We start from the raw sequence: 57,671 nt of genomic DNA, 5'->3' as shown, positions 1-57,671 counted from the left end.
TGTTCGACGACGCGGTCCACATCCCGATGGCCACGGTCGCCCCCGATCTGCTCTGCCTGACCTTCAACGGTCTGTCCAAGACGTATCGCGTGGCGGGCTATCGGTCGGGGTGGCTCGCGATCACCGGTCCGAAGGCCCACGCCGCCGGCTTCCTGCAGGGCATCAACCTGCTGGCATCCACGCGTCTGTGCCCCAACGTCCCCGCGCAGTTCGCGGTGCAGGCGGCGCTGTCGGGGGTGCAGTCGATCGATGCCCTGATCGCCCCGACCGGCCGGCTGCACGAACAGCGGGATGCCGCGTGGCAGGGTCTCGAGGCGATTCCGGGCGTGTCGTGCGTGATGCCGCGGGGAGCGCTGTACGCGTTCCCGCGGTTCGATCCCGAGGTGTATGAGATCCCCGACGACGCGAAGTTCGTGCGCGATTTCCTGGTGGCGGAACACGTGCTGCTCGTGCAGGGGTCGGGCTTCAACTGGCCGGCCACCGATCACGTGCGCATCGTGACGCTGCCCGAGGCGCGAGTGATCAGCGATGCGATCGAACGGTTGGGCAACTTCCTCGCCTCGTGGCGGCCCTGACGGCTACAGCAGTGCGAGCGCCGTGACGCGCCAGCGACCGTCGATTCCTTCCAGTCGGAGGGCGACGGCGCGTGTGCGGGCGCGCCCCGCGGCGGTGACGGTCGCCTCGACGACGCTGTCGGTGGGGGCGAAGAGACGGACGCTCCGGATCTCGTGCACGTCACGCGGGGTGGGCATCCCCCGAGCGCTGCGTGCTCGTTTGGCGAGACTCGCCCGAACGACCAGTGAACGATAGACCTCTTCCGACATCCATCGAGCCAGCTGCTCCACCTCGCGAACCCCGGCGAGGACCTCGAAGACACCGCGCACCATGTTGCGGGTGAAGACATCCGCTCGGGGGAGACGGGTGGCCGAGGTCTTCTGCGGGGCGAAGAAGTCGCTCGCGTGAACCGCGGACAGCGGCGGAGACGAGTCGAAGGTCGAGAGCGGAGCGGGCATGCGTCCCTCCTTGTTGTCGGGCGTGCGGAGCAGGTTGTGGTGGCTCGACAGTAGGACACGGCGAATGACGCGCCGCGGGTGAAGAACGCAGATTGTGGACAACCAGCGCAAGGTGAGTGCGGGGGAGATACCTCAATCGGGGTGACGCACGTCACCCTCGCCCCAGAGCTCGGGGAAGCTCGCTTCTTGCGACTGGCGCCACAGTGCGGAGCGCCGAGCGACCTCCGCGCGGTCGTCGAGGTACGCCGCGACGCTCGCCGAGTCCACGCGCAGGCGCGGGGGCGTGCCGATCTCGATGCCGCGGATCTCTCCGCGGTCGATGAGCGAGAGCACCTCGTCCCGGCTCGTTCCGAGCCGTTCGGCGACGACGTCCGGATCGATGAATCGGTTGTTGGGTGAACTCGTGTCGGTCACGCCCTCATTATGTCGGCCGTTCGGCCGGGGATGAGGTTTCACCCACAAGACGCCCGTCGCGGAAAGCCACGGGTGAGTCCTCCCGTGCGTCCTGCGGAACGCCGGCCTCTGAGGGGACGACAGTCGGGCAGCCGAAGAGAGCGCGGCCCCGTAGTGTGGAGAGGTGTCGACACTCAGCGAACTCGTCTACGCCCAGGGCCGCTCCAGCGAGGCCGATGTCGAGTGGCTGCACCGACTCGCCGGCGACGGACAACTGCTCGCCGACCTCGCCTTCGCCGACATCGTGATCTGGGTGCCGACCCCCGACGACTCCTTCGTGGCGGTCGCGCACACGCGACCCGGGGGAGCGGCCACGCTCTTCTACCGCGACATCGTGGGCGATCGCGTGCGCCCCCAGTGGCGCACGCAGGTGCGCGAGGCGTTCCAGAGCGGGCGCATCGTCGACTCGGCATCCCCCGACTGGTTCGAGGAGACCCCGACCCGTGTGCGGGCCGTGCCCATCGTGCGCGAACTGTCGCGTGAGGGGCACGCGGTCACGACGGTCGGCGTGCTGACCCGTCACACGAACCTCGGGGAGACGCGCACGCCCTCGCGTCAGCAGATCACGTTCAACGACTGCGCAGACGACCTGTTCGGCATGATCGCCTCGGCGGAGTTTCCCGACCTCGCGGCGCCCACCGCGCCGCGGCGCGGGGCCCCGCGTGCCTCCGACGGACTCATCCGCCTCGACGTCGACGGCATCACGACGTTCGCCAGCCCCAACGCGCTGTCGGCGTTCAACCGCATGGGCTTCGACGACGAGCTCGAGGGGGAGTCGCTCGCCGAGGTGACCGCGCGGATCCTCCCCGCCAAGCGGCAGGACGTCGACGAGTCCCTCCCGGTCGTGGTGAGCGGCCGTGCGCCGTGGCGCGCCGACATGGAGGCGCGCGGCGTGCAGGTGTCGTTGCGCACGATCCCGCTGCGCGATCGTGGCACCCGCATCGGCGCCATCGTCCTGAGTCGCGATGTCACCGAGATCCGTCACCAGGAGCAGGAGCTCATCACCAAAGACGCGACGATCCGCGAGATCCACCACCGCGTCAAGAACAACCTGCAGACCGTCGCCTCGCTGCTGCGCATCCAGGCGCGGCGGACGCACTCGGATGAGGCGCGCGATGCCCTGACCCAGGCCATGCGGCGCGTGTCGGCCATCGCGGTCGTGCATGACACGCTGTCGGAGGGCCTGGCGCAGAACGTGGACTTCGACGACGTCTTCGCGCGCGTGCTGAAGCTCGTCGCCGAGGTGGCCGCGGCCCCCAACACGCGTGCCCGCACGCGCACCACGGGGCAGTTCGGCACGTTGCCGAGCCAGTTCGCCACCCCGCTCGCCCTCGCGCTCACGGAGCTGGTGACCAACGCCGTGGAACACGGGCTCGCCGGCCAAGAGGGCGATGTCGAGATCGCGGCCGAGCGCAACGACGAGGTGCTCGCGGTCAGTGTCCGTGACACCGGCGTGGGTCTCCCCGAGGGGCAGGTCGGGCGCGGCCTCGGCACGCAGATCGTGCGCACGCTCATCCAGGGCGAGCTCGGCGGGACGATCGATTGGCACACCCTCATGGGCAGCGGCACCGAGGTCACGATCGAGATCCCGCTGCGCTACATCGGCGGCCCGTCCGTCTGAGCCGCGTTTCGGCCCCGGTGATTCCACCCGGGGTGCCGCTCTCCGGGCGGAATCCCGTGCGACCGGTGCATTGATCGGGGAAAGCGCATTCCCGAAAAAGCATTCCCCGCTCTCCCGGGGAAATACCTCACCGGCCGCTTCCGGAAATGACGAAACCCGCCCCGGAAGGGACGGGTCTCGTCGGACGGCGGATGCCGTGAGGTCAGGACGCGCGGCGCGCGCGGGCGGCGCGGCGCTTCAGCGCCCGACGCTCGTCTTCGCTCAGGCCACCCCAGACGCCCGAGTCCTGGCCGGACTCGAGGGCGTACTGCAGGCAGACCTCGGTGACGGTGCAGCGGGCGCAGACCGACTTGGCCTTCTCGATCTGGTCCACCGCGGGGCCGGTGTTACCGACGGGGAAGAACAGCTCGGGGTCGACGGTCAGGCAGGCTGCTTTGTCGCGCCAATCCATAGGGGGTGCTCCTTGTAACAGAAAATAGGTCGATTCGGCACCGGCATTCGGGTCCGGTACCCTGGTGGGAACGCGAGCGATTGCTCGCCCCACTTCGCTGTGGGAGCACACGGCTTGTTCCATGCTCCCATAGCGATTCCGCGCGATCAAGAGGTAACCGGCAGGTTTCCAAAACGTAACGGCGCGGAGGTGTCCGAAGGAAGGGCCTTTTCCATGCCTGTTCGCCTCTCGGCCGCCCTCATTCTCGCCCTGGAGGCCATCGGCATCCTGGCCCTCGCCGGCTGGCAGGTCGTGGCACTGATCGGCGGTGACACCGACTCGGTCGTCAGCTCCATCGCGCTGATCGTGCTCACGGTGATCGGCGCTGCCATCGTCGGTGCTTTCGGTGTCGCGACCGCGCGCGGCGTGTCGGCCGGACGCTCGGGCGGGATCGTGACGCAATTGCTGATCCTGTCGGTCGCGCTCGGCGCGATCACGGGGGAGTGGGCCGCACCCGCCGTCGCGCTGCTGATCGCCGCCCCCGCCGTCGTCGGACTCGTGCTCCTCGTGCTCGCCGTGCGCGCCGCAGCGCCGCGACATCGCGACGACACCTGACGCGCCACTGCCCGGCCGCGCAGCCCGCTCACCGGCGTCACCGCATCCCTGCTGCGAGGTGCAGCGCACCGCGCAAACGGGAAGACCCCGCCACCGCGGAGCGCGGGGCGGGGCCGTCTCGCGGTGTCAGGCGGCGAGACCGAGGGCCTTGCGCAGGCGCGCGACGTGCCCGGTGGCCTTGACGTTGTACTGCGCCTCGACGATCCGGCCCTCTTCGTCGATGACGAAGGTCGAGCGCAGCACGCCGGTCACGGTCTTGCCGTAGTTCTGCTTCTCGCCCCACGCGCCGTAGGCCTCGTGTACCGCGTGATCGGCGTTGCTCAACAGCGGGAAGGTCAGGCCGTCGCTGTCGCGGAAGGCGCGCAGCTTCTCGGGCGCGTCGCGCGAGACGCCGAGCACGGTGTATCCCGCGCCCTGGAGCGAGGCGAGGCTGTCGCGGAAGTCGCAGGCCTGCGTGGTGCATCCCGGGGTCTGCGCCGCCGGGTAGAAGTACACGATCACGCGGCGACCGCGGAAGTCGCTCAGCGAGACGGGGTGCTCATCTTGGTCGAGCAGAGTGAAGTCAGGGGCGGTGTCGCCCTTCGCGAGGTTCGTCACCCCTCCAGCCTAGAACGCTCGATCGACTGGAACGTGGTCAGCAGGCGATGCAGCGAGTCGAGACGGGCGGCGGCACCCGGACCGAGGCGACCGGACGCCACGGCTTCGGCGATCGCACAGTCGGGGGCGTCCGGAAGGTGGGTGCAACCGCGGGGGCAATCCTCTGCGGCCTCGGCGAGGTCGGTGAAGGCGCCGAGCACGTGGGCGGGGTCGACGTGCCCGAGGCCGAACGAGCGTACCCCCGGAGTGTCGATCACCCAGCCTGACCCCGCAGGGCCCCGGTAGCGCAGCGACACCGCCGACGACGAGGTGTGGCGTCCCCGGCCGGTGACGACGTTGACGTGCCCGATGGCGCGCTCCGAGCCGGTGAGCGCGTTGACCAACGTCGACTTCCCCACCCCGGAGTGCCCGACGAAGACCGTCGAATGTCCGGCGATCGCCTCGCCGATCTCTTCGAGCGGCATGGCTCCCTGCGCGCTGGTGAACACGCGCAGGTCGATCCCGTCGAAATGCGCGAGGAACTCGGTGGGGTCGGCGAGATCGGTCTTCGTCACCACGAGAAGAGGACGGATGCCGGCATCCAGCGCCGCGACGAGGTAGCGGTCGACGAGCCGCTCGCGCGGCTCGGGGTCGGCCGCGGCGACCACGATGAGCATCTGGTCGGCGTTCGCCACGATCACGCGCTCGACCTGATCGGTGTCGTCGGCACTGCGCCGCAGCAGCGACGTGCGCTCCTCGATCCCGACGATGCGGGCCAGCGTCCCCTCGTCCCCCGAGAGGTCGCCGACGACGCGAGCCCGGTCTCCGTTGACGATCGGCTGCTTGCGCAGTTCGCGGGCGCGGGTGGCGAGGATGCGGCGTTCGGTCGGCTCGTCCTCGTCGAGGAGCACCGTGTAGCGGCCGCGGTCCACCCCCAGCACACGGGCGATCCGTGCGTCGGCGTGCGCGGGCCGCCGCTTGGTGCGCGGGCGGTTCGCCTTGGGATTCGGGCGGACCCGGATCGACGACTCGTCGTACTCGAGGTCGTCGTCGTCACCGTCGTCGAGCCAGCTCATGCGCGGGCCCCGGCGTCAGCGCGTGGCATCCGGCGCCTCGTCGAGGCCCAGCATCGTGCGCCACAGACCGGCGAACTGGGGGAGGGTCTTGGCCGTCGTGCCGATGTCGTCGACCTCGACCCCGGGGACACGGAGTCCGATCAGCGCGCCCGTGGTCGCGAGGCGGTGGTCGTGATGCGCTTTCCACTCGCCGCCGCGCAGGGGCTGTGGGACGATCCGGATGCCGTCGTCCAGCTCGTGCGCCTCTCCGCCGAGCGAGCGCAGGTTACCGACGAGGGCGGCGATGCGATCGGTCTCGTGGCCGCGGATGTGGCCGATGCCGTGCAGCGTCGTCGGCCCGTCGGCGAAGGCCGCGAGACCGAACAGGGTCGGCGCGAGCTCGCCCGCCGCCGACAGATCGAGTTCGAGGCCCACGATGCGCTCGCCGGCGGCGACCGTGAGGGCGCCGCCGCGGCGGGTGACGCGGGCTCCCATCTCGGCGAGGATGTCGACCAGGAGTGCGCCGGGCTGAGTGCTGTGCAGCGGCCACCCGGTGACGGTCACCGATCCGCCGGTCACCATCGCCGCGGCCAGGAAGGGTGCAGCGTTGGAGAGGTCGGGCTCGATCGCCACGTCTTTCGCGCGCAGCGGCCCGGCGGGCACGATCCATTCGCCGACCGCAGGACGCTCGACGTGGATGCCGCGGTGCGCCATCGCTTCGACGGTCATGTCGATGTGCGGCACGCTGGGCAGACGCGAACCGACGTGGCGCAGGTGCAGACCGACGTCGAAGCGCGGGGCAGCGAGCAGGAGCCCGGAGACGAACTGGCTCGACTGGCTCGCGTCGATGTCGACCTCGCCGCCGCGGACGTGACCGTGGCCGCGCACCGTGAACGGCAGGGCCCAATGCCCACCGTCGTCGATGTCGACGCCGACGTCGCGCAACGCGGAGATCATGGCTCCCATGGGGCGGTGCAGGGCGCTCTCATGGGCCGTGATCGCGACATCGCCGCGCGCGAACCCGGCGAGCGGTGCGACGAAGCGCATGACGGTGCCGGCTTGCCCGCAGTCGACCGTCACACCGCCCTGGAACGATGCCGGGGGCGTCACGAGGAGGTCGGGACCGAACGGGGAGTCGGCGGGGATCTCTTCGATTCCCACGCCCAGCGTGCGCAGGGACTCGACCATGCGCACCGAATCGTCCGAGTGCAGCGGAGCGTGGAGCATGCCTGGGCCGTCGGCGATCGCGGCGAGCACGAGTTCGCGGTTGGTGAGCGACTTGGAGCCGGGGACCGTGACCGTCGCCTCGACGGCACCCTCGGCGACGGGCGCGTCCCACCGCCCACGGGGAGTGGCGGAAGAGGGGGAATACCCGAGACCAGTCATCGGTTCTAAGCCTACTGAAAGGGGACGACACGTGACCGCACTTCTCGAGCGCTCCGGCGTCGGACAGGCACTCCTGATCGTCGGCGACACGCCGGACGTAGACTGGCGTGCAATGGACGACACGGCAGAGACCCTCCCGCCGGTGGCGGAGCCCCGCGCACAGTTCGAAGAGCAGGCCCTGCCCTTCATGGACCAGCTGTACGCGGCGGCCATGCGCATGACGCGCAACCCGGCGGACGCCGCCGATCTGGTGCAAGAGACGTTCGTGAAGGCTTACGGCTCGTGGGCGACGTTCACCCAGGGCACGAACCTGAAGGCGTGGCTGTACCGCATCCTCACGAACACGTACATCAACACGTATCGCAAGAAGCAGCGCGAGCCGTACCAGAGCGCCATCGACGACCTCGAGGACTGGCAGCTCGGCGGCGCGGAGTCGACGACGGCGACCAGCGCCCGCTCGGCGGAGGCCGAGGCCATCGACCACATGCCCGCGTCGGTGGTGAAGGACGCGCTGCAGTCGATCCCCGAAGACTTCCGTCTGGCGGTGTACCTCGCCGACGTGGAGGGCTTCGCCTACCAAGAGATCGCCGACATCATGAAGACGCCGATCGGGACCGTGATGAGTCGTCTGCACCGCGGCCGGCGACTGCTGCGCGATCTGCTGTCGGACTACGCCAAGGAACGCGGCTTCCAGGCCGCGACGGGAGAGAAGAAATGAGCGACTGCGGCTGCGACCAGGCACGGCGCGACTTGGAGGAGTACCTCCGGAACGAGGTCTGCAAGACCCAGCACCATGACATTCGGGAGCACCTCGAGAACTGCCCCGAGTGTCAGGACGAGGCGCTCGTGGCGCGGACGCTGACCGAGGTGGTGGCGCGCGCGTGCAAGGAGACCGCTCCCGAAGAACTGCGCGACCAGGTGCTCGCGCGCCTGCGTTCGGTCCAAGCCGTCCACTGACCCGGGCGGGCGCCGACGGGCGCCCGGACCTTTCCCCCGCGGTTCACCGCCGGTCCGTAGGCTGGGGGCATGGTCATGTCCGATACGCGCTCTCTTCCCCTGGATGCCACCTCCGCCGCCGACCTGCAGGCCTCGGGCCTCGACTACGTCGCGGTCTCCGCAGACGACGCGGCGTTCGAGCCGTTCCTCCGTGCGGTCGTTCGAGGGTTCCTCGGCGAGGACCCCTCGGCGGACGAGATCGAGAGCGCTCGCCGGGCGCTGACGCCGCGGCGCCTGACCGGTGTCTTCGACCGCGACGCCGTGGCCCCCGGCACCCCGGTGGCCACGGTCGATTCGTGGGCGACCGAGCTGACCGTCTCTCCGGGGCGCACGGTCCCGTTGTGGTCGATCAGCGCCGTGACGGTGTCTCCCACGCACCGCCGCCGCGGGATCGCCCGGGCCATGCTCACCGGCGAACTGCGGACCGCCGCGGCCGCGGGCTTCCCGTTGGCCGGCCTCACGGTGACCGAGGCCACCATCTACGGCCGCTGGGGCTTCTCCCCGGCGGCGTGGGCGTCGGACGTCGTGATCGACACGCGGCGCGCGCGGTGGAGCGGTCCCGTGGCCCCCGGCCGACTCGACTTCGTCTCCCGCGAGAGCCTGCCGGAGCGTCTCCGCGGCGTCCACGAGCGCGTACGGGTGCGGCGCCCGGGCTCCGTCCCCGGGTGGGAAGGGCGCTGGCGCGGCGTCGCCGGGCTCACCCCGGATGAGAAGGACGCGAAGAAGGTCCGGGCGGTGTCGTATCGCGATGTCGACGGTGAGGAGCGCGGCATCCTGGTCTACACGCTGGATTCCGGGCCCCACGACGACTACTCCGCGCACGAGCTGAACGTGCGAGCGCTTTTCGCCGACGGCGATGAGGCCGCCGCCGCCCTCTGGCGCTTCGCCATCGAGCACGACCTCGTGGGCAAGGTCACCGCGTCGCTGCAGCCGACCGTCCCTCCGGTCCAGTGGATGGTCAGCGACCGCCGCGCGGTGACCGCCACTCTCACCGACCATCACTGGCTGCGCGTGCTCGATGTGCCGGGGGCGTTGACGTCTCGGCGCTACACGCACGCGCTCGACGTCGTGGTGCAGGTCGACGACCCCCTCGGGTTCGCCGAGGGGGCGTGGAGCGTGCGCGTCGACGAGAGCGGCGAAGCGGTCGTCGAGACGGCCACCGCGGACCGCGCCGCCGACCTGGAGATGTCGGTCAACGCCCTGGGATCGATCCTGCTCGGCGGCGTGCGCGCGAGCGAGCTCGCCGCGGCCGGACTGGTCCGGGGGTCGACTGAGAGCCTCGCGGCCGTCGACCGCGCCTTCGTGCCCGAGACGACTCCGCTACTGGACATCTGGTACTGACCCGTTTCTCATAGGGTCACCCCGTAGCCTCCTCCCCGATGTCCGACGCCCCACCCCCCACCGCCCCACGCGGCCTCGCGCGTCTGCGCGCGCGCCCGCGCGCCGTCGCGGCTGCGCTGAACCGGTATGTCCGCGCGAACCCGGTGGCCGTGTGCATCGCGATCCTCATCACCGCCGCGGCCGCGGCGACGGGGTCGCTCTGGGGCGAGGACGCTCTCGTCTGGGGTGCGGGCCCGTTGGCGACGTTCGCGTCCGGGCGTTGGTGGACGATCGTCACGGCCCTGTTCATCCCCGACTCTCCCGTGGATGCGATCACCTCGGTGGTGCTCGCCCTGACGGTGCTCGCCGCCGCAGAACGACTCCTCGGATCCCGGCGCACCGGCATCCTGTACCTCGTCATCGGGATCGTCGGACTCCTCGCGGGGATCGGGATGCACACCGTGGTGTGGTCGGTGACCGACCTGCGCCCCATCGTCGCCGCCGAAGTGCCGGTGCTCGATCCCACGACCCCCCTGGCGGGTGTGGTGATGGTCGCGAGCGCGTTCGCCCTGACCCTGTGGCGCCGTCGTCTGCGGCTGGTCGGCTTCGCCCTGCTGTCGCTGTTCGCCCTGTACGCCGGTGACGCCGACTCCTGGTACCGCCTCATCACCGCGACCATCGGCCTCGTCGTGGGCGCGGGGCTGGCGCGCGGCATCGAGCGCCGATCGTGGCACCGCAGCTCGACGCGCGAGACCCGCACGCTCCTCGCGCTGATGGTGGCGGTCGTCGGCAGCGGGCCGCTCGTCGCCCTGGTGAGCGGCGGCGGGCGCGGACCGCTCTCGCTCGTGGTCGACGCGTACACCCAGTACGACGACGAGCTGCTCGCGCGATGCGGCAAGGTCGCGGAGTCGGTCTGCGACGAACAGATCGCCCTGCTGATGACGCGGGGATTGGGCCCGGCGCTGCTGGCGATCGTCCCCCTCGTGCTCATGCTGGTCGCGGCATGGGGTCTGCGGCAGGGGCGCCGCGCGGCGCTCGTGCTCGCGGTGCTCACGCTCGTGGCATCCGCGCTCATGCCCGTCATCTCGCTGTGGGACGGCCGTCTGCGCATCGACCCCTGGGTCGACGGCAGTGGCACGGAGTACGTGCTGTGGGCTCTGGCATCCGTCGTCATCCCGCTCGTGCTGGCGGCGGCGCTCGTCGTCGCGCGGCGCCGGTTCCCCGTGCGGGCCACGCGGCGCGCCGCGCGGACGGTGGCCCTCCTCACGGGCGTGGCGTTCGTGGCGTGCGGAACGGCGTTCTTCGTCATCGAGGAGATCGGACGCCGCTCGTTCGATCGCGACTTCTCGGTTCTCGACCTTCTGGGCATCACGCTGCGGAGGTTCCTCCCGCCCGGTTACACCCACCCCGGGGCCTCGTCGTTCCCGCACCACGGTCCGGCCCTCTTCGCGTACCAGTGGGTGGGCGTGCTCTTCTGGGCGATCGTGATCGCGGCGATCCTGTGGCTGTACCGCCGAGTTCAGCGACCGGATGCCGATGACGACACGCTCTACCGCACCTTGCTACGGCGCGGAGGCGACACCCTCGGCTTCCTGGGCACGTGGGAAGGCAACCGGCACTGGTCGTCGTCGGACAAGGAGAGCGCGGTGGCGTACCGCCTCATCGGCGACGTGGCCCTGGCCGTCGCCGATCCGCTGACACCACCGGGCGGGCGTCCCGAAGCTCTGCGCGCGTTCACCGACTTCTGCGTCGAGCACGGGTGGATTCCGGCGTTCTACAGCATCCATGCCGACACCGCGGCCGACCTCGCCGAGCTCGGCTGGCGGCAGATCCCCGTCGGGGTCGAGACGGTGATGGACCTGCCCGGACTCACGTTCGCCGGCAAGACGTGGCAGAAGGTGCGTCAGCCGCTCACCCGCGCGGAGCGCGAGGGCCACACCGCGGTCTGGACGCGCTGGCACGAGTTGACGGTGTCGCAGGCGTCGCAGGTCGCGGCGATCGACGAGGAATGGGTCGCGGATCGTGCGCTCCCCGAGATGGGTTTCACCCTGGGCTCGATCGACGAGCTGCGCGACCGCGACGTCCGCCTCCTCCTCGCCGTCGGACCCGACGACCGCATCGAGGCGGTCACGAGCTGGATGCCGACCTGGACCGACGGGGAACTGACGGGATGGACGCTCGACTTCATGCGGCGCCGCACCGACGGGCCCAACGGCATGATGGAGTTCCTCATCGCGAAGGCGGCTCTGCAGTTGCAGTCCGAGGGTGCGACGGTGCTCAGCCTGTCGGGCGCGCCTCTCGCGGACGACCCCGACGAGCCCGCCGACGGCGATCCTGCGCCCTTGCGGGCGCTGCTGCGCTGGCTCGCCGAAGTGCTCGAACCGGCGTACGGCTTCGCGTCGCTCTTCCGCTTCAAAGGCAAGTTCCGTCCCCGCTACCGCCAGCTCTCGCTCGCGTACCGCGACCCGCTGCAGCTGCCCGCGATCGGTGCTGCGGTCGGCCGCGCCTACCTTCCCGATGCGTCGCGGCGTGAGATTCTCGCTCTGGCGAGAACCGCATGGGAGGGGCGCCGGTGAACCGTTTCGTGCTGTCGTTCGAGCTGATCGACACCCCGCTGCTGACCATCTGCGCCATCGTCGCCGGCCTCGGGGCCGTCGCTGTCGTCGTCTGGGCACCGCGCCGCGTCGTCCGTACCCTCCTCATCGCCGCCGCAGCCGGTGTCGTGATGTACGTCGTCGCCCACGTGCTCGAGGGGATGGGGACGTTCCAGGGGCCGCTGCCGGTGCACGCGGCCACCTGGGCCACCGGCGGCATCGTGGCCGTCGCCATCGGCATCGTCGGGATCTGCCGACGCCCCTGGGGACGACGCGTGGTGGGGATCGTGACGGTCCTCGCCGGACTGCTCACGGCGGCGCTCGGGGTCAACGCCTCCTATGGTGTCACGCACAACCTCGCCGCGATCCTCGGCGTGCAGGCTCTCGACCCGGCCTCGCTGCCGGCGCAGACGACGACCGGGGGAGACCCGGCCACGCTGTACCAGACGTGGGAACCCCCGGCGGACATGCCCGCACAGGGGTCGGTGAGCGCGCTGTCGGGCAACGCCAAGATCCCCACCGGGCAGTTCGCCGCCCGAGATGCGTCCCTGTACCTTCCGCCCGCCGCTCAGGTGGCCAACCCGCCCGCGCTGCCGCTGCTGGTGTTCATGATGGGACAGCCCGGATCGCCCGACCCCACCAACCTCGCGAAGGCGCTGGACGCATTCGCCGCGAAGAACCGTGGTCTCGCCCCGATCGCGGTGGTCGTCGACCAGCTCGGCGCCCCCGACCGCGACCCGGGGTGCGTCGACTCCGCGAAGTTCGGTGCCGTGTCGACCTACATCAACTCACTCGTGCCGCAGTGGGCCGAGTCCCACTTGAACATCGTCAAAGACCACCGGTACTGGACGATCGGCGGATTCTCCAACGGTGGCTCGTGTGCCGCCGTCTACGGCGCGAAGCACCCCGAGGTGTGGGGGCAGATGCTCGACATCATGGGCAACGAGTTCCCCGGATCCGAGCACGTCCCCCAGACGGTGTCGGATGTGTTCGGCGGCGATGGGAACGCGTTCGAGGCGACCAAACCCTCGGTGATCATGGCTGCCGCGTCTTCCGGGACGTACGCCGGGCACATGGCCATCTTCACCTGGGGGAGCGAGGACACCACGTACGGGCCCGGGCAGAAGGCGAACTCGGAGGCCGCGCAGGCGGCCGGATTCACCGTGGTGACGTACGTCGTCCAGGGCGCCGGGCACACGGGGGAGGCGCTGGACGCGAGCCTGGCGTACTCCCTGCCGGTGCTGGCCCCGGCCCTCGGTCTGTCTCCTCCCGCCTCCTGACTCTCCGCCGGGGCCCGCGCGCGTGCAGCGTCGCGTCGCGACGTGAGTCGTCGACAGGGACGGGAGGCGCGGATCGCAGGGTGATCGCGCACACAGGGCCTCCGTCATCGGACGGTGGCCGCCCGAGCGCGTCGCCCGCGCGGAGCGGACAGGGACACGGGAGGGCGCGCGCGGAGGGTGCAGACGCGACAAGGCCCGGTCAACGACATCGACCGGGCCTTGTCGGCGAAGCGTCAGCGCGCGAGCGCCGCCTTCATGATCTCGGCGTGCTCGTTCGCGTGCACCTTGGGTGAACCCGTCGCGGTCGACGCGGCGGCCGCGCGCGAGATCACGCGGATGGGACGCCCCAGCTTGTCGTCGACCTCGAGAGCGATGAACGGCCACGCCCCCTGGTTCTCGGGCTCGTCCTGCACCCAGACGAGCTCGGCGTTGGGGTACTGCGCCAGCACCCGGTTGAGCTCGTCGATCGGAGCGGGGTAGTACTGCTCCAGGCGCACGAGCGCGATGGCCGGGTTCGGGTTCTTGTCGAGCTCGGCGCGCAGGTCCCAGTGGATCTTGCCGGCGTGCAGCAGCACGCGCGTGACGGCGTTGGCGTCGAGGCCGCGGTCGTCGGCGAGCACCGGCTCGAACTTGCCCTCGAGGAAGTCCTCGACGGGGCTCGTCGCCCCGCGCAGACGCAGCATCGCCTTCGGGGTGAACACGATGAGAGGCCGACGCGGGCGCTGGTACGCCTGGCGGCGCAGCAGGTGGAAGTACGACGCCGGGGTGGAGGGGCGCGCGACGATCATGTTGTCCTGCGCGCACATCTGCAGGTAGCGCTCGATGCGAGCCGACGAGTGGTCGGGCCCCTGGCCCTCGTACCCGTGGGGGAGCAGCAGGACGACGCTCGACTGCTGCGCCCACTTCTGGTCGGCCGACGAGATGAACTCGTCGATGACCGACTGGGCGCCGTTGGCGAAGTCGCCGAACTGCGCCTCCCACAGCACGAGCGCGTCGGAGCGCTCGACCGAGTAGCCGTACTCGAAGGCCATCGCGGCGTACTCGCTCAGCAGAGAGTCGTAGACCCAGAAGCGGCCCTGGTTCTCGCTGAGGTTCGCCAGCGGCAGCCACTCCTGACCGTTCGCACGATCGTGCAGGACCGAATGGCGCTGCACGAACGTGCCGCGGCGCGAGTCCTGCCCGGCGAGACGCACCGGGGTGCCCTCCATGAGCACCGAGCCGAAGGCGAGGAGTTCGCCGAAGGCCCAGTCGATGCCGCCGTTGCGGCTCATGTCGAAGCGCTTTTCCAGCAACTGCTGCAGCTTGTTGTGCACCGTGAAGCCGTCGGGCTTGTTCACGAACGCGTCGCCGATGTGGTGCACCACCTCACGCGAGACGCCGGTGGTCTCGGGCGCGCCCGTGGGGACCTCGTCGGCGGCCTCGGTCGAGATCACCGGGTTGGTGCCGGTCTCGGCCGCGTGCGTGTCGGCGAACGCGACCTCGAGACGGTTCTGGAAGTCCTGCTTGGCCTGCTCGTACTCGTCTTCGGTGATGTCACCGCGGCCGACGAGCGACTCGGTGTACAGACGGCGCACGGAGCGCTTCGCCTCGATGAGGTTCGTCATGAGCGGCTGCGTCATCGAGGGGTCGTCGCCCTCGTTGTGACCGCGGCGCCGGTAGCAGACCAGATCGATCACGACGTCGCGGTGGAACTCCTCGCGGTACATGAACGCCAGCTCCGCGGCACGCACGACGGCCTCCGGGTCGTCGCCGTTCACGTGCAGGACGGGTGCCTGGATGGTCTTGGCGACGTCGGTGGCGTACACCGAGGTGCGCGCATCGGTCGGGGTGGTGGTGAAGCCGACCTGGTTGTTGACCACGACGTGGATCGTGCCGCCCGTGCGGTACCCGCGCAGCTGCGACATCTGCAGCGTCTCGACGACGACGCCCTGACCCGCGAACGCGGCGTCGCCGTGCACGAGGATGGGCAGCCACGAGAAGGTGCCGATGGGCTTGCGATCCTGCTTGGCGCGGACGATGCCCTCGAGGACGCCGTCGACGGTCTCGAGGTGCGAGGGGTTCGCGGCGAGGTAGACGGGGAGCTCGTCGCCCGCGTCGCCCACGAAGGTGCCCTCGGTGCCGAGGTGGTACTTCACGTCTCCCGAGCCCCGCTTGCTGCCGATGGCGACCGCGCCCTCGAACTCGCGGAAGACCTGGCCGTAGGTCTTGCCGCCGATGTTGGTCAGCACGTTCAAGCGGCCACGGTGGGCCATGCCGATCGCGGCTCCGTCGAGACCGCTGGACGCCGCGCCCTGGAGGATCTGGTCGAGCAGCGGGATGAGCGACTCGCCGCCCTCGAGGCTGAAGCGCTTCTGCCCGACGTACTTGGTCTGCAGGAACGTCTCGAAGGCCTCAGCCTGGTTCAGCTTCGACAGGATGCGCAGCTGCTCGTCGTGGCCGGGCTTGGTGTACTTCACCTCGACGTTGCGCTGGAACCAGGCCCGCTGAGCCGGGTCCTGGATGTGCATGTACTCGACGCCGATCGTGCGGCAGTACGAGTCGCGCAGCACGCCGAGGATGTCGCGGAGCTTCGCCGTGCGGCGGCCGCCCAGACCCCCGGTGACGAACTCGCGGTCGAGGTCCCAGAACGTCAGACCGTGCGACTCGATCTCGAGGTCGGGATGGGTGCGCTGGACGTACTCGAGGGGGTCGATGTCGGCCATGAGGTGGCCGCGCACACGGTACGAGTTGATGAGCTCCTGCACGCGCGCGCTCTTGTCGATGCGCTCGGAGAGGTCGACGCTGATGTCGGCGGCCCAGTGGATGGGCGCGTAGGGGATGCGCAGCGCCGCGAAGATGTCGTCGTAGAAGCCGCGCTGACCGATGAGCAGCTCGTGGACCTTCTTCAGGAACTCGCCCGAACCGGCACCCTGGATGACGCGGTGGTCGTAGGTGCTGGTGAGCGTGATCGTCTTGCCGATCGCGAGCTCGTTGAGCGTCTTCTCGCTCGCGCCCTGGAACTCGGCGGGGTAGTCCAGCGCGCCGGCGCCGATGATGGCACCCTGGCCGCGCATGAGGCGCGGGACGGAGTGCACGGTGCCGATGCCACCGGGGTTCGTCAGCGAGACCGTGGTGCCCTGGAAGTCGGCGGGGGTCAGCTTGTTCGTGCGCGCGCGGCGCACGAGGTCTTCGTAGGAGGCGAGGAACTCACCGAACGACAGCGTGTCGGCGCGCTTGATGCTGGGCACCAGCAGCGCGCGCGAGCCATCGGGCTTGGGCATGTCGATCGCGATGCCGAGGTTGACGTGCGCCGGGGCCACGACCGAGGGCTTGCCGTCGATCTCGGCGTAGTAGACGTTCTGGCTCGGGAACTCCTTGAGCGCCTGGATCAGCGCCCACCCGATCAGGTGCGTGAAGCTCACCTTGCCGCCGCGCGTGCGCGACATGTGGTTGTTGATGACGATGCGGTTGTCGATCATCAGCTTCGCGGGGATGGTGCGCACGCTCGTCGCGGTGGGGACCGTGAGCGAGTCGTCCATGTTGGATGCCAGAGCCTTCGGCATCCCCTTCAGGACCGTGACGCGGTCTTCCTCGGTGCTCTCGGAACCCGCCGAGGGGGACGGAGCCGGGGCCTGCGCCGGGATCGGCTGCGGCTTGGCGGGCTTGGTGGTCGTGCGGGCGACGGGAGTCTGACCGACCACCGGGATCGGGGCTGTGACCGGCTTGGGCTCGGAGGGCGGGGGAGCGGCCGCGGCGGATCCGTCGACGACCGGGTGGTACGCCTCCAGGATCGGCCACCAGGCCTTGTCTACGGAGTGCTTGTCGACTTTGAACTGTTCGTAGAGTTCGTCTACGAGCCACTCGTTCGCGCCGAACTCGCCCTCGCTCGAAGTACCGACGCCCGTCACCTGGCTCGACACAGTCGATCGCCTGCTTTCCTCGATGAAGATTCCTGTGGAATGCACGCGACGTCGCCGTCACGCACTCTCTCAACCCTAGCCGAGGATCCTGGACGGCTTCCGGGTCTTTACATTCCGTTGATGTGGTGAGGTGGATGCCATGGAGTTCTCCGGTGCTCAGCCCGACGTCGATCTGACCTACTCGGACGTGTTCCTCGTTCCGCGTCATTCGGAGGTGCGCAGCCGCCTCGACGTGGACCTCGCGCCGGGCGACGGCAGCGGCGCGACCATCCCGCTCGTCTCGGCCAACATGAACTCGGTCACCGGGACACGTCTGGCGGCCACCCTCGCACGCCGTGGTGGACTCGGCGTCCTCCCGCAGGACATGTCCCTGCCCCGCCTGATCGAGGCGGTCGGGTGGGTCAAGGCTCAGCCGGTCGCGTGGGACGCGGCTCTCGTCCTGCCGCCTTCCGCGACGGTGGCGGATGCGCGTCTCACCCTCCCGCCTGTCTCCGGTCGGGGCATCGTGGTCGCCGAGCAGCGCGAGGACGGCACGGTCGCCCTGGCGGACTTCCGCGGGATCGTCCCCGCCCCGCGGCTCGCGACGGCGCTCCCGGATGCCACGCTCGGCGACATCGCCCGCACCGACGCCCCGCTGGTCGACGCCGCGCGGGTCGGAGATCCGCGGGAGGTTTTCGCCCTGGTCGGCGACGCCGACATCGTCGCCGTGGTGGACGGCGACCGGGTCGTGGGGACCCTCTCGGCCCGGAGCGCTCTGCGCGACTCCGTCTACCGTCCGGCGGTCGACGCCGAAGGACGGCTGATCGTGGCCGCTGCCGTCGGCGTCAACGGCGATGTCGCCGGCAAGGCACGCGCTCTGGCCGCCGCGGGTGTCGACGTCCTGGTCGTCGACACCGCGCACGGCCACCAGGCCCAGATGCTGCGCGCGTTGCGCGAGGTCGCGGCGCTCGATCTCGGCATCCCCATCGCCGCCGGAAACGTCGTCACCGCGGAGGGGGTACGCGATCTGACCGACGCGGGCGCGTCGATCCTCAAGGTCGGGGTGGGCCCGGGAGCGATGTGCACGACGCGCATGATGACCGCGGTCGGACGTCCGCAGTTCTCGGCGGTCCTGGAGACGGCCGAGGCCGCGCGGGCTGCCGGAGCACACGTGTGGGCGGACGGCGGGGTGCGCTACCCGCGCGACGTCGCGCTCGCGCTCGCCGCGGGCGCGGCATCCGTGATGGTCGGCTCGTGGTTCGCCGGGACGATCGAATCGCCCGGACGCCTCCGTGCCGATGAGGGGGGCCGGATCTACAAGGAGTCGTGGGGCATGGCCTCCACCAAGGCGGTGCAGGGCCGGTTCGGTCGGCTCGACCCGTTCGAGCGTGCGCGCAAAGAGCTGTTCGCGGAGGGGATCTCGTCGTCGCGGATCTACCTCGATCCGCAGCGGCCGGGCTTGGAAGACCTGCTCGACATGATCACGTCGGGCGTGCGCTCCTCGTTCACCTACGCGGGCGCGGCGACCGTGGCCGAGTTCCACGAACGCGCACGGGTCGGCCTGCAGTCGGCCGCGGGGTACGAAGAAGGAAAAGCGCTGTCCGTCAGTTGGTGACCTCCGACGCCGCCACGTCGGCTTCGAGCGTGATCCACGCGCCGAGCTGCACCGACAGGTCGAGATCGACGCCCTCGGCGCGCGCCGCGCGGCGCGGGTCGGCGGGGAAGAGACCGCCGCGACGGTTCATCCACAGTGCCTCGGCGTTGACGTGCACGAGACGCCGCGCCGTGCGGGACACCGCGCGATGGGTCTCGTTCGTCTCGTCGCCGCCGAACCACACGGCCGCTTCGGCGAGGTAGCGGGCGAGGATCCCGGCGAAGAGCCCGCCGTCTCCGCCGCCCGCGGCGGGGAACAGCCCGCCGTCCGGGGCGCACCAACGCTCGACGGCTTCCACGAGGGCGGCGACCCGTGCTTCGTGGGTCTCTCGACCGTCGGCGTCGGGCGCGGCTTCAGCCAGGGCCAGGGCCGACCCGATCGCGACCCCCTGGTTGTAGGTCCACAGATCGGGGCGGACCACGCCGTTCTCGATACCGTCGCGCACCAGGCCGGTCGCGGGATCGTCCAGGGTCGAGGCGACCCACGCATCGAGGGCGATCGCCGTCCCCCGGTGCGCGGTCCATGCCAGGGCGATCGCCGCGGGGGAGTTGGCGGGGGCGTTGTAGAGGGAGCTTCCGACGGCCCAGGGCAGTGCCCCGACGGCCCGGTCGACGGCGTCGTCGAGCCGGCGCGTGAGCTTCTCGAGTCGCCGGTCGCCGAGGTCGTAGCGCTGCAGCGCCAGGGTCATCCACGCGACGTCGTCGTAGAACGGGGTGGTCCAGCGCCCGAGCGTGCGAAGGGTGATCCCGCGGTGCAGTGCGCGCAGGAGGCGTCCTCGGCGCGGGTCGGGCCTGTGGTGCTGCGCATCTCGGAGGACGTGGAGCAGGTGCGCGTGCCACCAGTAGTGCCAGGTCCGGGCGCCCGGAGCCCCGGGGGTCGACGCGTGCGCCCACGCCACCGGTCCGTATCGGTGGACGAAGCGGCGCACGACGGCGGACTCGGCGGACATGGCACGCTTCTGCGCCGGGGAACGGGCATCCATCCCTTCATCCTGCCCGCGGAACCGATACGGCCGAACCGGGCGCGAGGGGGGCGGGGCTGCCCTAGAATCGTCCGCACGATGGACGACCCTCCCAGTTGTAGACCCGAGCCCCAACGACCCCCCTCCGCCGCCGATCTCCGATCGAGCGGAGGTGATGACTGATGGACTACGTCATGCTGGGCGTGGGGCTGCTGCTCACGGTGGGAACCGGCCTCTTCGTCGCGAGTGAGTTCGCGCTGGTCAACCTCGATCGCGCCGATCTCGAAGCCCGACGCGAGGCGGGCGAGTCCCGTCTGTCGCTGACGATCGATGCGTTGCGCATCACCTCGACGCACCTGTCGAGCGCGCAGCTGGGCATCACGCTGACGACGCTCCTCACCGGTTACACGATGGAGCCGGCGATCTCGAACCTGCTGCGACCGGTCTTCGCCTCGTGGGGGTTGCCCGAGGCGGTGACCGTGACGATCGCCGCCATCATCGGCGTGGGCTTCGCGACGGTGCTGTCCATGATCCTCGGTGAGCTCGTCCCGAAGAACTTCGCCCTCGCCATTCCGCGACAGACGGCGAAGCTCGTCATGCCTTTCCAGGTCGCGTTCACCGCCGTGTTCAAACCCGCCATCGTCGTGCTCAACGGCAGCGCCAACGGCGTGCTGCGCGCCGTGGGGGTCGAACCCAAGGAAGAGCTGTCGGGTGCGAGGTCGGCCGAGGAGCTGTCGAGCCTCGTGAAGCGCTCCGCGAGCGCCGGCATGCTCGAGAAGGACACCGCGTCGCTGCTGGACCGCAGTCTGACGTTCGCGCGTCTGAGCGCCGCCGACGTCATGACCCCGCGCCCGAGTGTGCACGCGCTCGCCGCCGGCGACCCCGCCGACGACGTCGTGCAGCTGGCCCGGCGCACCGGGCACAGCCGCTTCCCCGTGTACGGCGAGTCGATGGACGACATCGTCGGTGTCGTGCATCTCAAGGCCGCGATCGGCGTTCCCCGCGAGAAGCGCGGCGAGGTGCCCGTCGCGGCCCTCGCGACCGAACCCCTGCGCGTGCCCGAGACGGTGCACCTCGACGCGCTCGTGTCGGAACTCCGCTCGCGCGGTTACCAGATGGCCATCGTCGTGGACGAGTACGGCGGGACGGCGGGGATTGTGACCCTGGAGGACCTCGTCGAGGAGATCGTCGGTGAGGTCCTCGACGAACACGACCGCTCGCGTGCGGGCGTCGTGCGCACCGCTGTCTCGCTGACCTTCCCCGGCGACCTCCGCCCCGACGAGGTGCTCGACCGGGCGGGCGTCCGCGTGCCCGAGGGCGAGGCCTACGACACCGTGGGCGGGTTCATCATGGCCGAGCTCGAGAAGATCCCCGCGGTGGGCGACTCCGTGGAGATCGAGGACGGCGTGTTGACCGTGAACCGGATGGACGGTCGCCGCGTCGACCGCGTGCAGTACGTCGCCACCCCCGTGGAGGAGAACATCGACGACCTCGTGCGCGCGGCGAAGGGAGGTGACCAGCGATGAGCGATTGGGCAGGACTCGCCTGGTTGGTCGTGCTTCTCGTCGCCAACGCCTTCTTCGTCGGCGCGGAGTTCGCCGTCATCTCGGCGCGCCGCTCGCAGGTGGAGCCGCTCGCCGACCGCGGTTCGCGGGCCGCCAAGACCGCTCTGTACGCCATGGAGCACGCGACCCTCATGCTGGCGACGTGCCAGCTGGGCATCACGATCTGTTCGCTGCTGATCCTGAACGTCTCGGAGCCGGCGATCCACCACCTGCTCGCCGAGCCGCTCGGATTGACGGGCCTGTCGGAGACGGCCGTCGACGTCGTCGCGTTCGTCGTGGCGCTGCTCGTGGTGTCGTACCTGCACGTCGTGTTCGGCGAGATGGTGCCGAAGAACCTCGCGTTCTCGCTCCCCGACCGCGCGGTGCTCATGCTCGCTCCGCCGCTCGTGGCGGTGTCGAAGGCGTTCCACCCGATCATCGTCGCGCTGAACTGGACCGCCAACCACGTGCTGCGACTGTTCCGGGTCGAGCCGAAGGATGAGGCGGCGTCCACCTTCACCCTCGATGAGGTCGCGACGATCGTGAACCAGTCCCGGCGCGAGGGGGTGCTCGACGACTCCGCCGGCACTGTCACGGCGGTCGTGGAGTTCACCGAGAAGAAGGCCGCCGACATCGCCGTGCCGATGGCCGAGCTCGTCACTCTCCCCGAGACGACCACGCCCGGCGAGATCGAGCGGGCGGTAGCGCAGCACGGCTACTCCCGCTACGTGATCGTGGACGACGAGGGGCACCCCACCGGTTACGTGCACCTGAAGGACGTGCTGCGCGCGGCCGACGGGTCGAGTGCCGACATGGCGCGTCCCATCCCGAGCAAGCGCATCCACCACATGGTGTCGGTGCTCGAGACGACCGACCTCGAGGACGCTCTCGCCCTCATGCGCCGCTCGGGTCGTCACCTGGCCCAGGTGCGCGACGACGCGGGCGACGTGCGCGCCGTCCTCTTCCTCGAAGACGTCATCGAGGAGCTGGTCGGCGAGGTGCAGGACGCCACCGCGCGTCGCCGTTTCGTCTGAGCGCAGAACACCGGATGCCACGGGGCCTCGGCCTCGCGGCATCCGGTGTTCCGCGCGTCGGGGAGGGCCGCGCGAGATCACACGATCCCGCCCACATCACACGGCCGGGCCCGCGCGGAGCGTGTGCTCTCGGCGGGATCGTGTGATCTCGGGACCGGTGCGGGCGCGGCGCGGCCGGTGCGGGCGCGGCGGGCGGCCGTGGTCAGTACGCGCGGACGTACTGCGCGGGGGCGGGGGTGGGGTCGCCGAGGGTCGCCGCCGCACGCAGCGCGTAGTGCGGGTCGCGGAGCCACTCGCGGGCGGACAGGATCGCGTCGGCGCGGCCGTCCGCCAGGATCTGCTCCCCGAAGGTCGGGTCGTCGATCATGCCGACGGCGGCGACCAGGAGTCCGGTCTCGCGACGCACGGTCGCGGCGTAATCGACCTGGTACCCCGGGCCGGGGACGATGCGCTGCTCGGGCACGAGCCCGCCGCTGGAGACGTCGATGAGGTCGGCGCCCGCGGCGGCGACCCGGCGGGACGCGGCGACGGTGTCGGCCACGTCCCACCCGCCCTCGGCGGCGTCGGTCGCCGAGAACCGCACGAAGACGGCGGCGCCGGGAGCCGCGGCGCGGACGGCCTCGGTCACGCGCACGACGAGGCGGACGCGGTTCTCGAGCGACCCGCCGTACTCGTCGTCGCGGTGGTTCGTCAGCGGCGAGAGGAACTGGTGCAGCAGGTACCCGTGAGCGGCGTGGACCTCGATGACCTCGAACCCGGCCGCGACGGCGCGGCGAGCGGCATCCGCGAAATCGGCGACGACTTTCTCGATGCCCGCCGCGTCCAGCGCCACCGGTGCGGCGAAGGCGTCGTATGCGAGCGCCGAGGGCGCCACCGTCGTCCACCCGCCGTCCGCCGGCGACACGCTGCCGCGGCCTCCGGTGAGCGGCGACGTGGTCGAGGCCTTGCGCCCCGCGTGGCCGAGCTGCACGCCCGCGACGGATCCGCGCGCGCGGATCGCCGCGACGATCGGCGCCCAGGCCTCGACCTGCGCGTCGTTCCAGAGACCGACGTCGTCCGGCGAGATGCGCCCCTCGGCAGAGACCGCGGTCGCCTCGGCGATCACGAGGCCCGCCCCACCCGCCGCGAACTGCGCGAGGTGCACGTGGTGCCAGTCGTTCGGCATCCCGTCGGTCGCGCTGTATTGGCACATGGGCGAGACCCACAGGCGGTTGCGCATCTCGATACCGCGGACGGACAGGGGTGTGAAGAGGGAGCTCACGACGGACCTTTGCGTTCTCAGGTGGCCGTCTAGTCTGGCGATCATGACGGCGAAGGATTGGACCGGGCGGGATGTCGCCCGCACTCTGCGGAGACCAACGGCGAGTGACGACAAGTATTCCCGGGGAGTGGTGGGCATCCGCACCGGATCTGCGCGATACCCGGGCGCCGCGGTGCTCGGTGTCGAAGCGGCTTGGCGCACCGGGACGGGCATGGTCCGCTACCTGGGCCCCGAGCGCGCGCAGGATCTCGTGCTGCAGCGCCGTCCCGAGACGGTGACCGCCGACGGTCGCGTGCAGGCGTGGGTGATGGGGTCGGGAACGGACGCCGCCGAGCGCGATGCCCGCGAGACGGCGGCGCTGCGCGGCATCCTGGGCGGAGAGCTCCCCGTCGTCGTCGACGCGGGAGCACTCGATCTCATCGTCGGGGCGACCGCCCCGGTCATCGTGACCCCGCATGCGCGGGAACTCGACCGGCTGCGCTCCGATCTCGGACTGCCGACGGCGGATGCCACCGATGACGACGCGCGCGAGGGTGCGGCGCTCGAGACGGCCGCCGCCTTCGGAGGCGTGGTGCTCCTGAAAGGGGCGGTGACGATCGTCGCCACCGCGGACGGGTGGGTGCGGCGGGTCGACGCGGGGACGCCGTGGTTGGCGACGGCAGGGACCGGCGACGTCCTCGCGGGGGTGCTCGGTGCCGTGGCGGCGGGATCCGTCGCCGCCGGGCGCGACGGCGTCGACGACCTCGCCGCGTGTGCGGCCTCCGCGGCCTGGCTGCACGGAGCGGCCGGGCGCGCGGCATCCGCGGTCCACGGGGGAGAGGGCGGACCGGTCGCGGCCCTCGACGTCGCCGACGCGCTGCCGGGCGTGGTGGCCGGGGTGCTGTCGGACTCGATCGCGTAACGGTTCCGGCGACGCACGCCGTGCGGGCGCGGGCGAGGGACCCGCCCGTCCGGGCCGCTCGGGGTCGCCCGCTTAGGATGAGGCGGTGTTGAGGCGTGTCGTTCCCCTGTTGATCGCGTTCGTCGCCGTGCACGTCACCGTGGCGATCCTGGGCTATCAGCAGCCCAACGAGCCCATGGGCGACGTGTACCTGGTGTACGAACCCTGGTCGCGCTGCGCGCTGTTCGGGGGCGTCGACGTCACGTCGTGCACCCGCTCCGCCACGTGGGAGTGGCCCGGCATCACCGAGAAGTGGATCTACCCGCAGCTCGCCTTCCTCCCGATGACGTTCGCGTGGGTGTTCGCGTGGGCGATCACCTACACCCCGGCGTGGGCGCTCACGGTGGCACTGGCCGACCTCGTCGCCTTCGTCATCCTCGTCGGCAACGGCCGCTCGCGCGGTCGCGTCCTCGCGGCGTGGTTCTGGCTGGCGGCGATCCTGCTCATCGGTCCCGTCGGGCTGTACCGCATCGACGGGATCACCGTGCCGTTCGCGATCCTCGGTGGCATCTGGCTCGTTCGGCGGCCGTTCCTGGCATCCGTGCTCCTGTCCATCGCGGTGTGGATGAAGGTGTGGCCCGCCGCGATCCTGGCCGCCGGCCTCATCGCCGTGCGTCGACGCCTCGCCCTGGTGTGGGGCGCCGTCGCGGTGTCGCTCGCGACCGTCATCCCCGTCGTGGCGCTGGGCGGTGCGGCCTACGTGCTGGGCTTCGTGGGCGACCAGACCTCGCGCGGCATCCAGATGGAAGCGCCGGTGGGCGGGCTCTACATGATCCTTGCGTCGCTGTACGTGCCGGGGTCGGAGGTCTACTACGACGGCAGCGTGCTCACCTTCCAGGTCACGGGCCCCGGGGTCGAGCCGCTGATCGCGATCATGACCCCCCTGATGCTGCTCGTCATGGCCGGAGTCGCGGTCGTCGGGGCGCGCAAGCTCTGGGCCGGAGCGACGTTCGTCGCCCTGTTCCCGCCGCTCTCGCTGGCTCTGGTCACCGCGTTCATCGCATTGAACAAGGTCGGCTCGCCGCAATACTACGTCTGGGTGTTCGCCCCCGTCGTGCTGGGTCTGATGATCGATCGCCGGCGCTGGTACGGTCTCGCCGCTCTCACCCTCGTGATCGCCGGCCTCACGCAGTGGATGTACCCCCTGGTCTATGACGGCCTCATGGCGACGCACCCCGCTCCTTTCCCGGTGTTCCTGCTGGAGCTGCGCAACGTGCTCGCGCTCGTGCTGATGGTCTGGGCGATCGTGCGGGTCGTCCGGGTGCCGGTCGGCCGCGTCGCGCGCCCCGCCGATCTGCGCGAACTGGTGACCGGTCGACGCACGCCCGCGGTCGCGGCCGCGGCGGACTAGCCTCGACTCATGCTCGTCGCCTTCTCCGTCGCCCCCTCCGGCACCGGCCGCCTGTCCGCCGAGAACCCCGACGCGTCGGTGCACGACGCCGTGGCCGCCGCCGTCGCGATCGTCCGGGCGTCCGGACTGCCCCACCGCACGACCTCGATGTTCACGGAGATCGAGGGGGAGTGGGACGAGGTCTTCGCCGTCGTCAAGCGTGCCACCGATGCGGTTCTTCCCTACGGCTCGCGGGTGTCGCTCGTGCTCAAGGCCGACATCCGGCCGGGGCACACGGGCGAGATCGACGGCAAGATCGAGCGCCTCGAGCGGGCGATCGACGACGCCGCCGGGGAGTGACTCCGACCCGGGTCTCGCGCGGGCGCGCCGTGGTGCGTGCCGTGTCGAGCAGCGTCGCGCAAGCGGCGTGATCGCCGCGCGCGGCCCGATAAATTGGGACAGGGAGAGCGGGGGGGGTCGGGTGGAACCGGAGATCGGTGAGGCGCTGGGAGCCTCGTACCGTTTCGTCGACCGGATCGGATCCGGTGCCGCGGGCGAGGTCTGGCGCGTCCGCGACGTGCGTGACGAGTCGATGCGCGCCGCGAAGATCCTTCGCCGCGAGCACGCGCAGGATGCCGAGCTCGTCGAGCGCTTCATCCGCGAGCGCACCGTGCTCACGCGGCTGCGCCACCCCCACGTGGTCGCCGTGCGCGACCTCGTGGTCGAGGGCGAGCGGCTCGCGATCGTCATGGACCTCGTCGAGGGCGGAAGCCTCCGAGACGCCCTCGACGCCCACGGCACGCTCTCTCCCGCCGACGCCGTCGCGGTGACCGCGACCGTTCTCGACGCCCTGGCCGCCGCACACGCCATCGGCACCGTGCACCGTGACATCAAGCCCGACAACGTCCTCCTCGCCCGCGACCCCGCGACCGACGACGAGGCCACCGACACGGCCGATCCCGGGGCCGCGGTGCGCGTGGTCGACTTCGGCATCGCGCGCGTGATCGACGAGCGCCGTCGCTCGACGACCGCGATCATCGGCACGCCCGAGTACATGTCGCCCGAACTGGTCACGGTCGGCGAGGCCGGACCTCCCAGCGACGTCTACGCCACCGGCATCCTGCTGTACGAGCTCCTGTCCGGGCGCACGCCGTTCGCGGGGCCCGGAACCGACTTCACCGTCGCGTACCGGCATGTGAGCGCCGAGGTCCCGCGCCTCGACGTCACCGACGATCTGTGGCGGGTCCTGCACCGCCTCCTCGAGAAGGCGCCGACGGAACGTCCCTCCGCGGCAGAGGCCGCCGAGAGCCTGCGTCGACTGCGCGCGTCCGTCGCGGACCTGCCCGCCCTCACCCCGCTCGCCGCGCCGACCGACTTCGCCGAGGCCGAGCGTCCGGCCACGGTGCTGCGCGGAGTGGCTCCCCCGACGCCGGAACCGGTCGCGGTCGCCGCCGACGAGCCCGCCCCGGATCTCGGTGCCGCGGGGCAGGCGACGGTCCTCCGGCCGATGCCGCGGCGCGAGGCACCGGCGCCCGTCGAGCCCGCCGCGGCCGGCAAGACGTCACCGTGGACCCGGATGCCGCGCGGTCGCGTTCTCTGGATCGCCGGAGCCGCGGTGGTCGCGGTGGCCGCGGTCGGCGCGTTCTTCCTGCTCCGCCCGTCCGCCGGAGAGGCGGCGCCCGCCACGGCCGGCCCCGTCGTGACGGCGAGCCAGCAGGACCGCGCGCTGCCCACGGGACTCACCGTCAGCCGCTCGGTCAGCTACGACCCGGCGAAGCGGATCGCGACCGTCACGATCGAGTACGGCGCCCAGAACGCCCCCCTCGGCGGACCGTTCCTCGAGGTGCTCCCGGGGGCCGCGGAGTCGGACGCCTGCCCGGCCGCCACCTGGGCGGACGCGACGGTCACCCGCAATCAGGCGAGCGTGACCGGCATCTCCGTCCCGTGCGGATGGAGCGTCGAGGGCCTCGACGTCCCGGCGCAGGATGCCGTCACCGTCACGGCCCAGGTCTCGATCGCCCTCGACGGCCAGGAGGCGGTCGACGCGTGGCTCAAATCCGCGGCCGCGGCGACCTCCGAAGCCGTCTCCGACTCCGAGGTGTCCGGTGCCGCGTACCCGGTCCAGCGTCTGCGCGACATCCAGGTGACGACGCCCTCGCGCACGGTCGGCGGGACGGCGCTGCCGGTCACGCTGCTGCCCGTGTGGCCGAGCGGAGCCGACCCGGTGAACCCGCTGTTCACGAGCCCGTCGGTGGGAGAGGCGAGCACGATGCTCGACGCGGTCGCCGGCGGCACGAGCGGCGTGCGCTTCAGCGACGGGTGCGCCGGAGCGTTGACCGTCTCGTCGGACGGCCTCGTCGTCACGGCGCTGTCGGTCGCCCCCGATTGCACGGTGCGGGCCCGGGTCGGCAACTTCACCGACCTCGTCAGCCCGCCGTTCGGCATCACGACGCGCTGAGGGGTGCGGGGCTCGGTCTCACCGGGCCTGGTCGTCGTCGCAGCGCGCCACGACCCGCGTCAGCCCGCGGGGACAGCGACCGAGGGACCGGCCGCCTGGACGAAGCGCGCCGCGCCCGCGACGCACGCGTAGCCGCGTCCCGTCGTCACGGCCACGGGGGCGCGACGGGGGAGCGTGACCCCCAGCAGGTCGCCGTCGTAGTCCACGTCGGGCTGCAACAGCACTCCACAGCGCGACTTGCGCAGGGTCTTCGTCCACCCCGAGTACTGCGCGCGGAGGTCGGCGGATCGGCCCGCCGCGATCACCAGCACGTGCGGGTTCGTCATCGTGAGGAGCCCCGCGAGCGACTGATCCGCATCGTCGAACGACTCCGCGTCATCGACGAGGATCACGACCGGCCCGGTCTCGAGACGGACGGATGCCACGAGCGCCGGGAGGTCGTCGGCCCCTACGACCACTCGGTCGAGGTCGGCCGTGGCCAACGGCGAGCGTCGACCGCAGACACCCCACACGGCCACGGGGGCCGTGGCATCCGGAGTCGTCCGAAGGGCCTGCGCGATCGCGAGGAGGAGGGTCGACTTGCCCGAGCGCGCCGGTCCGGCCACGAGGACGTGCTCGCCCTCGTACACCTCGAGGAAGGCGGGGGCGAGGTCGGTCTCGGCGATGCCGATGGGAAGGCGCCAGGGCTCGGCGCTCAGGTCGGCTGCGACACCGAGATCGGCGACGCCGACCTGCTCGGGGAGGCGCCCGACCACGGGGGCCTTGGCGGGCGCGTCGGCGTAGGTCGCCCGCACGCTCGCAACGGCCGCGACCAGTTCACCGGCGGGCGTGGCGACGTGCGCCTGACGTGCCGATTCGGCGAGGACGCACCGACCCGGGACGGACGCGGGGGCGTCCTTCGGGCGCAGGCCCGCTGAGGTGTAGTCGTAGGGGTCGGCGAGGCGGAACATCCACTTCTGAGTGGTGACCTCGTCGATCGCCGAGGGAACGGCCTTCGCCCGCGTGGTCGACACCGCGAAATGCAGGCCCAGCTCGGGTCCGTCGGCGTACGCGCGGTACAGCCCGTCGAGGAGCTGCTGGCCCTCATGATCCTGGAACTCGTCGCGCAGCGCCGCCAGGCCGTCGATGAGGACGATCGCACGGCGGCGCTGACCCTCATCGGCGCGACGGCGTTCCAGCTCGGCGCGGAGGTGCCGGAGGAACCGCGCCTGCTGCTCACGTGCGCCCGCCCCGGCGCCGACGTACGCGACGGTGTGGGGGAGGTCGGCGAGGGGTGCCAGATCGCGCGCTCCGGCGTCGAGGACGAGGATGTCGAGGTCGTCGGGGTGCGTCGTGGATGCCAGGGTGAGGGCGATCGACGACAGCGCGGTGCTCGTGCCACTGCCCGGGATGCCGACGGCGAGGAGGTTTCCCCGCGAGAGGTTCCACCCGGCGGGGACCTGGCGCTGGCTGTCGGGTTCGTCGGCGAGGGCGAAGCGCACGTCCGCGCCCTCGACGCCGCCCACGGCGGGGACACCGGTGTCGGCGGGATCGTCGGCGAACCCCGCGAGCGGCACACGGGCACCGAGGGCCTCGGGCCAGACGGGCCGGGGGGCGGGGATCCCCGCCTCGTCGGCCGCGGCGCGGATCGCGTCGATCACGACGTCGAGGTCGGTCGCCGACTCGTCGACCACGGTCGTACGGCCCGCCGGAGCCACCCCGGCGAACGTGACCGGCTGCAACTCGACCGCTTCGACGACCGCGCGCTCGGACTGCCCGGTGACGAGGGCCGTCTGCACGGGCGCGATGTCGTCCTGCCCACGCTTGATGTAGGCGCGACCGCGCTGGGCCCGGCCGATCGCCGAGGCCGCGGGGACGCCGATGACGTTGATCGAGTCGTCACGGCTCTGCACGCGCAGGGCGACGCGCAGGTTCGTGTTCGCCAGGATGTCGTCGTTGACGACGCCGGCGGGGCGTTGCGTCGCCAAGATCATGTGGACGCCGAGGGTGCGGCCGACGGCCGCGACGCTCACGAGCGAGGAGAGGACGTCGGGGAAGTCCTTCGCCAGCATCGCGAACTCGTCGACCACCAGCAGAAGGCGCGGCATCGGTTCGGCCGGCTTGGTCGCCAGGTAGGCGTCGAGGTTGTCGACGCCCTCACCCGCGGCGGCGAAGATGCGCTGACGCCGGCGCATCTCGGCTTCGAGGGAGCGGAGCGCGCGGTCCGCCAGCTGCTCGTCGAGGTTGCTGATCGTGCCGATCGTGTGCGGCAGCCGCTCGCACGCGGTGAAGGCGGCACCGCCCTTGAAGTCGATGAGGATGAAGCTCAAGCGCGTGGGGTCGTTGCGCAGGGCGAGGCCCGCGACGAGCGAGCGCAGGAACTCGCTCTTGCCCGACCCGGTCGTGCCTCCGACGAGGCCGTGCGGGCCGTCGTGGACGAGGTCGAGTTCCATCGTCCCGCCCTCGCCGGTGCCGATCGGCGCGGTGATGCCACGAGCGTTAGCCCACAGCTCGCGAACGGACGTCGCCGTCACCTCGTCGATGCCGAGCAGAGGAGGAAGACGAACGAGTCCCGGCAGAGCTGCGCCGGGGACGACCAGCTCGGGGTCGTCGAAGCGCGCGACGTCTCGGGCGCCGGCGGCGGCGGTGTCGACGTCGATGCCCGCGAGGATGACGTCGTCGACCGTCACGAGGTCTCCCGGACGGGTGACCGTCGCCGCGGCATCCGGGGCGACCCGCACCACGACGGTGCAGGCGGCGGGGAGCTGCTCCTCGGAGGACGCGATGACGATGCCCGAGACCTGCACGCCCTGCCGGTCGCGCGAAAGCGTGGTCGCCCCGTCGGGGCGGCCGTGGCCGAGGAGCTCTCGGGCGGGGGCGTTACGGCCCTCGGTGAGCACGTCGGAGTCGAGCACGAGCAGGGCGGCGGCGGTCGGCAGATCGTGGATGCCGTCGCGCAGACCGCGCAGCAGGTCGGTGCTGCGTTCGCGGTTGTCGGACATCCACCGCTCCTGGGTGCCGGTGCCCTGGCGGCGGGTGTGCGGGAGCCAGCCCGCCCACGCCCAGTCGGGGGAGCGACCCGCGTCGCAGAACACGCCCACCGTGAGGTCGGCGGGGCCGACGTGGATGCCGGCCTGGACGACGAGACTCCGCGCCAGGGCGAGAGCGCCGTCGCGGTCGCCCACGATGCCCACCACGCCCCCGGCCGTCAGGTCGATCTCGACCGGGGCTGCGGGGATCGCGGCGGTGTCGAAGATCTCGCGCACCTCGTCGGCGAGCCGCGACCCGGCCCGCTCGTCGATCGCGGGACGCCACGGGACGTCGCCGATCCCGGCGTGCAGCGCGAGAAGGTCGGAAGAGCCCGCCCGCCGCTGCCAGAGCGTGGTGGCGGGCAGGGCCGCGCGGCGCAGCGTCGTCGCCGGATCCGGGATGGCATCCATCCGCCGGCGCTTCTCGGCCTGGCCCGCCGTGGCGATGTCGTCGCGCAGCGTCTGCAGAGCCTGCGTGAAACGTTCGTCTTCTTCTTTGACGTTCTTGGTGTAGCGACGCTTCTGCTCGAACCACATGCCGACGCCGAGGATCGGGCTGAGCGCGGCGAACAGCGCGTACCGCGCGTCGCCGAGGATCAGCACCATCGCGAAGGCCAGGACGAGTGGAGCCGCCACCGTGATGATGCTGAATTTCGATGCCGGGGGCACGTCTTTGCGCGTCGGCGGGGTGATGGGGTCGGGCTCGGGCGGGCGTCCGGGACGCGGGGGCCGGTTGAAGGGCGCCGTGGCGGCCGGGGTGATGTTGTGCAGCGAGCCGGGCTCGGGGGCGGCCGCCTCTTCGATCGACGGGCGCAACAGGACCGTGGCGCCTCCCGCGGTGATCACGGCGGGTCCGTCGACGACGGTCCCCTCCTCGTCGGTGGCCGTACCGTCGATGAGGGTGCCGTTCGTCGACCCCCGGTCGCTGACTCGCAGGTCGTCGTCGGCACGCGTCGCGGAGAAGTGCTCCCACGACGCGCTCGTGGTGGGCAGGATGACGTCGGCGTGCGGCGAACGACCCGCGACGAGCGCGCGCCCGCGCGGGACGTCGACGACGGGCCCGGCCTGCAGGCCACCCGCGAGCGTCGCCGTCCAGTCCGCGGCGGGCTTCGGGCGCCGGGTCTCCGAGAGGGCGATCCGCGTTCCCTCCAGCAGCAGCAGCTCGCTCAGCACGGTGGATGCCGGATACCGCTGCGCGTCGACCGCGACGAGGGTGTCGGGCGCGAGCTCGCGCCCGGTCGCCGCCTCGACGAGCTCTGCCAGGGTCGCCTGGCTGCGGTGACGGGCGAGGTCCACCACCTGCTCGTCATCGTCGATCGCGATCAGCAGACGCATCGGGGGCCTCCGGGGAGAGTCAGCCGGCCTGTCCGGCGAACCACACCAAGGGCGCCGTGGTACCGGAGGGAAGGGGGCGCAGACCCAGGTTCTGATCGGCCGAGTACAGGGGCGCGATCGCGGGGACGAGTGCCATGGGCTGGGCGCCGTCGAGAGCGGGACCGGCGATGCCGTCGACCGCGTCGACCTTCAGGGTCTTCAGCGCGGTCGCGACCTCGGCGGGCTCCGTGCTGTTCGCGGAGGCGGCGGCGAGGGCCAGCAGAACCGTGGCGTCGTGGCTGCGCGAGTCGGCCACGGCGGCCACCGAGGAGAAGGAGCGGTCCTCGAACAACGTCGTCGTCGAGGAGTCGTCGGCCACGACACGGACACCCGCGAGGAACGCCGACATCGCGCGCCCGTCGACGTCGGACGAGAGGGCGACGGTGTCGTCCCACCCCGCGCCGACCGTGGTCAGCTCGGTCGAGAGCGTGCCGCCGGCGGCGACCAGAGCCTCCGAGAACGCGGGAGCGGTGGCCTCGGGGGTCACGACGATCGGCAGATCGGCGTCGTCGGTCTGAAGGAGCTGGACGACACTCGCCTGCGTCGAGGCGGGACCGTTGATCACCACCGCGTCGAGAGGGCGCGACTCGCGCGCGGCCGCGATGGCGGAGCGGAAGGCGGCCACGTCGCCTCCGGCCGCGAAAGGCACGATCGCGGCGGGGGAGAAGCCCGTCGGGGTGCCGTAGCCCGCGTCGACGAGCAGGACCGAGCTCGCGCCGCCGAGAGCCGTGGGGAGCGCTTCGCTGATGGCATCCGTCGTCGGGCCCGTCAGCCACACGCCGTCGCCGGCGAGAGCGCCGTCGGTCGCGTACGGCAGGACGGCGGGCACGCCCGCGGAACGGGCGACCTCGACGGCGCCGCCGACGTGGGTTCCGCTGGTCGCCACGACGATGCCCGCGGCCCCGTCGTCGACCAGCTGCTGGGCGGCCGCGCGCGCACCGTCGGGGGTGCCCTTGTCGTCGACGGCCCGCACGGTGACCTCGTGGACACCGAGGGCCAGGCGCTTCGCGGCGACGATCGCGCCGTTGGCGGCGTCCTTCCACTCCGACCCCTCGCCCGGGGTGGACGACAGCGAGACGATCACGCCGATGGTCAGGTCGTCCGGGACGGATGCCGAGATGGCCACCGGGATCGAGCCGACGGCTTGCGCTTCGGTCGGGCGGGTCAACGACCAGGTCGTGAACCCGGCCGCGACGAGGACGACCGCCGCACCGGTGGCGATGAGGGCGGTGGTGCGACGCTTCACTTGCCGTCTCCGATCCGGAACGTGTACACCGTCTGCGTCGCGGCTCCGGCGGGAGCCTCGATGTGGAACGGGGGCAGCTTCGAACCGGCTTCGAGCGACGCCTGGGTCTGTGCCTGCTGGAGCAGGATGCCGGCGACGTCTTCGGAGCGCACGTTGGCGTAGCCCTGCGCCTGCTGAGCGGCGAGCGCCAGCTGCACGTCGGCCGTGTCGACCTTGGCGGCGCTGGTGACCATCGAGCCGAGGAGCCCCGATCCGTTGACCTGCCGGTCACCCAGGTCGAGCAGGACCTTGTTCAGGTCGGCCTGCAGCAGCGACGAGGCGCCGTCGGTGTCACGCGTCGCGGCACCGATGCTCGAGGAGATCGACGACAGCGACGACAGGGTCTGCGCCGACACGCTCTGGGAGATCGCGTCGCCCGCGGCGGCGAGATCGTCGCGCTGGGACTGCACGGTCTCCTTGCCGCTCTCCGCGATCTCGGTCGAGGTCGAGGTCAGACCCGCGACGGAACGGTCGAACATGGCGCCGATGGTGGCGGCATCCGTCTTCCCCCGGGCCGAGATCACCCGGACCTGCTCCTCGATGAGCGCCGAGACCTTCTCCGCCGCTTCGTCGTCGGCGTTCGCGAACGCGCGTTCGATGCTCGGGCCGAGGCCGTCCTGCTGCTTCTTCAGGGCGCTGATCCGCTGGTTCAGCTGGTCGCGGTCGCCGGCCAGGGCGTCGGTCGACTCGGTGAGCGCGGTGACGAGGTCGGTGAGGTTCTGGTCTCCGCCGGAAGCGGCGGAACCGATCCGCCCGATCGCCTCGCGCACGGCCGACGTCTGCGCGAGCAGGCCGGTCACCGCGGTGCCGAGCTCCCCGGTGGGCTGGGTCTTCTCGGCGACGCTCGCCCAGGCGTCCGTGTCGGACTTCAGGCGATCGAGCAGAGGGGCGGAGTAACCCGAGGGGGTCGTCAACCGTCCGCCCTCGCACCCTTCCGAGGTGAGGAAGGAGCGCAGGCGATCGACCTGCGCGAGGGTCGGGCCGCCGATGATGACGGGCGGCACGCTCGCCTTGTCACCGCTGTCGTCACCGTCGTCCGGGTCGGGGCTCGTGCTCGGCTCGGGCTTCGGATCGCCGCCGCCCCCGCCGGGCGGGGTCCAGTCGTCGTCGGGGGCCAGCGAGCAGATCTCGTCCGCGAGGCGGGTCGCCTGTTCGCGAATCGATCCGCGGGTGTACGGATCGCCGAGTTCCGCGCGGGCGTCTCGGGCGATCTGGTTGACGCCCGACAGCGCGGACGACAGGGAGCCGAGCGATCCCGACAGGGTGTCGAGTGCGGCGCCAACCTCGGTGAGCGACTGCGGGACGGACCCATCGGGAAGGCCATCCGAGACCTTCTTCGTCGCAGCGCGCACGGCTTCGACGGCGGCCGAGGTCTGGTCGAACTGGGTGACGACCGACGACATCAGCTCGGGCTTGAGCGAGTCGACGAGTTCGCGCCCGTCGACCACCAGCTGAGCGAGGGTCGCGTTCACCTCGCCCTGAGCGCTGAAGAGCGCGCACGTTGTCGAGGGGCTCTGGCAGGTCTCGGCGCTGGGTGCGTCGGGTCCGATGGTCTGACGCAGAGCGCTCTGCACTTCACCCTTGCACTCGTCGGCGGCCGAGGCGTAGTTGTCGAGCTCGAGGGCAAGACGCTGGATGTTCGCGTAGATCGTGTTCGCCTCCCCCGGGATGGTGGAGGTCGCCGCGCAGCCGCTTCCCGTCTGGATCGACGGGGGCGGCGGGGCGGTCGTGTCGCCGAGCATCCCGTCGACCGCGGCGAGGGCGCTGGTCAACTGCGAGAGGACCGCCGAGTTGGTTCCGTTCACCGTGGTCGACAGGTCGGTCTGCAGGGCATTGAGCTGAGCGGTGAGCCCGCGCATCGAGGTGCCGAGCGAGGTTGTGCTGTCGGAGAGCTCGCGCGCCGTGCGCACGCCGAGGGTGTCGGCCGTGCTCTCGAGGTTCGTGCGCACCTCGGTGATGGTGGTGCCCGCGCGCCCGAGGACCTCATTGACCGCCGCCACGACCTCGATCGTGCGGCGCTGGAGGGCCAGCTGCGAGGTCGGGTCGTCGTTGAAGGCGGCATCCAGGACCCCGCCGAGCGAGGCGTCGGTGGAGATCCCCGGCTGCACCGCGATGTCGAAGGCCGGGACGGAGAAGTCGTCGACGTCGGCGACGAGGGTCAGCGTGCTGCTGGCGCGTCCGGACGGCGGGGCGAGGAGCGAGGCCCATTGGACGACCGCGTCGCCCTCGTCGGACCGGCTGAGCACGCCGTTGGTCACGGCGGCGTCGGTGTCGGAGTCGATGACGACCCGGCTCGGGGCCACTCCGCCGAGGACGGTCGAGGCGGCGATGGTCAGCGGGGCACCGACCAGGGCCTCCCGCGTCCGCGACTGGCCGGCCGCGTCGTAGGTGAGCTGCTGCGGCTTGACCGTGAGGTTCTCGACCGTGACATCGATCTCGACGCGTCCCGAGTAGCCCGCGAGGTCGCTCAGGTCGGTGCCGCTGGAGTCGGTCGTGCGGTACGAGGTCCGGATGCGCACGGGGATGTCGTCGGCGACATCGGCCGGCGTGAACGTCGCGGACTCGCTGCTGGTCTCGGACGGCGAACTGCCGATCGCGATCGTGGTCGACTCGACGCTCCGGATGGCGGCGTCGGTCGTGACGCCGACCGCGACCGACTGCAGCAGACGCGTCGGCGTGATCTCCGCCTCACCGTTGGTGCAGGCCGTGACCGTGACGAGCGCCGCCACGGCGAGCATGGCTGCGAGCGCCCGCGGAAGCGCGCGACGAGTTCCTGTTGATTTCCCCGATGACATCCGTCCCCCTTGAGCACCGTCCGGTCGTCGCGGTTGATCGTAGTCGACGCCGTCGACATCGCTGGATTCGAAGGCGGATCTTGACATCCGGGACACGTCGCGCTTCGCGTTCTCGAAACGATTCGACAGTGCCTTGCGCGCCCATTACGATCGACGGGTGACCTCTTCGACGACCTCGAGAGGTGCGGCGATGCGGGCGCTCCTTTCTCTCGCCATCGGCAGTTTCGGCATCGGCATGACCGAGTTCGTGGTGATGGGCCTTCTGCCCAACATCGCGCGAGAACTCGTGCCCACCGTCTGGGCGGCGTCTCCCGACGACGCGATCGCGCAGGCCGGCTGGCTCGTCTCGCTGTACGCCCTCGGTGTGGTCATCGGGGCGCCGACGATCGCGGGGTCGGTCGCCCGCTTCCCCCGGCACCGCGTGATGATCGTGCTCGCGGCGGCGCTGGCGTTCTTCACGCTGTTGACCGTGATCGCGCCGACGTTCGAGCTCGTCGCCGTCTCGCGATTCCTCGCCGGACTCCCGCACGGCGCGTACTTCGGCATCGGGGCGCTCGTCGCCGCCGACGCTCTGGGTCCCGGCAACCGCGCGAAGGGTGTCGCCTTCGTCCTCACGGGTCTCACGATCGCGAACGTCGTCGGCGTACCGCTGGGCACGCTCCTGGGCCAGCAGGTCGGCTGGCGCGCGGCCTTCGCCGTGGTGACCGGAATCTTCCTGCTCGCCACGATCTGCATCGCGTTGTTCGTGCCGAAGCATCCCGGCTCGCCCGGTCGCCGCCTGCGCGACGAGCTCCGGGTGTTCCGCATCGGCCAGGTGTGGTTCGCGCTCGGCATCGGCGCCGTCGGCTTCGGCGGGTTCTTCGCGATGTACAGCTACATCGCCCCGATGATCACCGACGTCGCCGGACAGCCCGAGTGGGCCGTGTCGCTGGTGCTGGTGCTCGTCGGCGTCGGCATGACGATCGGCAACGTGGTCGGCGGCACCCTGGCCGACAAAGACCTGCGGTTCTGGCTGCGGGCCGGTCTCCTCGCGCTCGGTGTCGCCTCGGTCGGCCTCGCTCTCACCGCGGGCTGGATCGTGAGCCTCACGCTCTTCGCCTTCCTCGTCGCCTTCTGCGGTGCGGCCCTGAGCCCCGGCATCCAGACCCGCCTGATGGACGTCGCCGAAGACAACCAGTCCATCGCCGCCGCGCTGAACCACTCGGCGCTGAACATCGGTAACAGCCTGGGGGCATTCCTCGGCGGTCTCGCGATCGCCGCGGGCCTCGGTCTCGTGGCGCCGGCGTGGGTGGGGGCCGTGCTGGCGCTGGGCGGACTCGTCGTCGCCTTCGTGGCGTATCGCGTCGAGGACCGCTCCGGTCGTCATCCCGAGCACCGGATGCCGGCGGCCGAGGCCGCGCGCACCGCGATCACCGGTTCGATCCCGACCCAGGGCTGACGCGCCGCCTGCGCCGCTGTGCCCCCCGCTGAGTGTCCAGAACACCCGGAAGCTGCTCGCGCCACGTCCGGGTGTTCTGGACACTCGACGTGCTCGTGGGCGCCCGGCCTCGCCCGCGCACCGAGTCTGAGGTGTGCGACGCGCGCAGCGGGCGCGCGGCAGAGCGAACCGGGAGGGCGACGGATGCCAGGCCTCCTGGCATCCGCAACCGTCAGGTCGCGAGGAGACGGCGGAGGTGGTGCGCGACGGCGGCGGTCTCGATGAGGAAGCCGTCGTGACCGAAGTCGCTGGAGAGCACGACCGCCTCGTCGCCGTCGAGGGTGTGCGGGATGCCCCGGGCGATGCGGTGCTGTCCGTCGATGGGGAAGAGACGGTCGCTGTCGATTCCCAGGACGAGCGTCGTCGCGGTGACGCGGCGGAGCGCGTCTTCGACCCCGTCGCGATCGCGGCCCACATCGTGGGAGTTCATCGCCTCGACGAGCGTGAGATAGCTGTTCGCATCGAAACGACGCGTGAACTTGTTGCCGTGGAAGTCGAGATACGACTCGACCGCGAACCGCCCGCCGCGCCCGAGGGGGCTCACTCCCGACTGCCACGACCGCTGGAAGCGTTGGTTGAGTTCGGTGGGGCTGCGGTAGTTCAGCAGCGCCATGCGGCGAGCCAGCGCGAGTCCGCGGTGCGGACCGTCGCCGTCACCGGAGTCGTAATACTCGCCGGCGGCGAAGCGGGGATCCATGCGGATCGTGTCGAGCTGCACCGAGTTGAGGGCGATCTGGTCGGCGGTGGTGATCGGCGGCGCCGACAGGATCGCCGCGCGCTGGACGCGATCGGGGTGTCCGACCGCCCATTCCAGGGCGTGCATTCCGCCCATCGACCCGCCGATGACCGCGGCCCACCGGCCGATGCCGAGAGCGTCGGCCAGCTGTGCCTGGGCGCGCACCTGATCGCGGATCGTCAGGTACGGGAACCGCGATGCCCACTCGTACCCGTCGGGCGCAATGCTGGCGGGTCCCGTGGAGCCCTGGCATCCGCCGAGCATGTTGGGAGCGACGACGAACCACCGGTCGGTGTCGATCGCGGCCCCCGGGCCCACGAGATCGCTCCACCAGCCGGCCGTCGGGTGGCCGGGGCCGGCGGCGCCGCGCACGTGGCTGTCGCCGGTGAGGGCGTGCAGGATCAGCACGGCGTTGTCGCGTGCGGGGGAGAGCTCGCCCCAGGATTCGTACGCGAGACGGAACGCGGGAAGGGACTCGCCGTTCTCCGTCGCGAACGGGCCGAAGGCGGCGAAACGGCGGTCGCCGACGGGGTCGCCGTCGCGCCAGGCGCCGGTCGCGGGCGGCCGGCCGAGCAGCGAACGGGCATCGGCCTCCGTGATCGGCGCCGAGGGCACCGTGTCTTCGGAGATCTGCCAGTCCATGGCATCCATTCTCTCCGGTCCGGTCGGGCCTGACCGGAGTGTTACGGCGATGTCGGAGGCGCGGTCTACGATGCGGCGTATGGGTACGTGGAGCGCAGAACCGTTCGGGAACGACAGCGCCGCCGACTGGGCGTACGAGCTCGACGACGCGGGTGATTGGTCGCTCGTGAGCGAGGCGCTGCACGTCGCGGCCGAGGCCGCGCCGTCCGAGCTCGACTCCGACGACGCGGTGACGGCGATCGCCGCGGCGGAGGTCGTGGCGCGCTCTGGGCCGGGTGCCGGACTCCGCCGAGAGCGTGGAGGCTTTCGTCGGGCGGGTGTCGCCCCCGTCGCCCGAGCTGGTGGCGCTCGCCGTGTCGGCGCTCGCTGTCGCGACATCCGACGAGGGCGAACTCGCCGATCTGTGGGAAGACGACCCCGACTGGCTCGCCGAGAACGAGAAGCTGCGCGCGGCGCTCACCACCGGCTGACGGCGTTGTCCAGCCCCCGCTCGCCCGTGGCGGCGGCGGGGATGATCGCCGCATGGCGACCTTCCTCCTCATCGCGGCCTCGAGCGACATCGGGCGTGCGACCACGACGCGACTGCGCGATGCGGGGCACCGCGTCCTGACGGCGGCCCGCGACTCTTCGGTCATCGACCCGGATTTCGTCTTGGATGCCACCGACTTCGACGCCGTCGATCGCGTGGTGCGCGAGGCGGGTCCGGTCGACGGCATCGCGGTGTTCGCGGGATCGATGCTTCTCAAACCCGCGCATCTGACCTCGCGCGAGCAGTACGACGGGCTGATCGCGGCGTCGCTCACCACGGCCTTCGCGGCGGTCCGGGCGGCCGGCGCGCACATGCGCCACGGGGGCGCGGTCGTGCTCGTCTCGTCGGCGGCGGCTCTGGCCGGGTTGCCGAACCACGACGCGATCGCCGCCGCGAAAGCCGGCGTGATCGGTCTGACGCTGTCGGCGGCGGCGAGCTACGCCGCGCGCGCCCTGCGCGTCAACGCTGTCGCCCCGGGGCTGGTGCAGACGCGGCTGACCGCCAAGCTGACCTCGAGCGACACCTCGCGCACGGTCTCCGAGGCGATGCACCCGCTCGGGCGGCTCGGCGAGCCCGACGACGTGGCTCGCGCGATCGAGTTCCTGCTCTCACCAGAGAACGCGTGGATGACCGGGCAGGTGCTGGGCGTCGACGGGGGACTGGGCAGCCTCCGCCCACGGCAGAAGATCTAGCGAACGACTCCGGGGAGCCTGGGGAGGATGTCACGGCCTCCGGCGTATCCTCCGGGAATCCGCCCGCTTCGGCGCTCGCGCGGGCGCGGGCGCGGGGTGAGTGGAGGGCGCGGGCGCGGGTGCGGGCGCGGGCCGGGGTGTGGGGCAAGTGGAGGCGGCGGGCTCGGGCGCGGGGTGAGTGGAGGATCAGGGGCGGAGGGAGGACGCCTCCGCGTCGAGGGTGCTCCCTTCGTCCCTGATCCTCCGCTCGTCACGGCCCCACGCCCACGAACGCGAAACGCCCCGACGCAGGTCGGGGCGTTCCGTCGAGACGAGGCTCAGGCGCGCGCGGCCTCCGACAGGCGACGCGCGGCGGCGAGGGCCTGGTCGAGGTCCGCCTTGAGGTCGTCGATGTTCTCGAGACCCACCGACAGGCGCACGAGACCGGGCGTGACGCCGGCGGTCAGCTGCTGCTCGGGCGTGAGCTGCGAGTGCGTCGTCGAGGCCGGGTGGATGACGAGCGAGCGCACGTCACCGATGTTGGCGAGGTGGCTGAACAGGCTGAGCGAGTTGACGAACTCGCGGCCCGCTTCGACGCCGCCCTTGAGCTCGAACGACAGGACTGCACCGACGCCCTTCGGGGCGTAGTTGTTCGCCGCGGCGTACCAGGGCGAGGTGGGCAGGCCGGAGTAGTTCACGCTCGCGACATCGGGGTGCGACTCGAGCCACTCCGCGATCTCCTGCGCGTTCTGCACGTGGCGCTCGATGCGCAGCGACAGGGTCTCGATGCCCTGGATGAGCTGCCACGCGCTCTGCGGGGCGATCGAGGCACCCAGGTCGCGCAGCAGCTGCACGCGCGCCTTGATGACGTAGGCGAGAGCGTCGCCGACCGCCTGCGTGTAGACCGCGCCGTGGTACGAGGGGTCGGGCGTGGTCAGACCCGGGAAGCGCTCGGAGTACTCCGACCAGGGGAACCGGCCGCCGTCGACGATGACGCCGCCGATGACCGTGCCGTGGCCGCCGAGGAACTTCGTGGCGGAGTGAACGACGATGTCGGCGCCGTGCTCGAACGGACGGATGAGGTAGGGCGTGGCGATCGTGTTGTCGACGATGAGGGGCACGCCGGCGTCGTGGGCGACATCGGCGACCGTGCGGATGTCGAGCACGTTGATCTTGGGGTTGCCGATCGTCTCGGCGAAGAACAGCTTCGTGTTCGGGCGGACAGCGGCGCGCCACTCTTCGGGGTCGTCCTGGTTCTCGACGAACGTCGTCTCGATGCCGAGCTTGGCGAGGGTGTACTTGAACAGGTTGTACGTGCCGCCGTAGATCGAGCTCGACGACACGATGTGGTCGCCCGCCTGCGCGATGTTGAGCACGGCGAACGTCTCAGCCGCCTGGCCACTGGCGACGAGGAGGGCGCCGGTGCCGCCCTCGAGGCCGGCGACGCGCTGCTCGACGACGTCTTGCGTGGGGTTCTGGATGCGGGTGTAGATGTTGCCGAACTCCGCCAGCGCGAAGAGGTTCGCCGCGTGGTCGGCGTTGTCGAACACGTACGAGGTGGTCTGGTAGATGGGCGTGGCGCGCGCCTTGGTGACCGGATCCGGCTGAGCGCCCGTGTGGATCTGCTTGGTCTCGAAACGCCAGTTCTCGGGTGCCGACATGGCTACTCCTCTGCTCTGGTGGCCGAGGCGGTCGCCGTGGCCTGATGCGAGCGTAGACACCGCCTCCGACGCCCGACAACACCGGGGGTCACGGGCCGTAACACCCTGGTGACCGCCGGGAGGAACGGCACGGGTAGCGTGGATGCCATGACGCGACGCGCAGTGGTGACCGGGGCCAGTTCGGGTATCGGAGAGGCGACGGCGCGACTGCTGCGTGCGCGGGGATGGGACGTCGTGGGCGTCGCCCGCCGCGCCGACCGGCTCGCCGCCCTCGAGGCCGAGACGGGTGTGGTGGCCCGCGCCGCCGACCTGACCGACGCCGACGACGTCGCGGCGCTCGCCGCCTGGCTCGACGAGACGGGCGGCGTCGACGCCCTCGTGCAGGTCGCCGGGGGAGCGCGCGGCAGCGACCGCGTCGAGGACGGCGATCCCGAGGACTGGCGCTGGATGTTCGAGGCCAACGTGCTCGCGTCGCAGCGGCTCGTGGCATCCCTCCTGCCGGTGCTCCGGCGCGCTGCCGACGCTGCCGGCCACGCCGACCTGTTGTTCGTCACCTCGACGGCCGCGCAGAACGCGTACCCGGGCGGGGGCGGCTACAACGCGGCGAAGGCCGGAGAGTCGATGCTCGTGCACGCCCTGCGTCAGGAGCTGAACGGGGAGCCGCTGCGGGTCATCGAGATCGCGCCGGGCATGGTGCGCACCGAAGAGTTCACCCTCAACCGTCTCGGCGGGGATCAGGATGCCGCCGACAAGCTGTACGAGGGCGTCGAGGCGCCGCTCGTGGCCGACGACGTCGCCGACGTCATCGCGTACGCCCTCGGGGCGCCGGGTCACGTCAACCTCGACCTCGTCACGGTGCGTCCGGTCGCGCAGTCGGCGCAGCACCTGCTCGCGCGCGGGCCCTTGCGCGTGCGAGACACGCAGGGCTGAGCCGTGACCGCGGGGGGCGGACGGGCGGTGGACCCCGACGCGTTGCGCGTGCGGCCGCGCGGGAGCGAGGTGCGGCGCTTCTGGACGGGATTCGTCGCCGAACATCCGCAGGTGGGCGGAGGGCCGTCTCTGGCTCTGCGCGTCATCGCCGTGGGATCGACGGCGGTCGTCGGGGTGCTCGCGGCCCTTGTGATCTCCGGGATCATCGCCTACGCCGCGGGGGCGAGTCCGTACCGCGCAGACGCCATCGGGCGGGCCATGCCGAGCGCCATCGTGCTCGGCATCCTGTTTCTTTTCCTGTTGTGGATCTCGGTGCGTCTCGTCCGCGGCCGGTCCCGCCTCCGCCGGCACTGGGCGCTCGCGCATTTCGCGGACGCCAACGGGCTGGTCTATGAACCGGGTGCCGCGACCGGGTACGTCCCGGGCTGGGGGCGGCGTCCCGGCGAGGTGACGGTTCTGGGCGCGGTCCGGTCGCGGGCAGGGGTGCGGCCGTCGCGCGCGTGGGCCGATCTCGAGCTCCGCGACCGGATGAGCAGCGCCTACACGAGCGTGCAGCGGGTGGGGATGATCGGGATCGGGCTGGCACGTCCGGCACCCGACCTGGTGCTGCGGCCCATCGATGAGGCGACCGCGTCGCTGCCCGAACCCCGGTTGGTCGCTCGGAACGCGGTGATCGGCGACGGCGATCATGCCGCGGTGCTGTTCTGCGCCCCTGACGACGCGGATGCCGCGCGGGAATTCTTCACGCCCGGTCTGCGTCGGCTGATCGGAGAGGGCTGGCAGATCGAGACGAGCGGCACCGCGATCCTGCTGATCCGTCGGGCCGCCGTCGTCACGATCGATCCCGCCGAGTGGTCGCGACTCCTCGAGACCGCGGACGCGGCCGTCGCAGCCCTCGCGCCCTCGTTCCGCGACGACGGGAGCGGCGCGGCGCCGGCCGCCGCCGGCGTGATCGTGACCCGCGACCGTCCGGCGCGGCGGGGGCCCTCGCACGACGGTCGAGAGATTCCCGACCACGCCTCCCCTCGACCGACGCGCTCGGCGCCGGCCGCTGCGGCGTCGTCGATGGCCGTCGCCGGCGCGCCCGCTGTCCCCCAGGCCGAGCCGGCTCACGGCGCACGCACCCTGAATCTCGACGCCCTCCACGCGAGACCGCACCCCGGTGAGGTCCGCGCCTTCTGGGCGGAGCTGCAGAAGGAGGTGCCGCGAGTCCGTGACCCGGAGAATCGCGGGCGCCGTCGGCTCGCGCTCATCCTCACGACCTCCTGCTCCCTGCTCGTGCTCGGCCTGGGGGCGGGCGTCATCGACGAGCTCCGGACGACCGGCTGGGCGGCTCCCGACCAGCTGTTCGGGAGAGCCATGCTGCTCCTCGGCTCGGCGGGTGTCCTGGTCTTCTCGGTGTGGCTCCTCGTGCGCACGAACCAGCGCCGCACGTCGCCGCGCACACATTGGACGCTGACGCGTTTCGCGGACGACAATGCGATGGAGTACATCCCCGGTCCACGATCAGGAACCCTGCGCGCATGGCGCGACCGTGCGGGCCATACCGCGGCGCGCATCATGCGGATGCAGACGCGCACCGGACGGGGGGTCGAGTGGGCCGACTACGAGGTGCGCCGATTCTCAATCGGCTTCACGTACGGTCATTTCGGCGGATGGATCGCCATTCGGCTGGGCCGGCCGCTGCCGCACATCGTGCTGCGCGCGACGGATCGCGGCACGCGACGGTTCTCCATGGGGTACATACCCGATGCCGCGCAGCGGCTGTCGCTCGAAGGCGACTTCGACGAGCATTTCGAGCTGTACTGCCCTGCCGGCTACGAGCAGGACGCCCTCTACCTGTTCACCCCCGACGTGATGTCGCGCGCCATCGACGGGGCAGGGGGGTGGGACATCGAGATCGTCGACGACACCCTCTTGCTCGTGAACCCGCGCGACGTCGTCACCACCGATCCCGAGCGCTGGATCGAGGTCACACGCACCGCTGACGCGTTCGCGGCGAAGATCGACCGGTGGGAGCGGTGGCGCGACGATCGCGTCGAGTCGACCGACGCGGCCCTGACGGACGGCTTGAGCATCGACGCGGGCGACGTCGACGTGGCACCCGCGGGTCGCCGTCTGCGCACGTCGTGGACGTTCTTCGCGTGGCTCTCGCTCATCGCCCTGGCGGCGTTCCTGATCGGCGGCCTCGTGCTCGGCAAGCTGTTGTCGTGATCCCTCCTCCGTGACCCGTGGACCACGGGGCCTCGCGCCGCGGGCTCAGGCCACGACGCCGCGCCCGGCGGTCTCAGCCCCCGGGCATCGTTCCCCGCCGGTCTCAGGCCACGACGCCGCGCCCGGCGCCGGCCGCCGCTTCCTCTTCCGCCGTGTCGGCGAACGCCACCTTCGGCACGAACACGAGCAGCACGGCCGCGACGAACCCGCCGGCCGCGCAGATGATCCACACCGTCAGGTACCCCGACAGCGGCGCCGCGGTCTCGGCCACGACCGCTCCCGCTCCGCCCGCGAGCACCACACCGAACACCGCCGACGACATGGTGCCGCCGATCGTCTTGGTGGTGTTGGTCAAGGCTGACGCCACACCCGTCTGTCCGCGCGGAGCCGCGGCCGCGGCGGCGGCGGGCATCGCCGCCACGAGTGCGCCCGACCCGAGGCCGGCGATGCTCAGGCACAGCAGCACCTGCCAGAGCTCGACGTGGAGGGGGAGGAGCAGCGCGTAGCCGACGCCCACGAGAGTGGCGGCCACGATCAACGTCACTCGGGGGTTGGCGCGACGCGACGTCACGGCGAACAGCACCGCGCCCGCGATCAGCGAGACGAGGTAGACGCCGATGATGTTGGAGCGTCCCGAGGCGTCGAGCCCGAGTCCGTAGCCGAGCGCGCGGTCGGTGCCGGCATACGTTGCCAGCGGCCCCTGCGCTCCGAGCAGGCTGAGACCCACGAGGAACGCCGTCACCTGCACCGGCCACATCTCGGGGCGGCGCAGCACGCGGATGTCGACGGCCGGGTCGGGCTGACGCAGTTCGAACAGAACGAAGACGACACCGAGCACGACACCCGCGATGAGCAGCCCGACGATCACCGCCGGACCGGGACCGTCGGGCAGACGGACGAACGAGAGGGCACCGGTGACGCAGAGCAGCGCCGCCGCCAGGATGACGAAACCACCGGTGTCCAGGCGTCGCTGGCCGGAGGACGGCTCCGATTCGGGCACGCCCCACCAGATGACCAGGCACACCAGCGTGACGACGATGGCGGGCACCGCGAGAGAGAGGCGCAGGTCCCCGCCGGTCGCCGCGAACAGGCGCCCGGCGGCGAGCGCTCCGGCGATGGCCCCGACCTGCAGCCCCACCACCAGAAGTCCCGCGGCGCGGCGTGTCTGCGAGACGCCCCTCTTCTGGCGGCGACCCCGGTCGAAGATGAGGGCGATCTCCAGCGGGAGCCACACGACGTAGAACCCTTGCAGCGCCCACGCCAGCAAGAACGTCGTGAACGAGTCGGCGAAGACGAGCCACCAACTCGCCGCCGCCGTCGCGATCGCCGAGAACAGCAGGATGCGCTTGTGCCCGAACATGTCGCCGAGTTTGGCGAGCACCGGCAGCACGAGCGCCGACAGCAGCAGCTGGGCGGCCTCGAACCAGTTCACATCGGCATCGCGGATGCCGAGGTGCACGACGATGTCGGGGAGCAGTGGCACGTAGAACCCCTGCAGGATGCCGCTGGCGAGCTCCACCAGCACGAACCAGCCGATGAGGCCCGCGGTGACCCCGAGCGCGGAGCCGCGCATCCGGCCGACCGCGCCGGAGACGCGTGACATGGCGCGACGATAGCACCGCCCGAGTCCGGCATCCGGGAAGGTATTGCCCGCCCGCGCGGCGGTGCGGGCGCCGCCCGGGCGACAGGGGGGGGCGGGGTATGGGTGACGCGGGGCCGAGGCACTGACCCGGCACGACGGCGTCCTGCCGACGCCCTAGGGTGAGAGCAGTCGAGGAGAGGAGTCCGGTGTGACGGACGAGCGCGAACGGTTGAGCTGGGACGACTTCGGAGCGGCGACCCGCGACATCTCCCGGGAGATCGTGGCCGACGGCTTCGAGCCCGAGGTGGTCGTGGCGATCGCGCGCGGCGGTCTGCTCCCCGGCGGCGCCATCGCGTACGGCCTCGGCGTGAAGAACTGCGGTGCCCTGAACGTGGAGTTCTACACCGGCGTGGGCACGGTGCTCGACGCTCCCGAAGTGCTCCCGCCCGCCCTCGACCTGTCGTACCTGAGCGGGCGGCGTGTGCTCCTCGTCGACGACGTCGCCGACAGCGGCCGCACCCTCGACCTGGCCGTCACGCTCCTCGCGCGCCACGGGGCCGAGGCGCGCTCAGCGGTGATCTACACGAAGCCGTCGACGATCATCACCCCCGATTACTCGTGGAAGGACACCGATCTGTGGATCGACTTCCCCTGGTCGTTCCAGGGGTCGGTCCACGAAGAAGACGCGGCGTGACGGCGAAGTCCCTCGCCGAGCTCGCGGACGCGGGGCTCATCCACGCGTCGTGGGTGGAGCCGCTCGCTCCGGTCGCCGCGGACATCGCCGCGCTGGGGGAACGCCTGCGTAGTGAGGGGAAGCCGTACCTGCCGGCGGGCGACCTCGTCCTGCGCGCCTTCCGGACCCCGCTCGAGGCGGTCCGCGTGCTCATCGTGGGCCAGGACCCGTACCCCACTCCGGGCCACCCCATCGGGCTGTCGTTCGCCGTTGACCCTCACGTGCGTCCGCTGCCGCGGAGCCTGTCGAACATCTACCGCGAGCTCTCCGACGACCTCGGCATCGACCCCGCGCCGCACGGCGACCTGTCGGCCTGGGGCGCGCAGGGCGTCATGCTGCTGAACAGGGTGCTGACCGTCGCCCCGGGTGCCCCGGCGTCCCACCGCGGATGGGGCTGGGAGCGCGTGACCGAGCACGCCATCCGCTGCCTCGTCGCGCGCACGTCGCCGCTGGTGGCGGTGCTGTGGGGGAGGGATGCCATGAACCTCCGGCCCCTGCTCGGCGACACCGCGATCGTGTCGTCGGCGCACCCCTCGCCACTGTCGGCGAGCCGCGGCTTCTTCGGGTCCAAGCCGTTCTCGCGCGTCAACGCGCTCCTCGTCGAGCAGGGCGCCGACCCCGTCGATTGGCGTGTTCCGTCCTGACGTCGCCGCGCGCGGTCCGAGGACACACGCCCGAAACCGGGTCGTGCGTAAAGTGGCGTGCGTGCTGGAAGAGGAGTACGAGAAGAGCCGTCGGCGTTTGCCCGCGCATCTGCGCCGCGCGCCCGAGCCCGAGCGGCCGTTCTCGTACGTGATCCGTCCCGCCACCGAAGCCGACATCCCCGATATCCGGGAGATCTACAACTACTACGTGCGTAACTCGGTCGTCACCTTCGATGAGAAGGCCTGGTCGATCGCGAAGTGGCGTGACAAGTACGCCACGCTCAAGCGCCTGGGCCTGCCCTTCCTCGTCGCGCAGTCTCCGAGCGGGCAGATCCTCGGGTACGCCCTCGTACAGCCCTGGCAGTCGAAGTCGGCCTACCGGTACACCGTCGAGAATTCCATCTACCTCGGCCAGGCGGCCGCGGGGAAGGGGCTCGGCCGCGCGATGCTGGAGGCCCTCATCGCCGCGTGTCAGGAGCTCGGCATCCGCGAGATGGTCGCCGCGATCAGCGACAAAGGCGCCGACGCGTCGATCGCACTGCATGAGAAGCTCGGGTTCACCGAGGTGGGGCGCATGGGTCGCGTGGGTTTCAAGTTCGGCCGCTGGCTCGGGGTCGTGTACCTGCAGAAGAGCATCCCGTCGAAGAAGAAGCGGCGCAAGCTCTTCGGCTGACGCGGGCGCCCTGCTCCGGGGGACGGTGGCACGAGCGCGCACCTGGATGCCGCGTCCGGATGCCGGGTCCGGATGCCGCGTGAGGCGGGCGAAACTCCTGAGTTGTCGGCCGCCGGATGCCTGTTCTTCCCCCGCGCGATGGTCGAGGTCCGGTGTCTCAGGAGTTTCGCCCGCTTCTCAGTCTTGGCGTGCGGCCGCGAGGAGCACCTCGGCGAGGTCGCGCGGGCGGGACCACATCGGCCAGTGCCCGGTGGGGAGATCCACCGACTCCGTGCGCGTGAGCCGGGCGACGTCGGCGAACATCGGATGGCCCGTTCCCGCGAGTTCATGCACCTGGGCGCTCGGGAGCGAACAACACACGAGGGTCGTCGGGACGTGGTGTCGGGCCTCGTTGCTCAGATTCACGGCCTGGCGGAGGACCGGGGCCGGTTCGGTGACGGCGCGGTCGCGGAACCGCTCGAGCTGTTCGGTGGTCAGCCCCTCGAGGCTCGCCTGCTGCGCGAGGGCCTCGAACGGCGGGAGAGGCAGGTCCCTTACTTGTGCCGGAAGGTCGGGCGCGAACGCCTTTCCGTTCCAGGGGCCCGAGTCGACCCAGACGACCCGGTGGACGAGCTCGGGATGCCGATCCAGCGTGACGCTGACGGGAGCGTTGGCGCCGCTGTGCGCGACGAGGACAGCCGGCGCGTCGAGGCTCTCGAGGAGATCGACGATGGCGTCGGCCTGGTCGTAGATTGTCCTGCTCGTGCGGTCGCGATCATCGGGGTCGAGACCCGGCAGCGTCAGGGCCACGGAACGCGTGGAGGGGAGATGGGCGACGACATCGTCCCAGGCCCAGGCACCGAGCCAATGGCCGGCGAGGAGGACGAGGGGCGAGGTTCCGGTGGTGGTGTTCATGAACACAGCTTCGAGGGGGGTCCGGGCGGCGGTATGTCACTATTTCTGTCATGAATGTTCGAGGGGGCGGCCGATGAAGCGCGCGGAGCGACTGCACGCCTTGACGGAGATGCTGCGTCGTCACGGCGCTCGCGGGTGTTCGGCCGAGAAGATGGCGCGCGAGTTCTCCGTCTCGGTTCGGACGGTGAAGCGCGATCTCGCAGCGCTCGAGCGCAGCGGCGCGCCGGTCTGGTCGCGTCCCGGTCCGGGCGGCGGGTACGGACTCGCGGTGGGCTCGTCTCTCCCGCCGGTCACCCTGTCACCCGCGCAGGCGGTCGCCCTCCTGGCGGCGGTCGCCGCGAATCCCGACGCGCCGTACAACGATCTGGCGCGCGCGGGGGTGGCGAAGATCCTCGATGTCGTCGATCCCCGTACACGGGCGCGGGCGGAAGAGCTCGCCGGGCGCGTGTGGGTCGATGCTCCCGCGTCCGCGTCGCGCGCGGTGCGGTCGGCGCTCGAGGAGGCACTGGCAGACCAACGGGTTGTCCGGCTGAGGTACACGTCCGCTGTGGGTCAGACGACCACTCGCGATGTCGAACCTGTGCTGTTCGCGTCCAGAGGAGGTCGATGGTTCCTCATCGGGTGGTGCCGCCTGCGCGATGGCATGCGATGGTTCGACCTGACGCGGATCGAACGGGCCTCGCTCCTCGCCGGCACATGCAGCGGCCACACGATCGCGGAGGTGGGGGAGCCACCCCGGACGTCGCAATCGGTGAGTGGTGTGGGCTCGGCGCGGTGAAGGAAATCGGCTGCAGCGCCCCACCAGGCCGAACCCCGAAAATGCGGCGCCCGGATGCTGCAGCCGGTGTCGCCGTGGGGCTCTGTCCCCTTTTGCCCGCTCGGCGGAGGTGCAGAACCCGGCATCGTCTCAGCGCGCGCGGGACCCCGGCGACGCGGCCTGGCGCACCTCGTCGACGAGCGTGCGCCACGGGCCCGCGATCTGACCGTCCGTCAAGCGGGCCTGGCGAACCGCGGCGTCGCCTCGCCGCACCTCGATGCGCCAGTGGTAACGGTCGGCGCCGGACGCCGGTGCGAGGGGAGCGTCCCAGGGGCAGCTGTCGACGAGCTCCCGCCAGTGCGGGGCCCGTTCGGGATCGGGTTCGGCCCGCCACTGCTTCGACAGCCCGGCGATGCCGCCCGAGCGCACGACGACGATCGCGAAGCGCTCGTCGTTCGCGGTCTCAGGCTGCGGCATCCTCCTCGACGCCGACCCCGGCCCACGCGGCGCGGACGGCGGCGACCTCCTCCGACTCCTCACCGTACTCGCTGGCCGCGGCGACGAGGGTGGCACGGGCGAACGCGGGGAAGTCGGCCGTGGGCGAGAGCGTGCCCGCGGTGATCGTGCGATACCAGATGAGTCCGGCCCGCTCCCAGGCGTAGCCGCCGAGCTCCGTCGCGGCGAGGAAGAAGGCGCGGTTCGGGATTCCGGAGTTGATGTGCACGCCCCCGCTGTCGTCATCGGTGACGACGTAGTCACGCATGTGTCCCGGCTGCGGGTCTTTCCCGAGAACGTCGTCGTCGTACGCGGTGCCCGGGGCCTTCATCGACCGCAGTGCGTCGCCCTGCACGTCATCGGCGAAGATGCCCGCGCCGATCAGCCACGATGCCTCGTCGGCGCGCTGGCCGAGGTGGTGCTGCTCGGCGAGAGCACCGAACACGTCGGACAGCGATTCGTTCAGCGCGCCCGACTGTCCCTGGTACTCGAGGCCCCCGGCGGCCTCGGTCACCCCGTGGCCGAGCTCGTGCGCGATGACGCTGAGCGAGCGCGTGAACCCCACGAACACGACGCCGTCGCCGTCGCCGAAGACCATGCGCTCCCCGTTCCAGAACGCGTTGTCGTAATCGTCGCCGTAGTGCACGGTCGCGAGCAGGGATCCGCCGGTCGCGTCGATGCCGTCGCGCGAGAACGCATCCCAGAAGAAGTCGTAGGTGGCGCCGAGCCCGTCGTAGGCCTCGTCGACGGCATCGTCGCCCGTGGGCGGCTCGTCTTCGCTGCGCACGCGTCGCCCGGGCAGGTTCTCGGAGTTCTGCGCGTCGGAGATGATGCGGTCGGGAGCAGGCACGGCCTCGGCGACGAGCGCGTCTCCGTCGATCGACAGGCGCAGCCGGGTGCGGGTGGGGCGCGGGGGACGCGGCATCGCCAGCGTCTTCCGCGCGGCGGCGGCGGCACGCGCCAGACGCGGATCGTCGGTGGAGGCGAGTCGATCGAGCAGGAACGGGGGAACGATGCCGGGGATCATGCGCCGAGGTTAGCGCCGACCTCCGACATCGCGGCATCCCTTGTCCACAGCGTGAGAGTGTCGCGGCGGCTCACGCCTCCGGTGCGGTTATCGCGCGAAGCGCGGCGAGCCGCACCTGCCTCTCGTGAGACGAGGAGGGCGGGGCGGGAGCAGGGGCCGCCACGGTGACGGTTCCCGGAGTTCCCGCACCGGCATCGTCTCGGTGGCTGTTCACTGCTTTGCGCCAGCGAGGGTGGCAAGGAGCGCATCGACGTGTTCCTGTTCGGTGCGCCAGGATGAGAGGGAGATACGGAATGCGGGCTGGCCCTGCCAGGTCGTGCCGCCGAACCATGCTTCACCCGAGTTCTGGACGTGTTCGCGCGCTCTGGCCGTCTGCTCAGCGTCGTCGCCGCGGGCGAGGACTTGGTTGAGCACGACGCGGTTGAGGACGCTGTACCCGGCTTCGCGGAGACCGTTGGCGGCGTGTTGGGCGAGGGCGATTCGGCTGTCGATCAGACCCGCCAGCCCGGTACGGCCGAGGGTGCGTAGCGCCGCCCAGGTGGGGATGCCGCGAGGCCTGCGGGAGAACTCGAGAGTGAGGTTCTTCTGCGCGTCCGCCGTGGCGGTGGAGTACGCGGCATCGGCGTTGAGGGCATCAGCGAGATGCGTGCTGTCGCGGACGATGTGGATCGCGGCGTCGTAGGGCGTGTTCAACCACTTGTGCGCGTCGGTCGTCCAACTGTCTGCCTGGTCGACGCCCGCGACGAGGTGCTGATGTGTGCGCGAGGCGCGCGCCCAGAGCCCGAAGGCGCCGTCGACGTGTACCCAGGCGCCGGCCCTCTGCGCGGCAGGGACGAGGGTGATGAACGGGTCGGATTCTCCGGTGTTCACCTCTCCCGCTTGCAGGATCAGGATGGTGCGATCGTCCAGTTCCGGCAGCATGTCGGCAATGATGCGGCCGTGTTCGTCAACGGGAGCGCGGTGGAGGTTGTCGAGCCCGAATCCCAGCAGCCGGAGTGCTTTGAGGACGGTGATGTGCGCGAGCTCGGAGACGACGACCCGCACGTCGGGGGCACCAGAGAGCCCGCGGCGGTCGACGTCCCACCCGTGCCGGCTCAGCAGCACCCGCCTGGCGGTGACCAGAGCGGTGAGGGTTCCCGCGGTGGCGCTGGTGGAGAAGCCTACGCCCGCGTCGCGGGGCAGGTCGAGCGCATCGAGGACGAGCCTGGCGGCGTGGCGTTCGAGGAGATGCGCGGCGGGAGAGTTGTCGAACGAGGACGCGGCTTGGTCCCAGGCGAGGACCAGCCGGTCGGCGGCTGCGGCGATGGGAAGCGTCGCACCGATGACGAATCCGAAGTAGCGGGGATCGTTCGACGCGACGGTCGCAGCTCCGCCTACCTCGTCGAGCGCACGAAGCGTCTCGCTCGGAGCCCACCCTGTTTCATCGAACGGAGCATCGAGGGATCGGACCGCGTCGATGGCGGCACTGTCGGGGAAGACGCGCCGGGTGCCGATCCCGGTGAGATATCGCTGGGCACGCCCGTCCGCGTCTGCGATGAGAGCGGCCTCGGTCGCGGCGTCGAGTCCATGGTGGGGTTCGTGGCTGCTCATGGGGCGCTCTCCTTCTTCTGAGTTCTTTGTCGTGCTTCGGTGATGTTTCTGGGGCGGCCTGCGCCCCACACGATGAATGCGCAGGCGGCGAAGACTGCGCCGAGGACGCTGGGCGCGCTCCATCCAGCGGCGACGTAGAGGGCGGTGCTCGCTATCGCCCCGAGGGCGGAACCGAGCGAGTAGAAGACCATGTAGCCCCCGACGACGGCACTCGACCGTTCCGGGAAGGTCGAGGTGAGCAGATGCTGGTTGCCGACGTGCACGGCTTGCACGGCGAAGTCGAGCACTACGACACCCGCGACGAGCAGCCACAACGACCACGGCAACTGTCCGATCAGGACCCAGGACCCGGCGAGCAGCACGAGCGCGATCCCGCTCACTCGGCGGACGTGCCCGGCATCCGCCCACGAACCGGCGCGTGCCGCACCGAGTGCACCGGCCAACCCGGCCAGCCCGAACAGGCCGACCTGTGTTTCGCTCAGGTGCCACGGTGACGCATGAAGCGGCAGCGCCATGCCGCTCCACAGGGTGCCGAACGACGCGAACACGAAGAACGCGATCAGACCCCGCGACCAGAACACCCGTTCCCCGGTCAGAGCGACGAGCGAGCGAAGCGCCCGACCATACGAGGGCGAGTGGTTCTCGCGGACATCGGCGGGGAGGCCCACGAAGGCGATCACCGCCACCGCGGCGGCGAGCAGGCCGAGGATGAGGTAGACGCTCTGCCAGTCCCAGGCTTGCGTCAACGCTCCGGCCAGGAAGCGACCGCCCAGGATGCCGATCACCACCCCCGAGGTCACGACGCCGATGTTGCGGCCTCGCTCGCTCGCAGGCGACACCGCAGCGGTGTAGGCGACAGCGGTCTGCACGACCACCGCGAACACCCCTGCCAGAGCGAGCCCGGCGAACGCCACCCACGCCTCGGTGGCGACAGAGGTGATGAACATGCCCACGCCGGTGAGCGCGAGCTGCACCGCGATCACGCGGCGCCGATCGAGGACATCACCGAGCGGGACGAGGAGGATCAGGCCCGCGACGTACCCGATCTGCCCCACCGCGACGAGCCCACCCGACGCCCCCGCGTCGATACCCAGCCCGCGACTCATCGAATCGAGCATCGGCTGCGCGACATAGATGCTCGACACCGCGATCCCGCACGCGACCGCAAGGAGGAGCCGATGACCGACGCTCATGCCCGCTCCAATCGGTAGCACATTGCAACTCGCATGAGGCTACGGCAGAATGGTCTCGAATCGCAACCGAATCGGGAGGGGTCGCATGATCGAGGGCACGGCGCGATCACCGAAACCCGGATGGACCGACCCGGACTGTCCCGTAGCCCGGACCGTGGACGTGGTCGGCGACAAGTGGACGCTGCTTGTGATCCGCGACGCCATGGACGGGGCGCGTTCGTTCACCGAGCTCCAGAGGCGCACCGGCATCGCGCGCAACATCCTCACCGACCGGCTTCGCAAGCTCGTCGCCTCCGGCATCCTCACCCGACAGGCCGCGCCGTCCGGCAAGCGGCAGGAGTACCTGCTCACCGATGCCGGCCACGACTTGTTCCCTGTCATCGTCGGCCTGCGCCAGTGGGGCGAACGCCACGCCTTCCTGCCCCACGAAGATCACTCGGTGCTGCTCGACAGCGACGGCCGCTCCCTCGCTCGCCTCCTTCCCACGACCGTCGACGGCGCACCAGCCAGCGACACGACCACGACCGTGCACAAGGTGACGTAGCCCCTGATCGGAGGGCCGCCCCGCCGAGCTCAGGCTTCGATGGCTCCTCGGTGCGACCTCCGACATCCGGCGGATGGACGTTCCCGGGGGATTCCGCCCTCTCGGGAATCCCTCGCCCTGTCGTCTACCCGCGCGGCAGCGTGGGGATGGATGCCAGGAGCTGCCGCGTGTACGCGGCCTGGGGCTGCAGCAGCACCTTCTCGGTGGGTCCCTGTTCGACGATCCTGCCGTCCTTCATCACCACGACCTGGTCGCAGACGTTCTGCACCACGCCGATGTCGTGCGAGACCAGCACGAGGGTCAGATCCTCTTCGTCCCGCAGGCGCGCGACCAGACGCAGGATCTGCGCCCGCACCGTCACGTCGAGCGCCGACAGAGGCTCGTCGCCGACGAGGATGCGCGGTCGGTGCACGATGGCCCGCGCGAGCGCGATGCGTTGGCGCTGGCCGCCCGAGAACTCGTGCGGGAAGCGCGTGACCATATCGGCGTCGAGACCCACCTGCTCCAGAACCTCCCGCACCCGGGCGCGGCGATCGCCCTCGATTCCGAGCGCCCACAGCGGCTCGCCCACGATGCGTCCGATGCTCATCCGCGGGTCGAGCGAGGCGTAGGGGTCTTGGAACACGATCCCGGTCGTGCGGCGGAGCCAGTGCAGCGACCGAGCCGAGCCGCGCGCGTCCACCGCGCGACCATCGACCTCGACCGTGCCCGACGAGGGAACGTCGAGCCCGAGGAGGAGCCGCACGAGGGTGGATTTGCCCGATCCCGACTCCCCGATGATGCCGACCGCGGAACCCGCGAGCACGGACAGGTCGACGTCGTCGAGACCGACCGTGCGCTCGGGCCGGCCGAGGCCACGGCGGGGCGCGGGGTAGCTGCGCGTCAGACCGCGCGCGTGGATCAGCGTGTTCGTCACGGGGCCTCCTCTCCCGAGTCCGAGGTCGCGGCCTTCGAAGAGGGGGTCTGCGGATGCCACAGCGTCGCCGTCGCGTCCCGCAGCAGGGCGCGCGTGATGGGCGACGCGGGCGCGCTCAACAGGTCGCTCACCGCGCCCTCCTCGACCACGCGGCCGTGCTCGAGGACGACCGCGTGCGTCGCGACCTGCGCGAGGACCGCGAGGTCGTGCGTGATGAAGACGAGCGACATGCCGGCATCCTGGACCAGCTCTCGCAAGAGCGACAGCACCCCGGCCTGGATGGTCACGTCGAGCGCGGTGGTCGGCTCGTCGGCGATGAGCAGGCGGGGGCGGCACGCGAGCGCCATCGCGATCGCGACGCGCTGACGCTGGCCCCCGGAGAGCTGGTGCGGGTAGCGCGAGACGATCCGCTCGGGGTCGGGCAGGGCGACGCGCCCGGCCTCGATCACCGCGCGGCGGAGTGCCTCCCGCCGCGACACCCCCTCGTGGATCCGGACGGACTCGCCGATCTGCCGCCCCACTGTCCGGAGGGGGTTGAGGGCCGTGCGCGGCTCCTGGAAGACCATGCCGACGTCGTCGCCGCGCAGCGCCGCGAGCTCGCGGTCGGGGAGGCCGAGGATCTCGCGCCCGTTCCAGCGCACGCTCCCCGTGGCGCGTGCGCCGTCGGGGAGCAGCCCCAGCACGGCCAGGGCCGTGAGCGACTTCCCCGAGCCCGATTCGCCGATGAGTCCGACGCGGGCACCGTCGGGCACCTCGAACGACACCCCGTCGACCACGGTGCGCCCACCGATGTCGATCCGAAGGTCCTGCACGAGAAGGCTCACGCGACCACCCCCGGAACGTGGATGCGGGCGGAGGGCGCGCGCTCGGCGAGCGTGGGATCGGCGGCTTCGCGCAGGGCG

Annotated in this window: 48 protein-coding genes (2 of these 48 running past the window's edge); 25 read left to right on the top strand and 23 right to left on the bottom strand. The window is 71.2% G+C overall.

Going from position 1 to position 57,671, the window contains the following annotated elements:
• A protein-coding gene (locus PIR02_00545) for a pyridoxal phosphate-dependent aminotransferase (GenBank protein WZH37162.1) crosses the window boundary here: on the top strand, nucleotides 1-575 show its end. The gene continues 652 nt to the left of window position 1, outside the view; 575 of the gene's 1,227 nt are visible here — the last part of the coding sequence; its start codon lies beyond the left edge, outside the window; the stop codon is at nucleotides 573-575.
• A 3-nt stretch (nucleotides 576-578) separates the two neighbouring features.
• Here PIR02_00545 and PIR02_00540 read toward each other — a convergent pair whose 3' ends face one another.
• Both PIR02_00540 and PIR02_00535 read right to left on the bottom strand, forming a co-directional pair.
• Nucleotides 579-1,013 carry an Rv3235 family protein gene (locus PIR02_00540; GenBank protein ID WZH37161.1) on the bottom strand — a complete coding sequence of 145 codons (435 nt, stop codon included), beginning with the start codon at nucleotides 1,011-1,013 and terminating at the stop codon, nucleotides 579-581.
• Nucleotides 1,014-1,145: 132 nt separating this feature from the next.
• Nucleotides 1,146-1,427, bottom strand: coding sequence for a DNA-binding protein (locus tag PIR02_00535; GenBank protein WZH37160.1), 282 nt, complete (start codon nucleotides 1,425-1,427; stop codon nucleotides 1,146-1,148).
• A gap of 163 nt (nucleotides 1,428-1,590) precedes the next feature.
• Between PIR02_00535 and PIR02_00530 the strand changes: the two genes are divergently transcribed.
• Entirely contained in the window at nucleotides 1,591-3,087 is a 1,497-nt protein-coding gene (locus PIR02_00530) for a histidine kinase N-terminal domain-containing protein (protein WZH37159.1), read from the top strand.
• A 202-nt stretch (nucleotides 3,088-3,289) separates the two neighbouring features.
• On the opposite strand, the gene PIR02_00525 is transcribed toward PIR02_00530, so the two are convergent.
• Nucleotides 3,290-3,538: a WhiB family transcriptional regulator gene (locus tag PIR02_00525; GenBank protein WZH37158.1), complete on the bottom strand. Its 249-nt coding sequence runs from the start codon at nucleotides 3,536-3,538 to the stop codon at nucleotides 3,290-3,292.
• 213 nt (nucleotides 3,539-3,751) lie between these two features.
• On the opposite strand from PIR02_00525, the gene PIR02_00520 reads away from it, so the two are divergent.
• The gene (locus tag PIR02_00520; GenBank protein WZH37157.1) at nucleotides 3,752-4,132 is read left to right on the top strand and encodes a histidine kinase; all 381 of its coding nucleotides are present in this window, start codon (nucleotides 3,752-3,754) and stop codon (nucleotides 4,130-4,132) included.
• A gap of 126 nt (nucleotides 4,133-4,258) precedes the next feature.
• On the opposite strand, the gene bcp is transcribed toward PIR02_00520, so the two are convergent.
• The 3 genes from bcp to aroA are packed head-to-tail and all read right to left on the bottom strand — an operon-like array spanning nucleotide 4,259 to nucleotide 7,149.
• Nucleotides 4,259-4,729 carry a thioredoxin-dependent thiol peroxidase gene (bcp, locus tag PIR02_00515; protein WZH37156.1) on the bottom strand — a complete coding sequence of 157 codons (471 nt, stop codon included), beginning with the start codon at nucleotides 4,727-4,729 and terminating at the stop codon, nucleotides 4,259-4,261.
• Nucleotides 4,726-5,784 (bottom strand): ribosome small subunit-dependent GTPase A, encoded by a 1,059-nt coding sequence (rsgA, locus tag PIR02_00510; protein WZH37155.1) that lies wholly within the window; start codon nucleotides 5,782-5,784, stop codon nucleotides 4,726-4,728. Before rsgA ends, bcp begins: the two co-directional genes overlap by 4 nt.
• A gap of 15 nt (nucleotides 5,785-5,799) precedes the next feature.
• Nucleotides 5,800-7,149, bottom strand: a complete 1,350-nt coding sequence (gene aroA / locus PIR02_00505) for a 3-phosphoshikimate 1-carboxyvinyltransferase (protein WZH37154.1) — start codon at nucleotides 7,147-7,149, stop codon at nucleotides 5,800-5,802.
• 112 nt (nucleotides 7,150-7,261) lie between these two features.
• Between aroA and PIR02_00500 the strand changes: the two genes are divergently transcribed.
• The 5 genes from PIR02_00500 to PIR02_00480 all read left to right on the top strand — a co-directional run bounded on the left by PIR02_00500 (nucleotide 7,262) and on the right by PIR02_00480 (nucleotide 13,339).
• The gene (locus PIR02_00500) at nucleotides 7,262-7,867 is read left to right on the top strand and encodes a sigma-70 family RNA polymerase sigma factor (protein WZH39059.1); all 606 of its coding nucleotides are present in this window, start codon (nucleotides 7,262-7,264) and stop codon (nucleotides 7,865-7,867) included.
• Entirely contained in the window at nucleotides 7,864-8,106 is a 243-nt protein-coding gene (locus tag PIR02_00495) for a zf-HC2 domain-containing protein (protein WZH37153.1), read from the top strand. Before PIR02_00500 ends, PIR02_00495 begins: the two co-directional genes overlap by 4 nt.
• Nucleotides 8,107-8,175: 69 nt before the next feature.
• The gene (locus PIR02_00490; GenBank protein WZH37152.1) at nucleotides 8,176-9,486 is read left to right on the top strand and encodes a GNAT family N-acetyltransferase; all 1,311 of its coding nucleotides are present in this window, start codon (nucleotides 8,176-8,178) and stop codon (nucleotides 9,484-9,486) included.
• Between the two features lie 38 nt (nucleotides 9,487-9,524).
• A complete protein-coding gene (locus PIR02_00485) occupies nucleotides 9,525-12,041 on the top strand; it encodes a phosphatidylglycerol lysyltransferase domain-containing protein (GenBank protein WZH37151.1) in 2,517 nt (838 codons plus the stop codon).
• Entirely contained in the window at nucleotides 12,038-13,339 is a 1,302-nt protein-coding gene (locus PIR02_00480) for an alpha/beta hydrolase-fold protein (protein ID WZH37150.1), read from the top strand. Before PIR02_00485 ends, PIR02_00480 begins: the two co-directional genes overlap by 4 nt.
• A 233-nt stretch (nucleotides 13,340-13,572) precedes the next feature.
• Here the strand turns inward: PIR02_00480 and PIR02_00475 are convergent, their stop codons facing one another.
• Complete coding sequence (locus PIR02_00475; protein ID WZH39058.1) at nucleotides 13,573-17,238, bottom strand: multifunctional oxoglutarate decarboxylase/oxoglutarate dehydrogenase thiamine pyrophosphate-binding subunit/dihydrolipoyllysine-residue succinyltransferase subunit; 3,666 nt, start codon at nucleotides 17,236-17,238, stop codon at nucleotides 13,573-13,575.
• A gap of 139 nt (nucleotides 17,239-17,377) precedes the next feature.
• Between PIR02_00475 and PIR02_00470 the strand changes: the two genes are divergently transcribed.
• Entirely contained in the window at nucleotides 17,378-18,832 is a 1,455-nt protein-coding gene (locus PIR02_00470) for a GuaB1 family IMP dehydrogenase-related protein (GenBank protein ID WZH37149.1), read from the top strand.
• On the opposite strand, the gene PIR02_00465 is transcribed toward PIR02_00470, so the two are convergent.
• Nucleotides 18,822-19,853 (bottom strand): glycoside hydrolase family 76 protein, encoded by a 1,032-nt coding sequence (locus PIR02_00465; protein WZH37148.1) that lies wholly within the window; start codon nucleotides 19,851-19,853, stop codon nucleotides 18,822-18,824. The genes PIR02_00470 and PIR02_00465 overlap by 11 nt on opposite strands.
• Before the next feature lie 161 nt (nucleotides 19,854-20,014).
• Here PIR02_00465 and PIR02_00460 point away from each other — a divergent pair, with 161 nt between their 5' ends.
• Both PIR02_00460 and PIR02_00455 read left to right on the top strand, forming a co-directional pair.
• Nucleotides 20,015-21,358, top strand: coding sequence for a hemolysin family protein (locus PIR02_00460; GenBank protein WZH37147.1), 1,344 nt, complete (start codon nucleotides 20,015-20,017; stop codon nucleotides 21,356-21,358).
• Entirely contained in the window at nucleotides 21,355-22,410 is a 1,056-nt protein-coding gene (locus PIR02_00455) for a hemolysin family protein (protein WZH37146.1), read from the top strand. The genes PIR02_00460 and PIR02_00455 overlap by 4 nt, the downstream gene beginning before the upstream one ends.
• A gap of 202 nt (nucleotides 22,411-22,612) precedes the next feature.
• On the opposite strand, the gene PIR02_00450 is transcribed toward PIR02_00455, so the two are convergent.
• Nucleotides 22,613-23,671: an NADH:flavin oxidoreductase/NADH oxidase gene (locus PIR02_00450; protein ID WZH37145.1), complete on the bottom strand. Its 1,059-nt coding sequence runs from the start codon at nucleotides 23,669-23,671 to the stop codon at nucleotides 22,613-22,615.
• Between the two features lie 43 nt (nucleotides 23,672-23,714).
• Between PIR02_00450 and PIR02_00445 the strand changes: the two genes are divergently transcribed.
• From PIR02_00445 to PIR02_00430, 4 genes are all read left to right on the top strand, one after another.
• The gene (locus tag PIR02_00445; protein ID WZH37144.1) at nucleotides 23,715-24,572 is read left to right on the top strand and encodes an NAD(P)H-hydrate dehydratase; all 858 of its coding nucleotides are present in this window, start codon (nucleotides 23,715-23,717) and stop codon (nucleotides 24,570-24,572) included.
• An 85-nt stretch (nucleotides 24,573-24,657) separates the two neighbouring features.
• Nucleotides 24,658-25,962: a hypothetical protein gene (locus tag PIR02_00440; protein ID WZH37143.1), complete on the top strand. Its 1,305-nt coding sequence runs from the start codon at nucleotides 24,658-24,660 to the stop codon at nucleotides 25,960-25,962.
• A gap of 9 nt (nucleotides 25,963-25,971) precedes the next feature.
• Nucleotides 25,972-26,301 carry a thiamine-binding protein gene (locus tag PIR02_00435; protein ID WZH37142.1) on the top strand — a complete coding sequence of 110 codons (330 nt, stop codon included), beginning with the start codon at nucleotides 25,972-25,974 and terminating at the stop codon, nucleotides 26,299-26,301.
• Between the two features lie 121 nt (nucleotides 26,302-26,422).
• A complete protein-coding gene (locus PIR02_00430) occupies nucleotides 26,423-28,399 on the top strand; it encodes a protein kinase (protein WZH37141.1) in 1,977 nt (658 codons plus the stop codon).
• 59 nt (nucleotides 28,400-28,458) lie between these two features.
• Here the strand turns inward: PIR02_00430 and PIR02_00425 are convergent, their stop codons facing one another.
• Genes PIR02_00425 through PIR02_00415 form a run of 3 tightly spaced genes read right to left on the bottom strand, consistent with a single transcriptional unit; the run spans nucleotide 28,459 to nucleotide 36,861 of the window.
• Nucleotides 28,459-32,742, bottom strand: coding sequence for an FtsK/SpoIIIE domain-containing protein (locus PIR02_00425; GenBank protein WZH37140.1), 4,284 nt, complete (start codon nucleotides 32,740-32,742; stop codon nucleotides 28,459-28,461).
• Between the two features lie 19 nt (nucleotides 32,743-32,761).
• Nucleotides 32,762-34,027 carry an ABC transporter substrate-binding protein gene (locus tag PIR02_00420; GenBank protein ID WZH37139.1) on the bottom strand — a complete coding sequence of 422 codons (1,266 nt, stop codon included), beginning with the start codon at nucleotides 34,025-34,027 and terminating at the stop codon, nucleotides 32,762-32,764.
• A complete protein-coding gene (locus tag PIR02_00415; GenBank protein WZH37138.1) occupies nucleotides 34,024-36,861 on the bottom strand; it encodes a hypothetical protein in 2,838 nt (945 codons plus the stop codon). Before PIR02_00415 ends, PIR02_00420 begins: the two co-directional genes overlap by 4 nt.
• 157 nt (nucleotides 36,862-37,018) lie before the next feature.
• Here PIR02_00415 and PIR02_00410 point away from each other — a divergent pair, with 157 nt between their 5' ends.
• Nucleotides 37,019-38,299 (top strand): MFS transporter, encoded by a 1,281-nt coding sequence (locus PIR02_00410; GenBank protein WZH37137.1) that lies wholly within the window; start codon nucleotides 37,019-37,021, stop codon nucleotides 38,297-38,299.
• A 211-nt stretch (nucleotides 38,300-38,510) separates the two neighbouring features.
• On the opposite strand, the gene PIR02_00405 is transcribed toward PIR02_00410, so the two are convergent.
• Nucleotides 38,511-39,716 (bottom strand): homoserine O-acetyltransferase, encoded by a 1,206-nt coding sequence (locus PIR02_00405; GenBank protein WZH37136.1) that lies wholly within the window; start codon nucleotides 39,714-39,716, stop codon nucleotides 38,511-38,513.
• A 275-nt stretch (nucleotides 39,717-39,991) separates the two neighbouring features.
• On the opposite strand from PIR02_00405, the gene PIR02_00400 reads away from it, so the two are divergent.
• Together PIR02_00400 and PIR02_00395 are read left to right on the top strand one after the other, a co-directional pair.
• Nucleotides 39,992-40,186: a DUF4259 domain-containing protein gene (locus PIR02_00400; protein ID WZH37135.1), complete on the top strand. Its 195-nt coding sequence runs from the start codon at nucleotides 39,992-39,994 to the stop codon at nucleotides 40,184-40,186.
• Between the two features lie 52 nt (nucleotides 40,187-40,238).
• Nucleotides 40,239-40,937, top strand: coding sequence for an SDR family oxidoreductase (locus PIR02_00395; protein ID WZH37134.1), 699 nt, complete (start codon nucleotides 40,239-40,241; stop codon nucleotides 40,935-40,937).
• 317 nt (nucleotides 40,938-41,254) lie between these two features.
• Here PIR02_00395 and PIR02_00390 read toward each other — a convergent pair whose 3' ends face one another.
• Nucleotides 41,255-42,577, bottom strand: a complete 1,323-nt coding sequence (locus tag PIR02_00390) for a bifunctional o-acetylhomoserine/o-acetylserine sulfhydrylase (GenBank protein WZH37133.1) — start codon at nucleotides 42,575-42,577, stop codon at nucleotides 41,255-41,257.
• A gap of 147 nt (nucleotides 42,578-42,724) precedes the next feature.
• On the opposite strand from PIR02_00390, the gene PIR02_00385 reads away from it, so the two are divergent.
• Together PIR02_00385 and PIR02_00380 are read left to right on the top strand one after the other, a co-directional pair.
• A complete protein-coding gene (locus PIR02_00385; GenBank protein WZH37132.1) occupies nucleotides 42,725-43,507 on the top strand; it encodes an SDR family oxidoreductase in 783 nt (260 codons plus the stop codon).
• 27 nt (nucleotides 43,508-43,534) lie between these two features.
• Nucleotides 43,535-45,721: a hypothetical protein gene (locus PIR02_00380; protein WZH37131.1), complete on the top strand. Its 2,187-nt coding sequence runs from the start codon at nucleotides 43,535-43,537 to the stop codon at nucleotides 45,719-45,721.
• 103 nt (nucleotides 45,722-45,824) lie between these two features.
• On the opposite strand, the gene PIR02_00375 is transcribed toward PIR02_00380, so the two are convergent.
• Entirely contained in the window at nucleotides 45,825-47,324 is a 1,500-nt protein-coding gene (locus PIR02_00375; GenBank protein WZH37130.1) for an MFS transporter, read from the bottom strand.
• Nucleotides 47,325-47,511: 187 nt separating this feature from the next.
• Here PIR02_00375 and PIR02_00370 point away from each other — a divergent pair, with 187 nt between their 5' ends.
• From PIR02_00370 to PIR02_00360, 3 genes are all read left to right on the top strand, one after another.
• On the top strand, nucleotides 47,512-47,997 hold the full coding sequence (locus tag PIR02_00370) for a phosphoribosyltransferase (GenBank protein WZH37129.1): 486 nt from the start codon (nucleotides 47,512-47,514) through the stop codon (nucleotides 47,995-47,997).
• The gene (locus PIR02_00365) at nucleotides 47,994-48,680 is read left to right on the top strand and encodes a uracil-DNA glycosylase (protein ID WZH37128.1); all 687 of its coding nucleotides are present in this window, start codon (nucleotides 47,994-47,996) and stop codon (nucleotides 48,678-48,680) included. Before PIR02_00370 ends, PIR02_00365 begins: the two co-directional genes overlap by 4 nt.
• A gap of 61 nt (nucleotides 48,681-48,741) precedes the next feature.
• Nucleotides 48,742-49,353, top strand: coding sequence for a GNAT family N-acetyltransferase (locus tag PIR02_00360; protein WZH37127.1), 612 nt, complete (start codon nucleotides 48,742-48,744; stop codon nucleotides 49,351-49,353).
• A gap of 177 nt (nucleotides 49,354-49,530) precedes the next feature.
• Here the strand turns inward: PIR02_00360 and PIR02_00355 are convergent, their stop codons facing one another.
• Complete coding sequence (locus PIR02_00355; GenBank protein ID WZH37126.1) at nucleotides 49,531-50,247, bottom strand: alpha/beta hydrolase; 717 nt, start codon at nucleotides 50,245-50,247, stop codon at nucleotides 49,531-49,533.
• Between the two features lie 73 nt (nucleotides 50,248-50,320).
• Between PIR02_00355 and PIR02_00350 the strand changes: the two genes are divergently transcribed.
• Nucleotides 50,321-51,025: a WYL domain-containing protein gene (locus PIR02_00350; protein WZH37125.1), complete on the top strand. Its 705-nt coding sequence runs from the start codon at nucleotides 50,321-50,323 to the stop codon at nucleotides 51,023-51,025.
• Nucleotides 51,026-51,154: 129 nt separating this feature from the next.
• Here the strand turns inward: PIR02_00350 and PIR02_00345 are convergent, their stop codons facing one another.
• The 4 genes from PIR02_00345 to PIR02_00330 all read right to left on the bottom strand — a co-directional run bounded on the left by PIR02_00345 (nucleotide 51,155) and on the right by PIR02_00330 (nucleotide 55,309).
• The gene (locus tag PIR02_00345) at nucleotides 51,155-51,481 is read right to left on the bottom strand and encodes a hypothetical protein (GenBank protein WZH37124.1); all 327 of its coding nucleotides are present in this window, start codon (nucleotides 51,479-51,481) and stop codon (nucleotides 51,155-51,157) included.
• Complete coding sequence (locus tag PIR02_00340; GenBank protein WZH37123.1) at nucleotides 51,468-52,526, bottom strand: M4 family metallopeptidase; 1,059 nt, start codon at nucleotides 52,524-52,526, stop codon at nucleotides 51,468-51,470. Before PIR02_00340 ends, PIR02_00345 begins: the two co-directional genes overlap by 14 nt.
• 210 nt (nucleotides 52,527-52,736) lie before the next feature.
• Nucleotides 52,737-54,116, bottom strand: coding sequence for a pyridoxal-dependent decarboxylase (locus PIR02_00335; GenBank protein ID WZH37122.1), 1,380 nt, complete (start codon nucleotides 54,114-54,116; stop codon nucleotides 52,737-52,739).
• Nucleotides 54,113-55,309, bottom strand: a complete 1,197-nt coding sequence (locus tag PIR02_00330; protein ID WZH37121.1) for an MFS transporter — start codon at nucleotides 55,307-55,309, stop codon at nucleotides 54,113-54,115. The genes PIR02_00335 and PIR02_00330 overlap by 4 nt, the downstream gene beginning before the upstream one ends.
• 154 nt (nucleotides 55,310-55,463) lie before the next feature.
• On the opposite strand from PIR02_00330, the gene PIR02_00325 reads away from it, so the two are divergent.
• Nucleotides 55,464-55,853: a helix-turn-helix domain-containing protein gene (locus PIR02_00325; GenBank protein WZH37120.1), complete on the top strand. Its 390-nt coding sequence runs from the start codon at nucleotides 55,464-55,466 to the stop codon at nucleotides 55,851-55,853.
• A gap of 124 nt (nucleotides 55,854-55,977) precedes the next feature.
• On the opposite strand, the gene PIR02_00320 is transcribed toward PIR02_00325, so the two are convergent.
• The 3 genes in view from PIR02_00320 to PIR02_00310 are tightly spaced (each overlapping or abutting the next) and all read right to left on the bottom strand, a layout consistent with a single transcriptional unit that may run on beyond the window.
• Nucleotides 55,978-56,769: an ATP-binding cassette domain-containing protein gene (locus PIR02_00320; GenBank protein WZH37119.1), complete on the bottom strand. Its 792-nt coding sequence runs from the start codon at nucleotides 56,767-56,769 to the stop codon at nucleotides 55,978-55,980.
• On the bottom strand, nucleotides 56,766-57,593 hold the full coding sequence (locus tag PIR02_00315) for an ABC transporter ATP-binding protein (GenBank protein WZH37118.1): 828 nt from the start codon (nucleotides 57,591-57,593) through the stop codon (nucleotides 56,766-56,768). The genes PIR02_00320 and PIR02_00315 overlap by 4 nt, the downstream gene beginning before the upstream one ends.
• A protein-coding gene (locus PIR02_00310) for an ABC transporter permease (GenBank protein ID WZH37117.1) crosses the window boundary here: on the bottom strand, nucleotides 57,590-57,671 show its 3' portion. The gene runs 788 nt beyond the window's last position; 82 of the gene's 870 nt are visible here — the last part of the coding sequence; its start codon lies off the right edge, out of view — the gene reads right to left on this strand; the stop codon is at nucleotides 57,590-57,592. Before PIR02_00310 ends, PIR02_00315 begins: the two co-directional genes overlap by 4 nt.

Origin of the sequence: Microbacterium enclense (assembly GCA_038182865.1) — a bacterium.
Lineage (GTDB): Bacteria > Actinomycetota > Actinomycetes > Actinomycetales > Microbacteriaceae > Microbacterium > Microbacterium enclense_B.
This window is presented reverse-complemented; position numbering and strand designations above follow the sequence as displayed.

Coding starts and splice junctions, on each gene's coding strand:
- PIR02_00460 (WZH37147.1), top strand. CDS start 20,015: ATGGACTACGTCATGCTGGGCGTGGGGCTGCTGCTCACGGTGGGAACC.
- PIR02_00415 (WZH37138.1), bottom strand. CDS start 36,861: ATGTCATCGGGGAAATCAACAGGAACTCGTCGCGCGCTTCCGCGGGCG.
- PIR02_00405 (WZH37136.1), bottom strand. CDS start 39,716: ATGGACTGGCAGATCTCCGAAGACACGGTGCCCTCGGCGCCGATCACG.
- PIR02_00540 (WZH37161.1), bottom strand. CDS start 1,013: ATGCCCGCTCCGCTCTCGACCTTCGACTCGTCTCCGCCGCTGTCCGCG.
- PIR02_00495 (WZH37153.1), top strand. CDS start 7,864: ATGAGCGACTGCGGCTGCGACCAGGCACGGCGCGACTTGGAGGAGTAC.
- PIR02_00500 (WZH39059.1), top strand. CDS start 7,262: ATGGACGACACGGCAGAGACCCTCCCGCCGGTGGCGGAGCCCCGCGCA.
- PIR02_00385 (WZH37132.1), top strand. CDS start 42,725: ATGACGCGACGCGCAGTGGTGACCGGGGCCAGTTCGGGTATCGGAGAG.
- PIR02_00465 (WZH37148.1), bottom strand. CDS start 19,853: ATGGATGCCCGTTCCCCGGCGCAGAAGCGTGCCATGTCCGCCGAGTCC.
- PIR02_00355 (WZH37126.1), bottom strand. CDS start 50,247: ATGAACACCACCACCGGAACCTCGCCCCTCGTCCTCCTCGCCGGCCAT.
- PIR02_00350 (WZH37125.1), top strand. CDS start 50,321: ATGAAGCGCGCGGAGCGACTGCACGCCTTGACGGAGATGCTGCGTCGT.
- PIR02_00445 (WZH37144.1), top strand. CDS start 23,715: ATGACGGCGAAGGATTGGACCGGGCGGGATGTCGCCCGCACTCTGCGG.
- PIR02_00345 (WZH37124.1), bottom strand. CDS start 51,481: ATGCCGCAGCCTGAGACCGCGAACGACGAGCGCTTCGCGATCGTCGTC.
- PIR02_00525 (WZH37158.1), bottom strand. CDS start 3,538: ATGGATTGGCGCGACAAAGCAGCCTGCCTGACCGTCGACCCCGAGCTG.
- PIR02_00335 (WZH37122.1), bottom strand. CDS start 54,116: ATGAGCAGCCACGAACCCCACCATGGACTCGACGCCGCGACCGAGGCC.
- PIR02_00455 (WZH37146.1), top strand. CDS start 21,355: ATGAGCGATTGGGCAGGACTCGCCTGGTTGGTCGTGCTTCTCGTCGCC.
- rsgA (WZH37155.1), bottom strand. CDS start 5,784: ATGAGCTGGCTCGACGACGGTGACGACGACGACCTCGAGTACGACGAG.
- PIR02_00520 (WZH37157.1), top strand. CDS start 3,752: ATGCCTGTTCGCCTCTCGGCCGCCCTCATTCTCGCCCTGGAGGCCATC.
- PIR02_00375 (WZH37130.1), bottom strand. CDS start 47,324: ATGTCACGCGTCTCCGGCGCGGTCGGCCGGATGCGCGGCTCCGCGCTC.
- PIR02_00330 (WZH37121.1), bottom strand. CDS start 55,309: ATGAGCGTCGGTCATCGGCTCCTCCTTGCGGTCGCGTGCGGGATCGCG.
- PIR02_00340 (WZH37123.1), bottom strand. CDS start 52,526: ATGATCCCCGGCATCGTTCCCCCGTTCCTGCTCGATCGACTCGCCTCC.
- PIR02_00395 (WZH37134.1), top strand. CDS start 40,239: ATGGCGACCTTCCTCCTCATCGCGGCCTCGAGCGACATCGGGCGTGCG.
- PIR02_00470 (WZH37149.1), top strand. CDS start 17,378: ATGGAGTTCTCCGGTGCTCAGCCCGACGTCGATCTGACCTACTCGGAC.
- PIR02_00425 (WZH37140.1), bottom strand. CDS start 32,742: ATGCGTCTGCTGATCGCGATCGACGATGACGAGCAGGTGGTGGACCTC.
- PIR02_00490 (WZH37152.1), top strand. CDS start 8,176: ATGGTCATGTCCGATACGCGCTCTCTTCCCCTGGATGCCACCTCCGCC.
- PIR02_00435 (WZH37142.1), top strand. CDS start 25,972: ATGCTCGTCGCCTTCTCCGTCGCCCCCTCCGGCACCGGCCGCCTGTCC.
- aroA (WZH37154.1), bottom strand. CDS start 7,149: ATGACTGGTCTCGGGTATTCCCCCTCTTCCGCCACTCCCCGTGGGCGG.
- PIR02_00390 (WZH37133.1), bottom strand. CDS start 42,577: ATGTCGGCACCCGAGAACTGGCGTTTCGAGACCAAGCAGATCCACACG.
- PIR02_00485 (WZH37151.1), top strand. CDS start 9,525: ATGTCCGACGCCCCACCCCCCACCGCCCCACGCGGCCTCGCGCGTCTG.